The following is a 53,607-nucleotide window of genomic DNA, read 5'->3' on the forward strand; positions in this document are numbered from 1 at the left end:
CGGCCCACCGCTGGCGGTCAGGATGATCCGTGCGACATCCTCCAAATCGCTGCCGGCAAGGCACTGGAAAATCGCATTATGTTCGCTGTCCACCGGCAGCAGGGTCGCGCCGGACTGGCGCGCCATGTCCATCATCAGCGCTCCGGCCGACACCAGCGACTCCTTGTTGGCGAGCGCCACCGTGCCGCCGGCCTCCAGCGCCGCCATGGTGGGGCGCAGCCCCGCGCAGCCGACGATCGCGGCCATGGTCCAGTCCGCGTCGAGCCTTGCCGCATCGACCAGCGCCTGCGCGCCCGCGGCGGCCTCCACGCCCGATCCGGCGAGCGCATCTTTCAGCGCGCCATAATGCCGCTCTTCCGCGACCACCGCCACCTGCGCGCCGGTCTCTCGCGCCTGCGCCGCCAGGCTGTCCACATGGCTGTTCGCGGTCAGCGCGACGACCCGGTAAGCGTCGGGATCGCGCCGCACCAGGTCCAGCGTCGACAGGCCAACCGATCCGGTCGCACCGAAGATCGAGACCCGCTTCATGCGCCCAGCGCCAGCACGATGTAGAGCAGAGCAGCCAGCGGCGCGGCGGCGACCACGCCGTCCAGCCGGTCCATCACCCCGCCATGGCCGGGCAACAGGGTGCCGCTGTCCTTGACGCCCGCGCGCCGCTTCATCCAGCTTTCAAACAAGTCACCCAACTGAGCAGCCACCGCCAGCAGCCCGCTCGCCGCCGCAAGCTGGATCGGCAGGCCGGCAAAGCGGTGCAGCAGGAAGCCCAGCACCAGCGCCGCCAGCACTCCGCCGGCAAGCCCAGACCAGGTCTTGGACGGGCTGACACGCGGCGCAAGCTTCGGTCCGCCGATCGACCGGCCGGCGAAATAGGCGCCGATGTCGGTCGCCCACACCAGCGACAAGGCCCAGAAGGCGAGCAGCAACCCATAAGTATAGGGCGCCTGCCCGCGCAGGAAGAGCAAGGCGGTGATCGGAATGCAGATATAGGGGATGCCAAGCGCCAGCGCCGGATTGCGGCTGGTGAACAGCACGAAGAAGAAGGCTGCCGCGCCCGCGACCAGCACCGGCCAGTCGATCCCCGCCGCCAGCGGGCAGAGCAAGGCTAGCGGAATCGAGACAGCGAACATCGCCGCCTTGCGCTGCTCGGGGTGCGCTCCGGTCAGGTCGCCCCATTCGCCCTGCATCAGGACGCCCGCCACCACCAGCAGCATCCAGAAGAGCAGCCCGCCCGCCAGTAAACAGCCGAGCGCCAGCGCGATCAGCGCGACGCCGACGATGGTTCGGGTCCGCAATTCGCCGGTCATGCAATCACAATCCGCCGAACCGGCGGTCCCTCATGCGGAAGGCGTCGAGCGCGGCGGCCAGCGCCCGCCCGTCGAAGTCCGGCCATAAAATGTCGGTGAAATAGAGTTCGGCATAGGCCGCCTGCCACAGCATGAAATTGCTGAGCCGCTGCTCGCCCGATGTGCGGATGAGGAGGTCCAGCGGCGGCAGGTCGGCGGTGTAGAGCGCGGCGTCGATCTCCGCCGGGCCGATCGTGTCGGGCATAATCTCGCCGCAGGCCGCGCGCTGCGCGATGCGCTGCACGGCGCGCACCATCTCGTCCTGCGCGCCATAGTTGAGCGCGATCGCGATCATCGGCCCGCTGTTGCCGGACGTCCGCGCCACCGCGTTCTCGATCATCGCCACTAGCGAAGGTTCGAGCGCATGATAGTCGCCGATCACCTTCAACCGCACGCCATTGGCGTGAAATTCGTCCAGATCGGCCTCGATGAAGCGCCGCAGCAGCCCCATGAGATCAGCGACCTCGCTCGCCGGCCGCTTCCAGTTTTCGGACGAAAAGGCATAGAGGGTCAGGCATTCCAGCCCCAGATCCTGCGCCGCCCGCGCGACCCGCCGCACCGCTTCAACCCCGGCGCGGTGGCCTGCGGCGCGCGGCAGCAGCCTTTTCTTCGCCCAGCGGCCATTGCCGTCCATGATGATGGCGACGTGGCGCGCGCCATGGGGCGGCGCGGCGCTGGACAGATCGGGCTTGGCTTGGGTGGCCATCAGGAGGACATGCGTGTTTTGGCCGCGAAAGAAAAGCCCCGGCTTACTGGCCGAGAATTTCTTTCTCCTTTGCGGCGGTTGCCGCGTCGATATCGGCGATGCTGCTGTCGGTCAGCTTCTGGATTTCGGTTTCCAACCGCTTGCGCTCATCCTCGCTGATCTCGCCCTTCTTCTCGTCGGCCTTCAGGCTGTCCATGCCGTCGCGGCGGACGTTGCGGACGGCGACGCGCGCGCCTTCGGCATATTTGCTGGCGAGCTTCGCCAGTTCCTTGCGGCGTTCCTCGGTCAGGTCGGGAATCGGCAGGCGTAGCGTCTGCCCGTCGACGATCGGGTTGAGGCCAAGGCCCGCCGACCGGATCGCCTTGTCGACCGGGGCGACATTGCTCTTGTCCCACACCTGCACCGACAACATGCGCGGTTCGGGCGCGGAGACGGTCGCCACCTGGTTGAGCGGCATGTTGGCGCCATAGACGGTCACCGTCACTGGATCGAGCAACTGCACGTTCGCGCGCCCGGTCCGCAGGCCGGTCAGATCGCCCTTCAGCGATTCGAGCGCGCCCGCCATGCGGCGTTCCAGATCGGCTTTGTTATATTGCGGCATGACTAATCAACGCTCCTGGTTCTGCACGATCGTCGCGACGCCCTGCCCGGCGAGCACGGTAGCAAGGTTGCCGGTCTCGCGGATGTTGAACACGACGATGGGGATATCATTCTCGCGGCACAGCGCGATCGCGCTGGCGTCCATGACCTTCAGATTGTCGTTCAGCACCTGGTCGAAGCTGATGCTGTCATAGCGGACGGCATCCGCTACCTTCTTGGGATCGGCATTATAGACGCCATCCACGCTGGTGCCCTTGAACAGCGCATCGCAATTCATCTCGGCGGCCCGCAGCGCAGCGGTGGTGTCGGTGGTGAAGAATGGGCTGCCCGTGCCGGCGGCGAAGATGACGATGCGGCCCTTCTCCATGTGCCGCACCGCCTTGCGCCGGATATAAGGCTCGCACACGCTGGCCATCGGGATCGCCGACTGGACGCGGGTGTCATACCCCAGCTTCTCCAGCGCATTCTGCACGGCGAGCGCGTTCATGACGGTGGCGAGCATCCCCATATAATCGGCGCTCGCCCGGTCGAACCCCGCCGCCGCGCCGGCCAGACCCCGGAAGATATTGCCGCCACCCACGACGACGCACAGCTCGAATCCGGCATCCTTCGCCGCCGCGATCTCGCCGGCGACTCGGTTCACCGTCTCCGGCTCGATCCCGAACTGCCCCTGCCCCATCAGCACCTCGCCGGACAGCTTCAGAAGGATGCGCTTGAAGGCAGGCCGGGTCATGGGCGGGCGAGAATCCGTGAGAGGGGCAGGAAAGCGGCGCGGACCTTAGGCGGGGGAGCGCGCGATGGGAAGGGCGATTGTTGCCGATATGCAGCTTAGCCATCGACTGCATAGAGCGATGTCATTCAATCATCGCCTCTACCGTTTCGCGCGGATAGAGCATGAATTCCCGGTAGAGCCGAAAGTGCGATGTCTCTTCCAGCGCCACCGGACGAACGCTGTAACTGTCCACCTGCCACAGGTCGGCGTCAGGCAACGCCATCAGGATCGGCGAGTGCGTAGCCATAATCACCTGGGCGTTGCGGGCATATTGAATCCGGCGCAGCAGTTTCAGAAAATCGAACTGACGGTGAGGCGATAGGGCGGATTCCGGCTCGTCCAATATGTAGAGGCCTTGCCTGTCCATACGTTCGCCGAAGAAGTCGAAAAATCCTTCTCCATGCGATGCAGACAGATATTGGGGGCCGACTGCCCCTACTTCGAACGCCGCTTGATCCAGATAGCGAGCAACCGAAAAGAACGTCTCTGCTCTAAAGAACCAACCCTGCTTGACTTGCGGCAACCATGCGCCGCGCAGATATGCCGCCAAAGCGCCTGCGTCGCTTGCCGATGCCGGAGCTTTATCCACTGCCCGCATTCCCTGCGCGCCACCGGAGTCGCTGAAACCCGCAAGCTGGGCGATCGCTTCCAGCAGTGTTGATTTGCCTGTCCCGTTTTCGCCGACGATGATCGTCACAGCTTTGGAAAAATGGAAGTCCAGCCCGCCGTTGCGGATTAGGGAAAGATTGAAGGGATAGCGCGTCCAGTCAGGCGCGGGATCGACATCGTCACCCTTCAACCAAACTCTTTTGAGATATGGCGGCGGCAGCGATGTGGTGCGTTGCTTGTATCCCATGGTCGATGACGATAGCGATCAATGGTCGTCTCGCAAGCCTGGCAAACGGAAGCACCCGTACAGGCGCTTTATCGCTTTTCTGCGGCGCCCGTCTTGGGCGACGGTTGGGGCAGCCGCTTTGCGACCGGGCGGTTCAGCACGCCATGCCCGGCGGGCAGCCGGGCGGCGCGCTTTCGGGCCGAGGTCCGCGCTTGGGCATCGTGGCGCGCATCTCCTCCATCGTCAGCCAGCCATCATGGTTGGCGTCCGCCGCCTCGAACCGCTTGCCTTCATTAGCGATCAACTCCGCCAGGGACACGCCCGCATCATAATTGCCGTTCGCCTGGGTGAGCAGGGTGACGCTGAGCGGCTCCACCAGCGCGGCAATCGCGCGATCCTGCGGATCGTCACCCAATTCCGGCCTGACGACCTCCGCCACCGGGCCTTCGCGCTCGACCAGCCCGCCTTTGTCCGAAGCGGCAAGCGACCCCATCTGCCTCTGCCAGCCGAAAAACTCCTCCTGGCTGATCGCCCTGTCATTATTGCTGTCGATCTTGGCGAAGCGCGCGCGGATGATCGCGTCGCGCCGCGCCTCGACGATGCCGCGCAGTTCCTCGATCGTCACCATGCCATCGCGGCTCACATCGGCGTCGCGGAACATGGCGGTCACGGCCTTGTCGAACCGGTCACGGCTCAGCGGCTTGGGCGGGCTGGGTGGACGCATGAGGCCGCCTGGACCAGGCCCGCCGCCCGGCGGCCCCGCCCCGCCCATGCCGCCCCCGCCCATGCCGCCCATGCCCCCTCCGCCCATGCCTCCCCCGCCCATCTGGGCCGCCACGGGGCTGGTGGAGAGGAGAAAGGTGGAGAGGAAAAGGCAGAAGGCTCTGGTCATTGGTCGGTCAACCTCCGATGGCGCGCTGGACGGCGCTGCAATCCGGCGCCTTCCCGCCCGTGACGCCGCCACGCCGCCGGTTCCGTCCACCCGTCCCCGTCAGTCCCACGAAAAAGGGAGCGCCCTTGCGGACGCTCCCTTCAATGCCTGTCCCTTTCAGGATCGATCAGACGCCCGCAGCCGCAGCAACCTCAGCCGCGAAGTCGCTGACTTCCTTCTCGATGCCTTCGCCGAGCTGGAAGCGGACATAGCTCTTCAGCGTGATCGACGCGCCCGCATCCTTCGCCGCCTTGGCGACGACGTCGGCGACCGGGGTCTTGTTGTCCATGACGAACAACTGGCTCAGTAGCGCCTGCTCCTTGGCGAACTTGGCGACCGCGCCGTCGACCATCTTCGCGACGATCTCGGCGGGCTTGCCGCTTTCGGCGGCCTTTTCCGCCGCGATGGCGCGCTCGCGCTCCAGCAGCGCTGGGTCGATGTCGGCGGCCGACAGCGCCAGCGGGAAGGCGGCGGCGATGTGCATCGCGATCTGCTTGCCCAGCGGCTCCAGCACGTCGGCGGGCGCGTCACCCTCCAGAGCGACCAGAACGCCGATCTTGCCCAGGCCCGGCGCGGCGGCGTTGTGGACGTAGGGGACGACGACGCCCTGCGACACTTCGACATGGCCGACGCGGCGCAGCGTCTGATTCTCGCCGATGGTGGCGATGTTGGCGACCAGCTTTTCAGCGACGGTCCCGCCCGACGGATAAGCGGCGGAGCCCAGCGCAGCAGCATCGGCGGCGCCCGTGTCCAGCGCGATCTGCGCGACGGTACGAACGAAATCCTGGAACTGGTCGTTCTTGGCGACGAAGTCGGTTTCGCTGTTCACTTCGACAGCGACGCCCTTGGTCCCGGCGACGGCCACGCCGACCAGCCCCTCGGCAGCGGTCCGGCTCGACTTCTTCTGCGCGGCGGCCAGGCCCTTGGCGCGCAGCCAGTCGGTCGCCGCTTCGATGTCGCCGCCCGCTTCGGTCAGCGCCTTCTTGCAATCCATCATGCCCGCGCCCGAACGGTCGCGCAGTTCCTTGACGGCGGCAGCGGTAATCTCGGCCATGTTTCGGCTCCTAATGTTGAACGTTTCAAATGTGCGGCAGGGCGCGATCCGATGGAGCGCGCCCTTTATGGATTGCGTTCCCCGGCGCAGGCCGGGGTCCAGTTGGACGGTCTGAACTGGACCCCGGCCTTCGCCGGGGCACAGCTGGTTTCAGATCAATCGCAACCCTCTAATCCGCCAATCTTGCAGTCGTGCGACGCCCTTAAGCCTCGGCGACAACCTCTTCCACTTCCGGCTCGTCCAGCGCACCGAGATCGACGCCCGACGCCTGCTGCGCGCCGCGGTTGCCCTTGGTCGCGGCGGCGGCGATGGCCTCGCAATAGAGGCGGATGGCGCGGCTGGCGTCGTCGTTCGCGGGAACCGGGAAAGCGATGCCGTCAGGCGAGACGTTCGAATCGAGGATCGCCACGACCGGGATGCCGAGAGTGTTGGCTTCCTTGATCGCCAGCTCTTCCTTGTTCGCGTCGATCACGAACATCACGTCGGGAATGCCGTTCATGTCGCGAATGCCGCCCAGCGACAGTTCCAGCTTCTCGCGCTCGCGCGTCATCTGAAGGACTTCCTTCTTGGTGAAGCCATGGGTGTCGCCCGACAGCTTCTCCTCGAGGGTCTTCAGGCGCTTGATCGAACCCGAAATGGTCTTCCAGTTGGTGAGCATGCCGCCAAGCCAGCGATGATTGACGAAATGCTGGCCCGACTTGCGGGCGGCTTCGGCGATGGGATCCTGCGCCTGGCGCTTGGTGCCGACGAACAGCACCTTGCCGCCCGCAGCGACGGTCGCCGACACGAAGTCGAGCGCGCGGCCGAACAGCGGCACGGTCTGGCTGAGGTCAAGAATGTGGATGCCGTTGCGCTCGCCGAAGATGTACGGCTTCATGCGCGGGTTCCAGCGGTGGGTCTGGTGGCCGAAATGGGCGCCAGCCTCGATCAATTGGTGCATGGTGACGACAGGTGCCGCCATGGTCTTTCTCCTTCCGGTTGCTACCTCTGGGAATCAGGAACCGGGGTGGGAGCCTCAAAGGCTCCGGCCGGCACCGGATATGGCGATTCCCATGTGGAATGGTCGCGCCCTTAGACGCGAAAAAAAGCGGTGGCAAGGGTTGACGTCGCTCCCAAAAGAGAACATAAAGGGAACAGACGGAACAAACACGGTTAACGGCCGTTTATATCGTCATAGTGCGCCATACTGTGCAAATGGCAAGACAGAAAGCGTTCGCCATGTTCACCTTTGTAGCTGCGACCCTCTTTTCCGCCGCCTTCCTGTTCGCAATCGGGACGATTATCTGGATGTTCGCCCATTATCATGACAAGATGGTGGCAGCGCTCCAGTTTGAGCCGATTCCGCAGGAACCTCAGGTCTACCATATCCACATCCGCCGGCCGCGGGTGCTTCGGATGGAACGGCGCGCGGCGCTGCCTCTGCCTACGGGCGTTCTCGCCGCCTGATCGTCAGGAGGCCGCCGCTGCGCGCTGCCGCTTCACCTTCGCATAGGACATGATCCCGAAGGGAATGAGCGCCAGGTAGAAGGCGCACAGGATCGACAAAGTCAGCCAGGGATCGGTGACAAGGAGTGCGGCCAGCAGGCCCGCAACCGCGATCGCTTCCAGTCGGATATGCCGGCGCAGCCGCAGCGCCGACCAGCTATAGGTGGCGATGTTGGAGATCATGAGGAACGCGGTGAACGCGATCCAGGGCGCGACCACATACCAGGCGCGGAATATATCCTCGCCCGTCACTAGCCAGAGATAGAGCGGCACGAAGGCGAGCCCCGCGCCCGCTGGCGCCGGAACCCCAGTGAGAAAGCCGGCAGACTTATGCGGCTGCTCGTCGGCATCGATGTTGGCGTTGAACCGCGCCAGCCGCAGCGCGCAGGACAAAGCGTGCGCCAGCGCGAATATCCAGCCGAATTTGGGCATCGCATGAAGCGACCAAAGATAGATGATAAGCGCCGGCGCGACGCCGAACGCGATCGAATCGGATAGCGAATCCAGTTCCGCCCCGAACCGGCTGTCCCCGCGCAGCAGCCGCGCGATCCGGCCGTCGAGCCCGTCGAGAACCCCGGCGAACAGGATCGACAGCACCGCCCGCTCCCACTCGCCCGATATGCCGTAGCGGACGCCGGTGAGGCCGAAGCACAGCGCCATCGCGGTCACCGCATTGGGCACCAGCATTCGCAGCGTAATCCCCCGCCGCAACCCGCGCGGCACGGTGCGGCGCTGCCGGCTCATGCCAAAGAGCCTTTTTGCACAACAGCCGTTCGTGCTGAGCCTGTCGAAGCACGCACATGCCCTTCGACAGGCTCAGGGCGAACGGAAGTAGGAAGCGGGACAACCATCACTGCTGAATCCCCGCGACCACGCGCGCGTCGCCGATCTGTCCCAGGATCGTCTCCCCCGCGACCGCGCGCTGGCCCAGGATCACGCGCGGCGCGGTGCCGGCGGGCAGATACACGTCCACGCGGCTGCCGAACCGGATCAACCCTATCCGCTGCCCCGCCGCGACCATGTCACCGGGCTTCACGAAGGGCACGATCCGCCGCGCCACCAGCCCCGCAATCTGGGTAAAGCCGATCCGCACGCCATCGTGCCGCTCGACCAATATGTGCTGCCGCTCATTATCCTCGCTCGCCTTGTCGAGATCGGCGTTGAGGAACTTGCCTGAGATATAGACGACGGCCTTCACCGTCCCGCCGATCGGCGTGCGGTTGATGTGGACGTCGAACACGCTCATGAAGATCGACACGCGGATGAGCGGCTGGTCGCCAAGGCCATTCGCGCCGGCCATCTCGCGCGGCGGCGGCACGCGCTGGATCAGCGTGACCAGCCCATCGGCCGGCGCTATTATCGCTCCCTCGTCCTGCGGCACCGCGCGCACCGGATCGCGGAAGAAGGCGAACACCCAGATGGTGACGATTAGCATCAGCCAGCCGACCACCTCCCAGCCGACAAGGAAAAGCAGCGCGGTGATCGCGACGGCGATCAGGCCGAATTTCATGCCTTCCGGGTGAACCGACGGCCAGCGCCATTTGACGTTGCCCCCGGCGGCGATGGTGATCTCGTTATTGTCCATGGGCACCGTCTTTAGGCAGAGACCAGTCCGCTGACAACGACCGATCCCGCCAATGGCTCCGGCCGCTGCGACCCGGCGCGTCTCGACGGTTGAACATTGCCGTCGCTTTGCCTAGGGCGGGCGCATATTCCACCCGAAGAGCAGAAGGCGACAAGGCGCATGGCGAAGATCAAGGTGAAGAACCCCGTCGTGGAGATCGACGGCGACGAAATGACCCGGATCATTTGGGAATGGATCCGTGAACGCCTGATCCTCCCCTATCTCGACATCGACCTCAAATATTACGACCTCTCGGTCGAGAAGCGCGACGAAACCAACGACCAGATCACGATCGATTCCGCCAATGCGATCAAGGAATATGGCGTCGGCGTGAAGTGCGCCACCATCACCCCCGATGAGGCGCGCGTCGAGGAATTCAACCTCAAGCAGATGTGGAAATCGCCCAACGGCACCATCCGCAACATCCTGGGCGGCGTTGTCTTCCGCGAGCCGATCGTCATTTCCAACGTGCCGCGCCTCATCCCCGGCTGGACCAAGCCGATTGTCGTCGGCCGTCACGCCTTTGGCGACCAATATCGCGCGACCGATTTCCGTGTCCCCGGCGCCGGCAAGCTGCGGCTGGTGTTCGACGGGGACAATGGCGAAACGATCGACCGCGAAGTGTTCCAGTTCCCCAGCTCGGGCGTGGCGCTGGCGATGTACAATCTCGATGATTCGATCCGCGATTTCGCTCGCGCCTCGTTCAATTATGGCCTGAACCTCAAATGGCCGGTCTATCTCTCGACCAAGAACACCATCCTCAAAGCCTATGACGGCCGCTTCAAGGATCTGTTCCAGGAGGTGTTCGACACCGAAGGCTTCGCGCAGAAGTTCAAGGACACCGGCATCGTTTACGAGCATCGCCTGATCGACGACATGGTCGCCTCCGCGCTCAAGTGGAGCGGCGAGTTCGTGTGGGCGTGCAAAAATTATGACGGCGACGTGCAGTCGGACCAGGTGGCGCAGGGCTTCGGCAGCTTGGGCCTCATGACCTCGGTCCTGCTTTCGCCCGACGGCAAGACGGTCGAGGCCGAAGCTGCGCACGGCACCGTCACCCGTCACTATCGCCAGCACCAGCAGGGCAAGGCGACCTCGACCAACCCGATCGCCTCGATCTTCGCCTGGACCGGCGGCCTCAAATTCCGCGGCAAGTTCGACGAGACGCCCGACGTCGTGCGCTTCGCCGAAACGCTGGAGAAGGTCTGCATCCAGACCGTCGAGAGCGGCGCGATGACTAAGGATCTGGCGCTGCTGATCGGCCCCGAACAGGCGTGGATGACGACCGAACAATTTTTCGAGGCGATTCGCGCGAACCTCGAAACCGAAATGGGCAAATGGAACTGAACCCATCCTGCATCGGTCTGTAATGAATGATCCTCCCCCTTAGGGGGAGGTGGCGCGCGCGAAGCGCGTGACGGAGGGGTGTCAGCCTCCCGATAGCTTGACACCCCACCGGCTGGCCTGCGGCCATCCACCTCCCCTTCCAGGGGAGGACGATGCGAAGGGTAGAACCGGAAGCTGCGGAGCGGTAGCCGGGATAACGGAGGTTACTGTGACCACCACCGCCAAGAAGCGCCTCGAAACCCGCGCCGCAATCCCGACCGATGCGCGCGGCATCCAGCGACTCATCGCCCGCGCTTATCCCGGAATGCCCAACTATTCGCTCGCGACAATCCGAGGCCAGATCAACAATTTCCCAGGCGGCTGCTTCGTCGCCCTCTATGACGGCCGCGTGGTCGGCTATTGCGCGACCATGCGGGTCAGCAAGAGCATGGCCTTTTCCTGGCATGACTGGGAGGAGATCACCGCCAACGGTTTCGGCACCCGGCACAGCGCGGCGGGCGAGTGGCTCTATGGCTATGAGATGGCCGTCGATCCCAAGCTGCGCGGCCTGCGCATCGGCCAGCGCCTCTATGACGAGCGCAAGGAACTGGCCGAGGAGCTGGACCTGCACGGCATCGTCATCGCCGGCCGGATGCCGGGCTATGCCCGCGCCAAGCGCCGCGCCGGCAGTCCGCAGGATTATCTGGAGAAAGTGATCCAGGGCAAGCTGCGCGATCAGGTCATCAGTTTTCAGCTCAAGAACCAGTTCGAGCCGCTGGGCGTGCTCGAAAACTACCTGCCCGAAGACAAGCAGTCGGACGGCCACGCCGCCCATCTCGTCTGGCGAAACCCCTATGTCGATCCCGACGAAGCGCCCGAAATGCGCGTGCCGCGCGGCGTGGAGAGCGTCCGCCTCGCCACCTGCCAGCTACAGGCGCGCGCGGTGCAGGATTTCGACGAGTTCATCCGCAACATCGAATATTTCGTCGATGTGGCGGCGGATTATCGCTCGGACTTCATCGTCTTCCCCGAGCTTTTCACCCTGCCCCTGCTGTCCTACGAGCAGAAGAAGCTCTCGCCCATAGAGGCGATCGACAAGCTCACCGGCTACACCCCGCGCCTGACCAAGGAACTGACCCGGATGGCGCTGGAATATAATATCAACATCATCGGCGGCTCGCACCCGACCCGCGCCGACGATGGCGACATCCAGAATATCGCCTATGTTGCGCTCCGCGACGGATCGGTCCATACGCAGGAGAAGATCCACCCCACGCCAAACGAAGCCTTCTGGTGGAACATCAAGGGCGGCGATTCGCTCGACGTGATCCAGACCGACTGCGGCCCGATCGGCGTCCTCATCTGCTACGACAGCGAATTTCCCGAACTCGCCCGCCGGCTGGTGGACCAGGGCGCGCGCATCATCTTCGTCCCCTTCTGCACCGACTCGCGCCTCGGCTACATGCGCGTACGCTACTGCGCGCAGGCCCGCGCGATCGAGAACCAATGCTATGTGGTCATGTCGGGCAATGTCGGCAACCTGCCCAATGTCGACAATATGGACATTCAATATGCCCAGAGCGCGATCCTGACCCCCTGCGACCTCCCCTTCGCGCGAGACGGGATCGCGGCGGAATCGACCGAGAATGTCGAAACGCTCACCATGGCGGACGTGAACCTCGCCGACCTTAGCTGGGCGCGGGCGGAGGGAACGGTGCGCAACCTGCGCGATCGCCGCTTCGACCTCTACCATATCGACTGGGACAGCAACCCGGACCACGGCCATGCGCCGAGCGGCGGGCCGGTGCCGGCCGGCGGGCATAATTCGCCGGGCGGTGGCTGACATTTCCTCCCCTCTCCCTTAAGGGAGAGGGATGCGAAGACTTGGCAGCTTGCTGCCTAGTCGAAGCTGGGTGAGGGTGATCAGAACTCACCGGATCGCGCAAAGGTCGCGCCATTCCCCCTCATCCAACTCCGCCTAGCCGCTGCGCGGGAAGGCTTCGTATCCTTCTCCCCCCGAGGGAGAAGGGAGGCCTGCCCCCTCACTCCACCGTCACCGACTTCGCCAGATTCCGCGGCTGATCCACATCGGTCCCCTTCGCCACCGCGACATGGTAAGCCAGCAGTTGCACCGGCACGGCATAGACGAGCGGCGCGATCAGCGGGTGGACCTCCGGCATCTCGATCGTCGCCATGCAGCCCTCGCCGGCCAGCGCGATCCCCTCCGCGTCGGAAATCAGCACCACCTTGCCGCCGCGCGCCTGCACTTCCTGCATGTTGCTGACGGTCTTTTCGAACAAAGGCCCGCTCGGCGCGATCACGATCACTGGCACGGCATCGTCGATCAGCGCGATCGGGCCGTGCTTCATCTCGCCCGCGGCATAGCCTTCGGCGTGGATATAGCTGATTTCCTTGAGTTTCAGCGCGCCTTCCAGCGCCATCGGATAGTCCGGCCCGCGCCCCAGATACAGCACGTCGCGCGCCGGCGCGATCAGGTGGGCCATCGCCTCGATATGGCCGTCGCGGTTCAGCGCCTCGTTCAACGCGGCGGGCGCTTCGGACAGGTGCCAGACGATCTCCGACTCCTCCTCCGCCGTCAGCTTGCCCTTGGCCCGCGCCAGGTTCGCCGCCAGCGCCGCCAGCACCGCCAGCTGGCAGGTGAACGCCTTGGTCGATGCGACGCCGATCTCCGGCCCGGCATGGGTGGGGAGCAGCAGGTCCGCCTCGCGCGCCATGGAACTGGTCGGCACGTTCACGACGACCGCGATGATCTGCCCCTCCGCCTTCGCGTGGCGCAGCGCCGCCAGCGTATCGGCGGTCTCGCCCGACTGGCTGATGAACAGCGCCAGGCCGCCCGGCTCCAGCACTGGCTCGCGATAGCGGAACTCGCTCGCCACGTCGATGTCCACGGGCACGCGCGCGAATTTCTCGAACCAATATTTAGCGACAAGACCCGCATAGTAACTGGTGCCGCAGGCGACGATGGTGATGCGCTTGACCATCCCCAGGTCGAAATCCATGTTCGGCATGGCGATCTCATTCTCCATGCGGCGGAGGTAGGAGCGCAGCGTCTGGGCGACCACGACCGGCTGCTCGTAAATCTCCTTCTGCATGAAGTGGCGATGATTGCCCTTGTCGATCATCGCGCCGCTGACGCCGCTGATCGTCACCGGCCGCTCGACGGGATTGTTGTCCTTGTCGAAAATCTCCGCCCCTTGCGCCGTAATGACGACCCAGTCGCCCTCGTCCAAATAGGCGATGCGCTGCGTCAGCGGGGCGAGCGCCAGGGCGTCGGAGCCAAGATAGGTCTCCCCGTCCCCATAGCCCACCACCAGGGGCGACCCCAGCCGCGCGCCGATCAACAGGTCGGGATGACTGCGAAACGCGATGGCGAGCGCGAAAGCGCCATGCAGGCGCGGCAGCACGTCGCGCACCGCCTCGACAGGCGTCGCGCCCTGCTCGACCCGTTCGCTCACCAGATGCGCGACCACCTCGGTGTCGGTCTGACTATCGAACACCCGCCCGCGCGCGATCAGTTCGGCCCGCAGCGGTTTGAAATTCTCGATGATGCCATTGTGGACCAGCGCCACTTCGCCGGTGGCATGGGGATGCGCGTTGCTGGTCGTCGGCGCGCCGTGCGTCGCCCAGCGCGTATGCGCGATCCCGGTCGTGCCGGGCAGCGGCGACAGGGCCAGTTCGCCGACCAGATTGCTCAGCTTCCCCTCGGCCCGCCGCCGGTCGATCGCGCCGCCATGGACAGTGGCGACGCCCGCACTGTCATAGCCGCGATATTCGAGGCGCTTGAGCCCGTCGACCAGCCGCTCCGCCACGTCGTCCTTGCCGATGATACCGATGATGCCGCACATGCCGGAAAGCCCCGTCGAACCCGATAATGATGACGCGCCCTATAAGCGGTCTTTCTCGCCATGCCCTTAATGAAGCCGCGTCAGGAGCGCCATGGGGCAACCACAAATTTCACTCCGGCCGGATCGTCACCAGCCAGATGTCGGGCGGCGCGAGCATTCGGAACGGCAGCCCGCTCGTCCCCACCCCACCCGCGACGATCATCGTCTTGTTCCCCTCGCGATAGAGGCCGCAGGCGTAGCGCGTGCCATATTTCGACGGGACATAAGTGATGCCCACGAAGGGCAAAGCCATCTGCCCGCAATGGGTATGGCCGACCAGCACCAAAGCTGGCGCATCGGGCAGCAGCGGAAACACGTCCGGCCCATGCGAGAGCAGCACCGGCGCGCCGCCAACCCAGCGCATGGCCGCGAGCGTGCCGGGCAAGTCGATGCGACGAGTGTAGATGTCCTTGATCCCGCCCACGGCAATCGGCCCGCGCCGCACTGCGCCGTTCTGAAGCAGGGTGATGCCCATGCGCGCGAAGGCGATCTGCCAGTCCGGCGCGCTCAGTGCTACCTGGTTCTGGCGGCTACGGCTGTCATGATTGCCCAGCACCGCCACCACCCCTAGCGGCGCGCGCAGCCCGGCGAAGGCGGCGATGCTCACCCGCCCGTCATAGCTGCCCAACCCCTTGTTATCGCCGATATAATCGCCGCCGAGCAGGATGAGGTCGGGTTTCAGCGCGTTGATCTGCGCCACGATCCGCGCCATCCGCGCCGGGCTGTTGTCCGGCCCCGACAGATGCGTATCGGTCAGCAGCGCGACCGTCACCGGCTTGCGCGGCGCATCGGCCGGAAATGGCAACACCACCTCCGCCCGCCGCACCACCGGCATGGCGCTGGCGTTGAAGATCAGCCAGGCGGCGAAGCCAAGTGCCAGCAGCAGGAGCGCTAAGAGGGTTAGCCAGACTTTGCGACCAACCCGCATCAGCCACCGTGCTCCTGCGAAAGCAGGAGCCTAGGGTCGAACACACCGCCTTGCGCTCTGGGCTCCTGCTTTCGCAGGAGCACGAGGGAAAGGCTCACTTTCCCGCCTTCCTCGCCAGCATCCGCTCGCGGAATCGCGCGGCCCAGCCGGGCTTGCTCACCTGCTCGGGCCGCACCAGGCACAGCGCATCCGCCTCGACCGGCTTCGTCACCACGCTCCCTGCCGCGACGATCGCGCCCGCCCCGATCGACGCCGGCGCGACCAGCGCGCTGTTCGACCCGATAAAGGCCCCCGCGCCGATCTCCGTCCGATATTTGAAATAGCCGTCATAATTGCAGGTGATCGTCCCCGCCCCAATATTCGCGCCCGCCCCCACGCTGGCGTCGCCGATATAGGACAGGTGATTGGCCTTCGCGCCCTCGCCCAGCGTCGATTTCTTGATCTCGACAAAATTGCCGACCTTGGCCTTGCGCCCGATCTCAGCGCCGGGCCGCAGCCGCGCATAGGGGCCGATCTCCGCCCCACTCTCGATGGTCGCGCCCTCCAGATGCGAGAAGCTGTGGATCGTCACGCCTTCGGCCACAGTGACCCCCGGCCCAAACACGACATGCGGCTCCACCATCACGTCGCGCCCCAGCACCGTGTCATGCGCGAAGAACACAGTCTCCGGCGCGACCAGCGTCACGCCCTCGCGCATTGCCTCGATCCGGCGGTGTGCCTGCCACATCGCCTCTACGCCAGCCAGTTCCACACGGCTGTTGACCCCGGCGACCTCCCACGCCTCGGTCTCGATCACCGCGCTCTGGCCGCCGGGCAGCATGACGATGTCGGGCAGATAATATTCGCCCGCCGCATTGTCGTTGCCGACCTGGTCGAGCAGCACGAACAGGTCGGTCGACCGCACCGCCATCAGCCCGCTGTTGCAGAGCGTCACCGCCCGCTCCGCCTCGCTCGCATCCTTATATTCGACCATCTTCTCGATGATGCCCTGCCCATCGGCGATGATCCGGCCATAGGCTGCGGCGTCCTCGGGCCGGGAGCCGAGCACCACCGCGCGCGGCTCGTCGCCGCGATTGAGGCGATCGAGCATTGCCCGCATCGTCTCCGCCCGCACCAGCGGCACGTCGCCATAGAGGATCAGCACGTCGCCCGCGAAGCCCGCCAGCGCGTCATGCGCCTGCGCGACCGCGTGCCCGGTGCCAAGCTGCTGATCCTGCACCGCGATCACCGCCCCGGTGCCGGCGACCGCCTTCTTCACCTGCTCGCGCCCCGCGCCTACCACCACCACCTGCCGCTCGGGCGCGAGGTCCGCCACGCTCGCCAGCAGATGCAGCAGCATCGGCCGCCCCGCGACCGGATGCAGCACCTTGTGCAGCGACGATTTCATGCGGGTTCCCTGCCCCGCGGCAAGGATGACGACGGCAAGCGGACGAGCAAGAGTCACGGCAGGATATCCCGATGAGATCAGCGTTCGCGGGGCTCTCTGCCATGTTTGCCTTGCCTTTGCCACCGCGCTCGCGGCATGGCGCGCGGCATGACGGACATTCCCTTCAACATTGTCGGCTTCGACCTCGACGGCACGCTGATCGACACCAGCGGCGACCTTGCCGCCGCAGTCAACTACGCTATAGGCACGATCGATCGGCCGCCCTTCCCGGTCGCCGCGATCCACCCCTTCGTCGGCAAGGGCGCGAAGGTGATGCTGGAGCGGGCGCTCGACGCCTCGGGCGGCTGTGACGAGGCGCTGCTCGCACACCTGTTGCCGATCCTGCTCGATTATTATGAGCAGAATCTCGCCATCCACTCGCGTCCCTATCCCGGCCTGATCGCAGCGATGGACGCGTTGACCGCGCGCGGCGTCCGCCTTGCCATCTGCACCAACAAGGCGGAGCGCTTCACCATTCCGCTCATGCACCAGCTCGGCCTCTCGGATCGCTTCGCCGCGATCATCGGCGGCGACACGGTCGGCGTCGCCAAGCCCGATCCCGCCCCCATCCGCGCCATGATCGATCGCGCGGGCGGCGGCCGCACCATCTTCATCGGCGACACGATCAACGACATCGCCGGCGCGAAGAACGCCGGCATCGCCAATGTCGCGGTCGGCTTCGGCTTCCTGGATGGTCCGGTCGAAAATCTTAAGGCTGATGCGATCATCCACCATTTCGATGAACTGGTGCCGCTGCTGGAAAATTGGCCCCGTTAGAGCCGCCTCAAACCGTCAGCACGATCTTCCCGAAATGTTCGCCCGCGTCCATGCGGGCGTGGGCCTTGGCCGCATCCGCCAGCGCGAACCGCTGGTCCATCGCCGGCCGCAGCTTCCCCTCGCCAACGAAGCTCCAGACATTGCGCATCAACTCGTCGGCGACCAGGCTCTTGAAGCCCACCGAGCGCGCCCGCAGCGTCGATCCGGTCAAAGTCAGGCGGCGCTGCATGACGGCCGGAATGAAGATCGTCGCCTTCGCCCCGCCCAGCACCGCGATCGACACATGCCGCCCATCCTCGGCCAGGCATTCGAGATTACGCGGCACATAATCGCCGCCCACCATGTCGAGCACCGCCTGGCAACCCTGCCCGTCGGTGATGCGCTTCATCTCCTCGACATAATCTTGGCGCTTATAGTTGATCGCGTGATCCGCGCCCCAGTCGCGCGCCTGCGCGCATTTCTCGTCCGACCCGCAGGTGACGATCACGGTCACGCCGAAGAGATTGCATAGCTTGGTCGCCATCGTGCCGATGCCGCTCGTTCCGCCATGCACCAGCACCGTGTCGCCCGCGACGACATAGGCGCGCTCGAACAAATTGGTCCATACGGTGAAGAGTGTCTCGGGTAGCGCGGCCGCTTCCGCCAGATCATAACCCTCCGGCACCGGCAGGCACTGGCCGGCGGGCGCGACCGCATATTGCGCATAGCCGCCCCCGGCGATCAGCGCGCACACGCTCTGCCCGACCAGCATGTCCGCGCCGCCGCCGGCTGCAACGATCGTGCCGGCAACCTCCAGCCCCGGAATGTCGGACGCGCCCGGCGGCGGCGGATATTTGCCCTGCCGTTGCAGCACGTCGGGACGATTGACGCCAGCGGCCGCGACCCGGATCAGCACCTCGCCCTCGCCCGGCACCGGCACCGGCCGCTGTTGCGGCACCAGCACCTCCGGCCCGCCCGGCGCGGCGATGCCGATCGCCATCATCTCCGCAGGCACCGTAAATCCGTCCGCCATGTTCGAGCCGCCCCCTCGCCGCCATGCGTTCTGCCCGGAAATCCGCAGCATGTCGCGCGCCCTTATTGACAGAGTGCGACGCAGGGTCAACATTGGCAGCTATGGACTTGGATGACGATCTGCCGCGCAAGGGAGATGATCCGCTGGCCCGCCTGCTCAGGCAGGATCTGGGGCCGCTGTCCATGAGCGAACTGGAAGCCCGCGTCGCCGCCTTGGAAGCGGAAATCGCACGAACCAGACGCAAAATGGAGAGCGCCGTTAACCATAAGGCAAGTGCCGAGGCGCTATTCAAGCGATGAACCAAGGCCCCGCCCTCGTCGCCCTTCAGGGCTTCTTCGGGCTAGGGCAGTCTGGCAATTCCGGCGGTCAGGGCACCGGCCTTGATCCGGCGTCGAGCAATGCCGACATGGGGTTCTGTACCGCCCCTCTTTGGGGCCAGGAGTAGAACGACAATGCCTTCTTTCGCATCCGCCCTCGAAACCACGCTGCACAATGCGCTGACCCATGCGTCGGAGCGCAAGCATGAATATGCGACGCTGGAGCATCTGCTGCTCGCGCTGATCGATGACGATCATGCGTCGAAGGTGATGCAGGCGTGCGGCGTGGAACTGGGCGAACTGGGCGACGCGGTCACCCATTATCTCGACACCGAACTCGATAGTTTGAAGGTCGAGGGCGCGTCCGACCCCTCCCCCACCAGCGGCTTCCAGCGAGTCGTGCAGCGCGCAATCCTGCACGTCCAATCCTCCGGCAAGGATGAGGTGACGGGCGCCAATGTGCTGGTCGCGCTGTTCTCCGAGCGCGAATCCTACGCCGTCTATTTCCTGCAACAGCAGGATATGAGCCGTCTCGATGCCGTCAGCTATATCAGCCACGGCGTCGGCAAGGGCACGCCCCAGCCCGAGCGTCAGGAGACCAAGGGCGCCGCCGAGGAGGAAAAGAAGGTGCAGGACGGCAAGGGCAAGAAGGACAGCGCGCTGGAGCAGTTCACCGTCAACCTCAATGAGAAGGCGGGGCGCGGCAAGGTCGATCCGCTGATCGGCCGCTCCGCCGAGGTCGATCGCACCATCCAGATCCTCTGCCGCCGCAGCAAGAATAACCCGCTCTATGTCGGCGATCCGGGCGTGGGCAAGACCGCGATCGCGGAAGGCCTCGCCCGCAAGATCGTCGAGGGCGAAGTGCCCGACGTGCTGAAGGAAGCCGTCATCTACTCGCTCGACATGGGCGCGCTGCTGGCCGGCACCCGCTATCGCGGCGATTTCGAGGAGCGGCTGAAGGCGGTCGTCACCGAGCTGGAGAAGATGCCCCATGCGGTGCTCTTCATCGACGAAATCCACACCGTCATCGGCGCGGGCGCGACCAGCGGCGGCGCAATGGATGCCTCGAACCTGCTGAAACCGGCCCTCTCCGGCGGCACGATCCGCTGCATCGGCTCGACCACCTACAAGGAGTTCCGCAACCATTTCGAGAAGGATCGCGCGCTGCTGCGCCGGTTCCAGAAGATCGACGTGAACGAGCCCACGATCGAGGACACGATCAAGATCCTCGCCGGATTGCGCTCCGCGTTCGAGGAGCATCACCACGTCAAATATACGCCCGACGCGATCAAGGCGGCGGTCGAACTCAGCGCGCGGTACATCAACGACCGCAAGCTGCCCGACAAAGCGATCGACGTGATCGATGAAGTCGGCGCGATGCAGATGCTGGTGATCCCGTCGAAGCGCAAGAAGACGATCACGCCCAAGGAGATCGAAGCGGTGATCGCGACCATGGCGCGCATCCCGCCCAAGACGGTGTCGTCGGACGACAAGAGCGTGCTCGAATCGCTGACCACGGACCTCAAGCGCGTGGTGTTCGGCCAAGACAAGGCGATCGAGGTGCTGTCCAGCGCGATCAAGCTGTCGCGCGCCGGCCTGCGCGATCCCGACAAGCCGATCGGCAACTATCTCTTCTCCGGCCCCACCGGCGTCGGTAAGACGGAAGTCGCGCGCCAGCTCGCCAGCCTGCTCGGCATCCCACTCCAGCGCTTCGACATGTCGGAATATATGGAACGCCACTCGGTCAGCCGCCTGATCGGCGCGCCTCCGGGCTATGTCGGCTATGACCAGGGCGGCCTCTTGACCGACGCCGTCGACCAGCAACCGCACAGCGTCCTGCTGCTGGACGAGATCGAAAAGGCGCACCCGGACCTGTTCAACATCCTGCTCCAGGTGATGGACAATGGCCGCCTGACCGATCACCACGGCAAAACCGTCGATTTCCGCAACACCATCCTCATCATGACAACCAACGCCGGCGCGTCGGACATGGCGAAGGAATCGATCGGCTTTGGCGAGTTGACGCGCGAGGATGTGCAGGAGGATGCGGTGAAGAAGCTCTTCACCCCGGAATTCCGCAACCGCCTCGATGCGATCGTGCCGTTCGGTTATCTGCCGCCGGAGATCGTGGCGCGTGTCATCGACAAGTTCGTGCTCCAGCTGGAACTGCAACTGGCCGACCGCGACGTCCACATCACGCTGGACGATAAGGCCAAGGAATGGCTGACCGCCAAGGGCTATGACAAGCTCTACGGCGCCCGCCCGATGGGCCGGCTGATGCAGGAGAAGATCAAACAGCCGCTCGCCGAAGAACTGCTCTTCGGCAAGCTGGTCCACGGCGGCGAGGTCCATGTCCATATGAAGGACGATGCGCTCGCCTTCGAAATCACCCCCGCCGCTCCGAAAAAGGGCAAGAAGGGCGGCAAGGCCAAAACGACCGAAGGCACGAAGTAGGCTGCCCTGATATCCTTCTCCCCCACGGGGGAGAAGGATATGAAGCCTTAGTCCGACGGGCTTAGGCGAAGTTGGATGAGGGGGCAGAGGTGACATGCCGCTGACGAGCCCCGCCCCTACCAGCCGCCAATCCATCATCCTCCTGCACGGCTTCGGCGGCCACCCGCTCCAGACCGCCCTGCTCGCCCGCCGCCTGCGCGCGTCGGGCTATGATGTCGCCAATCTCGGCTACCCGAGCTGGCGCTGGCCAGTCGCCCGGATCCTCGACCATCTCCACCAGCGCATCATCGCCAGCACGGCGCAGGAAGCGCGCGCCATCCATTTCGTCGGCCACTCCATGGCCGGCCTGCTGCTGCGCGCCTATCTCGCCCGCCATCACCCGCCCCGCCTCGGCCGCGTCGTCATGCTCGGCACGCCCAACGGCGGCAGCGAGCTGGCCGACCTTTGCTACCGCCTGCGCCTCGACCGCCCGATCCTGAACCAGGCCGGAGCGCTTCTCCGCACGCAGCGTGATCCTGTCACCCAGGCGCTGTTCGGCAAGATCGATTACCCCCTCGGCATCATCGCCGGCGACCGCCCGATGATCGGCGCGCTCCCCGACCTTCTGTTCCGCGCGCCCAATGACGGCAAGGTCAGCGTCGCTGCAACCCACTGCCCCGGCCAGAGCGACCATCTGGTCATGCCCGTCGCCCACACCGCGATGATCTACAGCCGCCTTGTCGCGGATCAGGTCGCGCATTTCCTGCGCGATGGCCGCTTTCGCCGCGCCTGACCTTCCCCCTCCCCTGCGACGGCAATCTCTGCTACACGCCGTCATGGCATAAAAAGGGTCGCATCTCTTCCGCAACGTTCAAGGAACAGATGTCGTGTATCAGCTTCTCCGCCCGCGCCGCGCCCGCGTCGCTCTCTGCCTCACCGCCCTTGGCCTTCTCGCCGCCCCCGGCTCAAGCCAGCAGGCGTCCGGCCCCGTCGCTCGCTACACGATCGACGCCGGCACCATGTCCGGCATGGCCGCCATGGCCGGCGGCGGAGGCGGCATGGGCGCGGCCATGGGCATGATGATGGGCGGCCGTCCACAGGCGATGCACGAGTTGGTGCTGCGCCTCGGCTCCACCCGCACGCCCGCGAGCGGCCAACCCGCCGCCGATCACTTCCTCCCCGCCGGCGCCGGCCTTGGCGCGTCGGTCCCGCTCGTCACCCCCCGCGTCGCCCCCAGTGAGGACCAAGCCATCCCCGGCGAGCGCCCGAAGGGCCGCCTGCTCATCTATTGGGGCTGCGGCGCGACGCCCGGCGCGGGCCAGCCAGTGGTCGTTGATTTTGCCAAGATCGCCAAGGGCCAGATTCCGCCTGGCCTCTACATGACCGGTGCCGCCATCCCCCAGGAATGGCAGGTTCGCGCGTCGAACAGCCGCACCTATGGCGAGTGGCCCAACGGCCAGACCCGCAAGATGGTGCCGGCCAACGCCTCGCTGCTCGGCGACCACCGCATCGCGGGCAATTACAGCCCCGACATCGCCTTCAACCTGAAGCAGGACTTCATGCCCGCCATCACCGGCCGGTCGAAGCCGCTGGCCGGCGGCGCGACCGAACTCAGCTGGAACGCCCTGCCCCAGGCGACCGGCTATTATGCCTGGGCGTTCGGCGCGAAGGAGAATGGCGACATGGTCTGGTGGGCCTCCTCCGCCACGCAGGCGTTCGGCGGCCCGGTGTGGGACTGGATTTCCCCCGCGTCCGTCCAGAGACTGATCGCGCAGAAGATCGTCCTGCCCCCCAGCCAGACCAGTTGCACCGTGCCTGCCGCTGTCGGCCAGGCGGCGGGCGAGATGCTGATGGGCAGCCTCTATGCCTATGGCCCGGAAGCGAACTTCGCCTATCCGCCGCGCCCGGCCGATCCCAAGATCGCCTGGAAACCCGAATGGATCGCGCGCGTGCGCTATCGCTCCCACAGCATGTGGATGCTGAACGGACCGGACATAAGCGCCATGATGGGCGAGGCAGGCGACGCGGGCGACGCCGACGAACCGGCCGAGCAGCCGAGGCCAAGGAAGAAACGCTGCGGCGGCCTCGGCGGCATGCTCGGCGGCGCGATGGGCGTGGGCTGCTGATATCACGGGGGTGGCGCAGCGCCGGCTCTTGCGCCACTCTCACCCTCTCGATTCAGGAGAGATGCCGATGCCCGCCGACCTCACCCTCTACACCAATCCCATGTCGCGCGGGCAGATCGCCCGCTGGATGCTGGAGGAGATCGGCGCGCCCTATGAGGCCGTCATTCTCGACTATGGCACGACGATGAAGGCGGACGAGTATCGCGCGATCAACCCGATGGGCAAGGTGCCGAGCATCGTCCATGATGGCAAGGTCGTGACCGAATGCGCGGCCATCTGCGCCTATCTCGCCGACGCCTTCCCGGAAGCCGGCCTCGCCCCACCGCTGCCCGAGCGCCATGATTATTATCGCTGGCTCTTCTTCGCCGCCGGACCGGTCGAGGCTGCCGTCACCAATCGCGCGCTGGGCTTCGTGGTGCCGGAAGGACGCGAACGCATGGCTGGCTATGGCAGCTTCGACGAAGCGATTGACGCACTCGAACGCGCGGTGACCGGCCGCACCTGGATTTGCGGCGACCGCTTCACCGCCGCTGACGTCTATGTCGGCGCGCAGATCGATTGGGGCCTCAGCTTCAAGTCGATCCCCACCCGTCCCGCCTTCGAGGATTATGCCGCCCGCCTGCGCGAGCGGCCGGCCTATCAGCGGCAAAAGGAAATCGACAACGCCCTCATCGCCGAAATGCAGAAGCAGGGCTGATAATCCGCAACATAACTCAGCGCTTCCCCGGCGAAGGCCGGGGTCAAGTCCCGCCCTCACCCACACGCGCTAACGTCCAAAGGGCGCAACAAAGGCCCGGCGGATCGCTCCGCCGGGCCTCCCAATGTCTATCCCATCTTCCGCCTCAGCGACGATCGCCGAACAGCCGCAGCAGGAACAGGAACATGTTGATGAAGTCGAGATAGAGGTTCAGCGCCCCCATCACCACCGACTTGCCCATCATGTCGGTGCCCGCGACATGCGCGTAGATGCTCTTGATCTTCTGCGTGTCATAGGCCGTCAGCCCCGCGAAGAGCAGGACGCCGACGCCGCTGATGACCAGGCTCATCGCGTTCGATCGCAGGAACAGGTTGATGAGGCTCGCAACCAGCAGGCCCACCACGCCCATGATGAGGAAGGTGCCGAAGCCCGACAAATCCTTCTTCGTCGTATAGCCCCAGAGGCTCAAGCCCGCGAAAGCCGCGGCTGTCGCAAAGAAGGTCTGCGCGATCGACGTGCCGGTATAGGCCAGGAAGATGTAGGAGAGCGACATGCCCATCACCGCCGCATAGGCCCAGAACAGGCCCTGCGCCGCCACGGTGGACAGGCGGTTGATGCCGAAGCTCAGCACCATCACGAATATCAGCGGCGCGAACATCACGATATATTTCATGATGCCGGGACCGTAGAACACGGCCTCCGCCATGCCGCTGTTCGCGAACAGCAGCGCGACGATGCCCGTCAGCAGCACGCCGCTCGCCATATAATTATAGACCGACAGCATGTAACGGCGCAGCCCGGCGTCGAACGCCTCGCCGCGCGCAGCGGTGGCGCCGCCAAAGCCCGCAATGTCGGATCGGGGGTCGGACCAGTTGGCCATGAAATCATCTCCTTCGCCGGCCATCCGTGCCGGCGCTCTCATTATCGGCGCTTGGACGATCAAGTTCAAGCCAAACCCGCATGGCGCGCCTGCATCTCTGTCCTATATGGAGCGCTTATGCACCGCCTGTTCGTCGCCATCCGCCCGCCCGCCGACCAGCGCGCCTTCCTGCTCGGTCATATGGGCGGGGTGGATAATGCCCGCTGGCAGGACGATACCCAGTTGCACCTGACGCTGCGTTTCGTCGGTGAAGTGGAGCGCCGCCGCGCCGAAGATCTGGCCGATGCGCTGACGACGATCCGTTTCGCGCCTTTCGCCATCCATCTGTCGGGCGTCGGCCGGTTCGAGCGCAGGCATGTCGTCGATACGCTTTGGGCCGGCGTTCAGCCGCGCGACGGGCTGGAAGCGCTTCACAAGAAGATCGACCGGCTCTGCGTCTCGATCGGCCTGCCGCCGGAAAGCCGCGCTTATCTGCCGCACGTCACCCTGGCCCGTTTCGGCCGGTTCGGCGGCGCGGTCGAACCCTTCCTGGCGCGCCATGCCGGGCTTGCCGGCACGCCCTTTCTGGTCGACCGCTTCACCCTGTATGAAAGCCGCACCGGCCATGCCGGCGCGACCTATCATGCGGTGGAGGATTATCCGGCCGACGGTACGCCGCGCTAGCGCGCCGATGGAAGAAACGGCTACCCCGCCGCCAGCACCCCGCACGCCACTCGCCCGCCGGCATTGCCGGTCGGGTCGGTGACATTGTCGTCGGCCTGCGCGTGGATCACGATCGCCGCGCCGTCCGCGTCGAGCAACGGCGTCGCGCCGCCGCTGATCGCGCCATCGGGCAAATGATATTCGATCGCGCCGGTCCCGTCGGACGCGACGGTCATATTGGGCATGTCGCCCATATGCATCCCCGCCGGATTATCCTTGCCATGCTTGCGGTTCATCGGGTTCCAGTGCCCGCCCGCGCTGGTGAAGTCAGGCCCGACGCACTGACCCGTGGTGTGAATATGCACCGCATGAACGCCGGGGCTTACCCCCTGCGCCTTCACGACGACATGCAATCCGTCGCCTGCCTCCGTCACCGTCGCAGTGCCGCGCGGCGATCCGTCCCCCGCAGCCAGCGCGGCCGTAGCGGTTGGCGCGGCGGGAGCAGACCCGGCGGTGGCGCAGCCGGCCATGCCGATCGCGAGAGGAAGGACGGCGAGCGGCAATATCTTCATGGCAGGCTCCAGCAGAAAATGGGGTCAGGCAGCGAACGCTGCGCCCGCGATTTTGTTGCTTATCCGCACCGAATTGTCACGCTGCGGCGGCCCGGCACGCCCACGAAAAAGGCGATGATGTGCCTTGCAAACTGAGTGTCGTGTGCTGAGCAGGGCATCCTCCCCTGGAAGGGGAGGATTTTCGTTCTGGTTCTTTAAAGTACATAATCACCCACGAAAAAGGGGCCGGTCCTGCGACCGGCCCCTCTCTTGTTTCCGTCCCGAAGGCGGAAGCCAGCTTACATGCCCGCGCCGGGGCCGTAGCTGATTTCCACGCGACGGTTCTGCACTTCGCGAACGCCGTCGGCAGTATCAACGCGGGGCTTCGATTCACCGAAGGCCTGGGTCGTGATGACGCCGTCAGGAATACCCTTCGAGGTGAGGTAAGCCTTGACCGCATCGGCGCGACGCTGGGACAGGCCGACGTTGTACGAGGCCGAACCCGAACGGTCCGCGTGACCCGCCAGCATGACCTGAGCGCTGCCGCAGCTGCTGTAGGCCGAAACCGCATTGTCCAGGATGGTGGCGGCGTCAGGCGTGATGTCCGACTTGTCCCATTCGAAGAAGACGATGTACGGCCCGGGGTTGCACGCTTCGGCCGGGGGCGGCGGGGGCGGCGGCGGGGGCGGCGGGGGCGGCGGCGGGGGAGGCGGCGGCGTCGGAGCCGCTTCAGCCGGAGCGCCGAAATTGTAGGTCAGGCCGAGCAGCAGGCTGTGGGTCCGCAGCTTGGTTTCCACCGTCGAGCCGGCAGGGCCGCCCGCGCCGGTGAAGGCCGACACCAGCTTGATATCGTCCTGGTTGAAGAAGCGATATTTCAGCGAGACGTCGAGGTTGGTGGTCAGCGGGTAACGGACGCCCGCAATCGCCTGCCAGGCGAAGCCGGTGTCGCTGTCATTGACCAGATCGGTCGCGACCTTGGCGCGCGATACGCCGACACCGCCGCCGACGAAGCCCTGCAGGCCGTCATCGGGACCGAAGTCGAGCAGGCCGTTCAGCATGAACGACAAAGCCGAGGTAGCCCCGCCGAAGCCGCTCCGGTCGAGATCGACCTCGGCGCGCTTGTAGGCCGCTTCGGCCTCCAGACGGAAGCCGCCGAAATCATAACCGATATTGGCGTCGAAATCATAACCCTTATGATAATCGACGTCGGCAAAATCACGGATCGCACCAGGACCAGAGAAATCAAAGTCCTGATCTTCGACCAGCAGTACGCCGGCATCAGCGCCGATGTACCAGCTATCGTCACGCGCCAAGGCCGGACCGGCCAAGGCACTCGTCGCAAGCGCAGCCGCGAGGGCAAGCTTCCGCATTTGGATTCCCCTTTCATTCCGCATTTGGATTCCCCTTTCAAAAGTGTCACGAAGGACTGCTGAAACCCTGTATCGGGAAGAAGGTTTCATGGCAAGTCCACATTTAGTGAAACCGTTGCAAAAATAACGCACTTAAGCATCCAAATCGGCGAACTCAGGCTAATCCCAATAGCACCGCAAATAATGATAGTGAAAAACGTCGATGTTGTTCGTTTTGTTCAGTATCAGGTCGCGATTAACCCATGTTGCCGCAAAGCCTCCAGAATGAGCCCTATGGTCGAGCGGGCCTCCGCGTCAATCACCGCGCCACCCGAAACGTCCGCTATCGCGCTGCGGCGGGTCGTGACGATCCGTTCATCATCCAGATACAGGCCGTCCGCGCGCAATGCTGCATCGCGCCATTGAACGCCATCATGGAAAAGCGCGTGTCCCCGGTCGGCCACATCCACCTGCAACCCGGCCCTGGGCGGCAGAAAACGCCATCCTCCGCCGCTCCAGCAGGCGATCGCGCCCGCCTGCCCGGCCCATGCCCCGCTCGCACCTGCCGCAACGATCCAGCATTGCCCAGCGTCCGGCGCACCGGGCGGGCTCGCTATATCCGCGCTTTCCACCCGGCCGTGCAGCAGCGCGTCGATCAGGATCAGCGCCTCATTGTGAAAAATCTCCTTCTTCGCCTGCCCGGCAAACAGCATCGGCAGCGCCCAGCGCGGGGTCATATCCATATTTCGTCCTTTCCCTGATCGTCAGATGCTGATCGTCCGGCGCGCCGCCCGCCCCTGCGCCAGCGTGCCGATCTGCGCCACCTCGGCCGTCAGCGTCAGCCCCGACGCGCCGTCCGCCGCGATCATCGCCGCCGTATAGCTCCATTCGGGCGCAGCGGTCTCCGCGCTCCGCAGCACCGTCTCGCCATTCAGCAACCGCACCCGGTACCGCTCGCTCTCCTCGGCCAGCGGCACATCCGCGCCATTGCTCCAGCGCCACCCGGCCCGGCTGCGCCGGACCCAGCGCAGCGTCACGTCGCCATCCTGCGCCCGCGCCGTCAGGTGCACCGGCGCGGGCGGGATCAGCGTTTCGCCGCTGATCGGCGCCGCCGCCTCGACCGCCTCCGCGTCTCCCAGCCCCAGCGCCGCCACCCGCACGGTGCCGCCGACCTCGCCCGCCAGTCCCAGCGCGGCGAGCGGTTCGGCCAGCCGCTCCTCCTCGATCAGCAGGAAGGGCTCGCCGTCCTCATGCGCCGCCATCGCCCATTCGGTCCCGCGCAGCCCGCGCCGCAACCCGCTCAATCGCCATCCAGCCCCTCCCGTCGGCGCGGCCGATGCGAACTGCACCAGCTCCCGCCCGACCAGGCACAGATTGGCGCCTTGTCCGAGCGCGACCTCATCCGCATCGCTCAAGTCCATATCATCCGCTAGCAATGTGACCGTCAGCGCATGGTCGCGATCCTCCAGCACCCAGCTTCCGGGCGGCAGCACACCCTCGACCGTTCCCATCACCGCCCGCCCCGCGCTCCGCCCCGCCGGCACCGCCTCGCCGCCATCGCGCATCACGAACAGCGCCGCGCTGCGCCAGCCCGCGCCCCCGCTGGCCGCAGCCGCCAGCAGCGGCGCGTTCGCCACACCATCGCGCAGCGGCGGCAGGTCCGCGAGCATCAGACGCGTCACGCCATGCGGCGCATCCGCCTGCCGCACGATCGCGCCCGAAGACGCACCCGCCGGCAAAGTCCCGCCTGCGCCCGGCACGCGCCGCAGCGACAGCTGCACCGCCATCGCCTCCCATTCGCGCTCCTCCACGCGCCACAGCCCGGCCGCGCCGGCTATGGTCACGATCATTCCCGGCGCGATCGTCAGCGCCTCCCAGCCGCAGCGCAGAGTCATCGTCTCCCGCCCGGTCCAGGCCGCGCCCAACCGCGCCGCCGCCAGCCGCCGCGCCGCATCGGGATTCAGCACCGCGGGCAGTTCGATCCCCCGCTCCTGCCGCCCGGCGCCCGGCCGCATCACTTTCTGCACGCCCGCCTGATAGTCGCGCGCGGCGTCATAATGGCGCAGGCTGAGCGCCACCGGCACCATGTCCGCCGCCCTGCCCGATCGCTCGACCGGGTCGACCGCCCGCCCGTTCACCCGCGCCACCCGCGCACCAATCTCCCCGGTCGCCTCGCCGCCCGCCGCGATCAGCCGCAGCCCATCGAGCGCCAGCCCATAGGCGTCGACCAGCGGCGCGATCGCCTCGCGCACATCGGCCCCGCTCGCCGCGAAGCCGTCCACGCTGCCCAGCGCCTCGCCGCTCAGCCGCCCGTCGCTCAGCTCCGCCGCGATTCCCCCGATCGCCACCACCCCGTCATCCGCCGCCACCTCGAAAGTGAGCGAAGGAATGCGATTGCCATAATCGGCCAGCGCCAGATCCTCGAACACCACATAGGCCATGTCGCGGTGGGCCGGCGTCTCGCTTATCCCCTGCGCCGACGCGATCAGCGGGTCGACCGGCTGGTCGCCGCCGCCCGGATGCACGCGAAACGCACCAATCTCCGTCTTGAAGTCCCCCGCCGTCCCGCGCAGCAGATTGCCGTCGGCCCAAATGCGCCGCACCTGCCCGATCGCCCGCGCCGACAGCGCCACCGCGAAACTCGCCGAGTAGCTGTAGCTGGTGACGCTCGGCCGTCCCTTGCCGCCGCCGCTCCGGCTCCTGGTCTCCTTAAGGTCGCTCGCCCAGATCACCGTGCCCGCCACCCGCATCGTCCCGAACAGCCTCGGCACCTGTGCGCCATAGGTCGATGTCTGCACCTGCAAGTCGGACAGGCGCGGCCCCTCGCGTCCCTTGGGCTTGAACAGCACCTCGCTGTCGATCACCCCGCCGATCACCGCCCCGATCGCCGCGCCGATCGGCCCGCCCAGCACGCTGCCTACTGCCGTCAGCACCACCGTCGCCATCATCTTTCCCCTGTTCGCAGGCGCGCCACCAGCCGACTATCGGCCAGGGCGAAGCGCCCGGCATCTCCACCACGCGGCCCAGCCCCGCATGGGCATGGATGAAGCCCGCCCCGGTCGCGATCATGAGATGCAGCTGCAACGGCCCCGGCCGCACCAAAGCCAGATCGCCCGCTCCACCCTCATCCACGCGGCGCATCCCCGCCGCGCTCAGCCAGCGCGCCGCCCAACCCTCGCCCCCGCTCCGCAACCCATAGGGGCATGGCGCGTCCCGCCCGAAGGCCAGCACCGCCAGGCCCACGCAATCCACCCCCGCCGCGCTGCGCCCATGCAGCCGGAACGGCGCGCCGAGCAGAGCGCGCGCCCGCGCCACCACCGCGCTCATGCGCCGGGATAGCGAGTCAAAAGGTCCATGCCCGGCAGATAGGGTTCACCCCGGAAATTGACCGCGTTGCCGAAACGCTCGGCGCACGTCCCGATCTGCCGGTCACACCCTTCCGTCAGCAGCGCCAGCGTCCCCGCCGCCACCGCGAAGGCGGGCGCATCCGCCAGCGTCACGCTGCCCGCGCCATTGTCCACCACCGCCTGGGTCAGCCCGGCGTTCGGCCCGCCCAGCCAGCGCAGCGTCCCGAAGGCATAGTCCCCCGCCGCCAGCCCGCTCGCCGCCGCCACATTGTCCGCCACCGAGGCGACCGCCACGATCCGCCGCCGCCCCGCCATGTCGACCCGACACGCCCGATCGCCCAGCCGCGCCCTGCAATCGGGCGAGGTCGATGGCGCGACCGGCGCGCCCAGCACCGCCGCCGCCCCGATCAGCTCGGCGGTGAAGCCCGCCCCCTTGCGCGCCACCGCGCCGATCTCGCCCACCGCCAGCAGCAGCCACAACTCCCCTGGCGTCTCCCATTCGGTCAGCCGCAGCTCCAGCGCCGCCCCGTCCCAGCGCCCGACCATCAGGTCGGCCTCGCTGATCGCCGCACTCGACAGCGCGCCGGCGGCATCGCTGTCATCGCCCTCCAGCCCGATCCCGCTGCGCACCGCCGACGGGATCATCCCCGGCGTCGCCCGATAGAGCAGCCCGCCAATCTCCAGGTCGCGATCATGGCTGGTGAGGCCAATCGTCACCCCATCGCGCCGCGCCACCCGCCAGCAGAAGGCCAGGGTGCAGAGCGGCTTGCCCAAAATATCGGCATCGCTCATTCGCGTATCTCCACCAGCGGCACCGACGGCGCTTCCCCGGCGGCGAAGGTCGCGCGGTTGATCTCCAGCCGATCCTCGGCAAAGCGCACCGGCACGTCGAAGCGATAGCCGGCGGTCAGCACCACCCCGCTCGCGGGCGCGACATCGAAGGCGACGACGCCCAGCCCCGCATGGCTCCACCCGCTCGTCAGCTCGACCCCATTTGCCGCCACGCGGATGCTCCCCGCGACCGGCCGGGTGATGATCCGCGCCTGCGCCTCCTCGCCCTCGCCATAATGGCGCGTCAGCTGAAAGCTCGCCCGCACCCCGTCGCCCGTCCCCAGCCGCTGGTCGATCGGCGAAGGCGCCCCCCCCGGCGCGCCGCTGCGATCGTCATAAGGATCGGTGAAGCGGAACCCGCGCGCCGCCCCGCGTCGCGCCCGGAAAAATTCCACCAGCCGCGCCATGTCCGCTTCGGACCTTACCCCCGGCCCCGCGTCGTAGCTCAGCCGCGCATCGGCCCAGTCGCTGCTCCGCCGCTCATGCCCGCTTACGCTCTCGACGATCTGCGTCGAAAAGGCCGGGCTGACGCTCGCCTCGCGCCCGATGGCGAGCGGAAACAGCACATCGTCAAAGGCTTGCACATCATCCTCCCCATCGATCCTGAAACAGGTAAAGCCGTCGCGGCACACCTGGGGCAGCGCCCAGATAAAGGTCGCCGCCGTCCCGCGCGCGACCGACGCTTGCGCCGCCGCCATGATCGCGCGCCACTGCCCGGCCTGTTCGGGCAGCAGCACGAAGCCCGAGAAATAATGCTGCTCCTCGACCGGATAGCCCAGCCGCTCGGTCGCCAGGTCAATCCCCCGCGCCGTCAGATTGGGCCGCCCCTCTGTCACCCAGTCATAATCCTCCAATTGCAGCACGTCGAAAGCGGGCGAGGCCCAACCGACCGGCATATTGGCTCGCTTGGCCTCCGGCGCGCGCGGATCGAGGATGGTCGGCAGATAGGCCAGCAGATGCGTCACTGCCCCCGGCGCGACATCCTTCACATGCGCGCACAGCGAAGCCGTCGATCCCGCCAGCAACGCCCCCGCTGCATCCAGCAGCGCCGTCTGCCCGGTGTCCAGACTTGCCCACACACTCGGGATCGACACCGGACTGCCACCGAGCGCCGCCCGCGCCGCATCGTCATACAGGCATATCCGCCCGTCCCCCGGCATCACCCACCACCAGGGTTCGCCGACCTGAAACAGGATCGGCATGTCCGCCGCCAACCCAATGGAAACGAACGCCCCCGCCACCTGACGCAGATACCCCATCGCGCCTTCATGAGCGGGCGACAGCAAAGTGGACGGCGGCACCCACCCGGTCAGCGCCGGGTCGCCATTCTCCGCCCGCTGCTTCCAGTCGTTCCAGCAATGCGCGTCGAACAATTCGTAGGACAGCGACCAGATGACATCGAACCCCAGCGCCTTCGCCCGTTCGGCGAAATCCCGGTGCCACGCCGCGCAGGGCGCATTGAGCGCCCCGCCCGTCAGGCTGACATACAGCCCGCCCCCGACCCGTTCGAGCCGGAAATAATGGCTCATCCCGACATAATGGTTGATCGCCCCGCGATAGCCGAGCGCGTGAATCGCCTCCACCACCCGCACGGGCGTCTGGTTGAAACAATCGTCATAGCCGGTCGCCATGCTGAAGCCATGTTCGGGCAGCATCGCGTCGCCAACCTCCAGCACTGACCCCGCCCCGTCGCAGGCGATCCCACTCAGTTCCGCCCACCCCTCCGGCGCCGTGGCGAAGGGCGTCGATCCCGCGTCATAATCGGGCGGCACCAGCGATATGAACATCCGGTCGACATCGCCCGCCCACACCGGATCGGCCTCGTCGGGCAGCAGGAAGCCGCCCTCCAGCGCCGAAAAATCCAGCGAGATGACAGCATCTTCCGGCGTGCCGCTCGCATAGTTCCACAACCGCACATACCAGGCGCGCGGGCTTCCCTCCGCGTCTCGCCCCTCGATCGTCAGCGTCGGCCCATGCGTCTCATTGAGCTTGCGCAGCCCCCCGCTCCGCCACCGGAAGGCCAAGGTGCAGGCGCGAAAATCCCGGCTCGTCTCATAGGCGAGCAGCGGATGGCTCCATTTGTCCTCCGCCTCCCAGATCAGCCCCGCCAGATCGCCCGATCCGTAGAACACCGCATCCACCCGCAGAGCATCGGGCGCAGAAGTCACCACGCTCGCCATCATCGGCCGGGGAAAGTTCACGGTCCAATGGCTCGCGGCGAACCGCTTGATGAAGCGCGTCTCCTGCCCGCCGCGCGCGTCGGCCAGCCAATATCCCATGCTCATCGCTAAGTCCCTTTCACATTAGGGCTCCCCTGACCGCCCGCGCCACCTGCCGCGCGCTGCGCGCCAGCAATCGCGGCTCGCTCTCGCCGCCCTGCCCGCGCACGGCGATGCTGACCCGCACGTCGCGCGCGCCCATGCCGCCTGCCACCACCTGCCCGCTGCTCGTCGGCACGAAGACTTCCGGCCCGCGCTCCCCGACGATATAGCCGCGCCCCGGCGCCACCGGCCCGCCCGTCGCCCTGCCCGGCAGCCCCAGCACCGACGTCAGCAGCGACGCGCCCAGGCTCGCCAGGCCGCCGCCACCGCTGCCGCTTCCCATGGCCCCTCGCAACGCACCCGCCGCAATCTCGTCCAACACGGAGAGTGCGATGCGCCGCAGATCCTCGAACCCGAACTTGCCGGTCCGCACCGCGCGCAGCAGCCCCTGCTCGATCCGCCGGCCGGCCCGCTCCGCCCCGTCGCCCAGCGGCCCCTCGATCCCCGCCCGCATCGCCTCCACATCCCGCGCAAGCCCCTGCGTATCCGCCCGCACCCGCACCACCAGCGTCTCGATCTCGTCATCCATGGAAGCCCTCCCGCCTCAAATTCCTCCCCTGCAAGGGGAGGTGGCTGGCCAAAGGCCAGACGGAGGGGTGTCACCCTCTCGTGAAGGCGACACCCCTCCGTCACGCGCTCCGCGCGCGACAACTCCCCTTGCAGGGGAGGATGCCCGTCCCCTCAATCCGGCATCACCCCCATCAACCGCCGCAACTCCGCCCCATCGACCCCAGCCCCAGCCTCGGCCTCGCCCTCACCACCAGCCGCGCCCAACACCGCCGCCAGTTCCGCCGGCGTCGCGCGCCAGAATTCCTCCGGCCGCCAGCCGAGCAGCCATCCGGCGACCCCCGCCAGCCGCACCGCCGCGTCCGCAAAGCCCGTCACTTCCCCGCCAATATCTGCTGCAACATGGCTTTGAGCGCCGGCGTCACCTTGGCGAGCCCCACCGCGATCACCGCCTCGCCCAGCGCCTCGCGCGTCATCGCCTCGCGGTCGACCAGGCAATGCCAGAACAAGGCCACCAGATCGCCCAGCGACAGCTTCCCGTCCGCCGCCCGCTCGACCAGCTCGAACAGCGGCCCCAGTTCCTGCTCCGCCGCCACCAGAGCGGCGAAACTCGGCCGCAGCAGCAGCGTCTCGCCGCCAATCTCCAGCGCCGCTTCCCCGCGCATCGGGTTAGCCGCCCCGCTCATTCGCTCACCACCGGCCCGGAGCTTTCCAGGCTCAGCGCATAATTGCGCTCGCCATTATAGTCGCCGGCATAGTCGAGCCGCGTCACCAGGAAGCGCCCGCGCATCCGTTCGCCGCTCTCGAAGCTCAGCTCATACTGGTCGATCGTGCCCGACAGCGCATGGTTGCGGATGCGCACCTCGGCTGCCGATCCGGTGAACAGCCCCGCCGCCGATACACTCACCGACCGCACCCCCGCGCCCGACAGCAATTCGCGCCAGCCGCCCGAATCCTTGCTGGTGATGTTCACCGCCTCGCCATTCACCGACAGCTGCGTCGTGCGCATCCCGGCCACGGTGGAATATGTTGCGGGAATGTTGCCATCCCCGACTTTCAGCAAAAATGCACTTCCCTTTTCAACGCCCATGGCGCATCCTTTCTTCAGATAAACCGTGCCAAATGCCGGATATGGAGAGGTTCAGATGATGATTGCCGCTTCGCTCGCGCTGATGTTCGGCGCGGCATCCACGCCCAATCTCGCCGACGCCGTGGGCGCCGGGCGCAAGGAATTTTCCAAATGCCTGAGCGCGCAGATCCAGCCCGCGCTCGACGCCAAGCTCAGCCTCGGCGATTTCTCGGCCGCGATGAAGAAAGCGTGCGCTGACAAGGAAGCCGCCTTCCGCGCCGCCATCATCGCGCAGGACAAGGCCGATAAAATGTCCGACGCGGCCGCCAATGCCGACGCCGACGAACAGATTTCCGACTATGTGACCAACATCACCGAAAGCTACGAAGAAAGCAGCCGCCCAAGCTGACCGCCATCAATCTCCTCTCCCATCGGGAGAGGAAGGGGCCCGCTCGGCGCAGCCGAGTGGGAAGGTGAGGGCGATGCCATCTCACTCCCGCACCACCCGCTCTGGACCGACAGCGTTTTGGTTCCCCGGCGCAGGCCGGGGAACGCGATAAAGGGTCTCGAACTACTCCCGCACCACCCGCAACCGATAGTCCACGCTCGCGCGCCACCCGCCCGCGCCATTCCGCGCCACCCGCGACCGCAGCAGCCGCGCGCTGACGATCCGCCAGCCGTCCGCCACAGCCGCAGCACCGATCGCCGGCTCGATCCGCGCGATCATTCCGCCCAGCCGCGCCGGCGTCTCGTCCGCCACCACCAGCGCCACAGTCAGCCGCAGTTCGCGCCCCTCGACATCCTTGCCGCCCCAGTCCGCGCCCAGGCACTCGCCCACCACGCCATAGGGCGCCGCTGCCCGCGCCGGCTCGCCGTCATAGAGGCCGTTCATCTGGTCCATCAGCGCCAGGTCATTCCGCAACGCCGCGATCACCGCGCCCCGCACCGCCACTTCCGCGCTCATCGCCCTCTCCCCGCCTCGCGCAACGCGAGATCGCGCGCCCACCGCCCCAGCAGCCCGGCCCCTTGCGCCCGCACCGCCTCGCCCTCGATCACCGCCTCGACGCCCTCATCCGCCAGCGCCGCCACGATCCGATCCCGCACCCGCGCCACCCTCGCCTCCGCCAGCCGCGCCAGCGCCGCCCTCATGCCAGCCGCATCCGCCGAAACGGCCGCCACAGCGCGCTCACCACGGCGGGCGGCGCGGCGCTCTCGCTGCCCCGCGCCAGGAAATGCTCCGCCGCCAGCCGCACGATCCCCTGCCGCAGCGCCTCGGGCACGCCGTTCAGCTCGCCCGCCATCCCGGCGCGATAAGTGACCGCCAGCCGCCGCGTCTCGCCCGCGCGGGTCGATCGCACCCAGCCATCCCCCGCCGCATCGATGTCGATCGCATAGGCTTCGACCGGCAAGGTTTCGCGCCCCCCCTCATCATCCACCGCCTCGACCGCCTCGATGCTCAGCACCGGCCGCGCCGCCAGCCTTTGCCAGCCGCCCGTCGCCGCCACCGTCTCGCGCGCCGTCCGCGCGATCAGCCACTGGCCCACAAACTGCTCGCACAGCGCCGCCGCGCTCCGCAGCAGCCCCGCCAGCACGGCGTCTTCCGCCCCGCTCTCGATCCGCAGATAGGCTTTCAGCTCGGCCATCGGCGCCGCCAGCGCCCCGCTTTCCTGTTCCTCCAGCATCAGCGTTCCTCCACCCGGATCGTCACCGATCGCTCGTCCAGCTGCCCGTCGGACAGCGTCACCCGATTGGTCAGCCGATAGACATGGCCGACGACGCCGCCCGAAAGCCGCGCGCTGCTGCGCTGCGGCTCGTAGGCGCTCGCCTCGACCGCCAGCCCGCCCGCCTCCACCGGCGCGACCTCCCACAGGCTGGCGATCAGGCTCTGCCCCGACAGATAGGCGGACCAGTCGATGGCATGGTCGATCCGCGCCCCCGGATCCTTGATATGCAGGCTCATCGCACCCTGTCCCCCTTCTCCTGGGCCGGTCGTCCGACCCGCGCCTCGCCACGCGGCCGCATCGCCGCGCCCGGCCGCACCCCCGGCCCCCACGGCCCTTCCCAGCCTGTCATGCCCACGCGCAGTTCGCCCAGCGCCACCGCGCCCAGCGGATCACCCTGCATCGCGCGCCTCCAGCAGTGCCTCGATCCGGTCGATCCGCCGCCGCTGCCACGCCGCCTCCAGCGCGAATATCTCCTCGTAGCGCAGCCCCCAGCGATCCCCCGCCGGCCGCGCATCCTCGCCATCGCCGGCCGCGTCCCATGCGTCATGACAGAGCAGCCCCAGCCGCACCGCCGCGCCCGTCCCCAGCCGCGCGTCGATCGCATGGCGCACCTCCTGCGCGATAAGGCCCACATGCCACCGCGCCGCCTCGCCCTTGGCGTCCCAGGCATCGACGAAGCGAAACACGCGCCACCCCACATCGCCCCAGGCGTCGAGCAAAGCCTCATCCACGCCGCCAATATCGCGCTTCGCCCGCGCGTCGGACGTATTGATCGTCCCCGTCGCGGCATAGACCACCGACCATCGCTGCCCCGCCGTCCCCAGCGTGCGCGCATTGTCGGTCAGCGGCGCAACGATTCCGTCGAACTGGCTCATGCCGGTCGCCCGGCTGATCTGGAGCGCGGCGCCGAGCGCCGTCCCGCTGTCGTCATGCCGGTGCAGCACAAAGTCCGATCCCGCCGCTGACCCGCTCTCCGCCCCATTGGACTTGCGCAATGTCCAGCGCAGCGACGTGCCGCTGCGCAGGCTCACCCCCGCAAACTGCCCGGCATTGCTGTCGATCGTCACGCTCGCCGCCGCCGCGCCCTGCGTCACCCCCAGCGCGCTCAGCCCGGTGACGCTCCCGCCCGTCAGCTGCGCGTTCGCGCTCGTCACGCCCGGCGCGCTGATCCCGGTCGACGCCACTGTCAGCCAGTTGCCCGACGAGAGGTTGGAACTGGCGCTGATCCCGAAGGACGCGCCATCCTTGTTGCCGACAAAGACCGATCCCGCCGTGGTCTTGAACTCCATCGTCGAATTGAGACTGCTGCTCGTCCGGTCGGCGATGAAGGAGACGACCCCGCTCCCCTGCCGCGTCACCGCGCCCGTGGATGTAAGCGAGGCAAGCCCGCTGATCGTCCCGCCGCTGATCGCGATGCTGCTCGCCGCCTGCGTCGCGATGCTGCCCAGCCCGATCGCGCTCCGCGCCGCCGCCGCATCCGCCTGTCCCACCAGGCTGCGGCCGAAGGCGCTGATCGGCGTCACATCCGCGCTCGCCGCCCCGGTCCAGTAGGGCAGCATATCCGCCGCCGCACTCACCCCGGAAAGCGCATCCAGCCGCCCGTCGCGCGGCTGCAACCCCGCCAGCGCGCCGGTCAGGCCCGCAATCTCGCCGATCCCATGCCCATGCGCCTCGACCGCCTGCGCCCAGCCGGCGTGCAGCGCCAGCGCGATCCGCTTCTCCCCGCTCAGGAAATCCACCGCCGCGCCCCCGGCCGACGAAGCGGCCGGCGTCCGCACGATCCGCCCCAGCCCGTCCAGCGCCCCGCTGCCCGCCTCCCACTGCTCGGGATGCGCCACCCCGACGATGACGTAGGGAAACGCCTCGCCTTCCCCGACCGCATCGGCAAAGGCGCGAAACCCCGCCATCGCCCCGCCCGGCACCAGCGGCCCGGTCCCCACATCATAACAGACCTCCCGCACCAGGTCCGCCATCTCCAGCCCCGTAATCCCCACGCCCCGCTCCCAACAAAAAACCTTCTCCCCATGGGGGAGAAGGATACGAAGCCTTGCCAGCGTGCTGGCTAGGCGAAGTTGGATGAGGGGGAAGGCGCACACCTTCCCCCGTGCCTCACCTTACGAAGCCGCAAACTTCATCAACTTAATCGCCTCGCTGTTCGCCACGCCGCCGCCGATCCGCTTGACCGCGTAGAAATGCACGAACGGCTTGTTGCTGAACGGATCGCGCAGGATGCTCGTCTCGCTGCGCTCCGCGATGACATAGCCCATCTGGAAATTGCCGAAGGCGATCGACAGGCTGTTCGCCGCGATGTCGGGCATGTCCTCCGCCTCGACCACCGGATAGCCGAGCAAGGTCGCGGGCTGCGCCGCACTCAGCCCCGGCTGCCAGATGAACGCGCCATCGGTCGTCTTCATCTTGCGGATCACCGCCAGCGTCGCGCTGTTCATCACGAACACCGCCCCCTGGCGATAGGGCGCGCGCAGGGTCTGGACCAGGTCGATGAGCTTGTCCTGCGGATTGCTGGCCGGGAATGCCCCCGCTGCCCCCGACGCGACATATTGCAACGATCCGAAAGCGCGCGCGCTGTCGGCCTCGTTGGTGGTGGTATAGGCCAGGAAGCCCTTGGGCTTGTTGGTCCCGTTACCGCTCACGAAGGCCGATCCTTCCGCCACCGCGAACTCGCGGGCGATCTCGTTCGCCAGCCAGCCCTCGACATCGAACTGCGCGTCGTCCAGCATCGCCTGGGACGCGGCCGGATTGGCGAACAGCTCGCCCGCCGGCGGCACGATCTCGTTGAAGGTCGGCGTCCCCGTCTCGGCCCGCGCCCCGGTCTCGCTCGCCCAGCCCGACACGATCCCGCCCGCCGTCACCAGCTTGCGATAGCCCGCCGTTCCGGTGCGCACGACATTGGCGATCGAGCGAATGGGCGAAATCGCCTTCAGCGTCGTGCCGATGAGCTGGTCGATCTCGCGCGGCACGGCAAAGCCGCCCGTCGCATTGGTCGCCCCCGACACGCTCTTGAGTTCGACGCCCGCATCCAGCCCCTGCCGCAGATAGCGCTCGACGAACGCCGCGCGCGCCGGATCGACCGCCCCGCCCTTCACCCCATCGAGCGCCGGCCGCTGCGCGCTCAGCAACGCGCCCTTCAGCGCCGCCACCTCACTCTCCAACCCCTCGATCCGCTCCCCCTGCGCCACCATGTCGAGGCGCGCTTCCAACATATCCGTCATGCCCATCTCCCGCTTGAAAACAAAAAAGGCGGCCCACTCGGACCGCCCAAACACGCCTTCTCCCACAAGGGGGAGAAGGATACGAAGCCTTGGCCCGAACGGCTTAGGCGAAGTTGGATGAGGGCAATGCTTGCCTCATGCCTCGCACCTGCCCTACATCATGAGTGTTCGGAGCAAGGGGGCGTCCATGGCGATCGATCAAGCCGCTCAGGAGGCCGCGCTGCTCAAGCGGGCAATCACCGGCATCAGCGACTATTCCAGCCGTTCGCGCCGCACAGAATATTTCCTCTACTGGATCATGGCGAAGCTCGCCGGCGTCTGCGCCACGATGCTCGCAACGCTCGCGCTGCGTGGATCTTCCCTCACGATCCTGATGGGCCTGCTTTTCATCCTGCTGGGCTTGCCGCAGCTCGCGTTGTTCGCACGCCGCCTGAACGATCAGGACCGTTCGCCACTCTGGAACATCCTGTCCTTCCTGGCCTTTTTGACCGGGCTTTGGACCACCGTCACACCATCACCCTATGTCAGCCTCGACAAACTGGTCGCCGCCCTTCTTGCCGCCGCGACACTGATCGTCGCGGCGCTGCCTGGCACCAAAGGCCCTAACCGCCATGGCCCCGATCCACGCACGTCCGACGCCTGATGGAACCTCCGACTGACCTCGGCGCCTATGGCGCACAGCATATCCCCGCCGCTCTCGACGCGCCCACCCTTGCCCTCATCGAAACCGCCCTCGCAACGCTCCCCGCCGACCAGCCCGGCCTCCGCCTCGCCAGCCTGCCCGCGCTCGCCGCCATGCTAGGCGCCACCGGCACGATCGGCCGCCACGCCGCCGCCCATCTCGGCCTGGAGGCGAAACCCGTCCGCGCCATCCTGTTCGACAAGAATCCGGCGACCAATTGGGCGCTCGGCTGGCATCAGGACCGGACCATCGCCGTCACGGCGCGCATCGACACGCCCGGCTACGGCCCGTGGACGATCAAGTCCGGCATCTGCCATGTCGCCCCGCCGCAAGCATTGCTCGACCGGATGGTAACGCTGCGCGTCCACCTCGACCCGGTAGACGCCGGCAATGGCCCGCTACTGATCGCTCCCGGATCGCACCGCCACGGCCGCGTGCCCGAAGGCGAGGTCTCCGCATTCGTCGGGCGATGCGGCACCCATGCCTGCCTCGCCGAACGCGGCGACATCTGGCTCTACGCCACCCCCATCCTCCACGCCTCCGACGCCGCGACCAACCCGCGCCGCCGCCGCGTCCTGCACCTTGACTATAGCGCCGACACCCTGCCCGGCGCACTGGAATGGGTAGAATTGTGATGGATGGCGCCGAACCCCGCCGCCTGCGGCTTTGGTTGATCCTCGGCGTCCAAATCCTGCCTATTCTTTTCTTCTGGTTTCTGCTGCGTCCGGGCTATTCGCATCACGTCCGGCTCGGCGGTCTATTGCTGATGCTCTACAATCTTATTGTCGCAGCCGTGCGCCTCTCGCATTAACATCCTCCACCCCAACCACCCGCGCCCCATCCTGCATCGGGTGCGTCACCAAACTCACCTCCACCAGCTCCAGCCCCAGCAACTCGCGCGGCCGCGCGCCCCGCGCCGCCTTCACCCGATATCCGAAGCTCAGCCCATCGACCGCGCCCGCCGCCAGCGCCGCCGCCGCCGCGCGCCCGGCCGCTGTCCGGCGCGACACCCGCGCAATCACGCGCAGCCCGCGCGCATCCTCGCGCGCGCTCTCGACCGTGCCGATGACGCTCCCCGGCCCATGCTGCCACAGCAAAGGCACGCGGCCCACGTCGACCGCGCCGAACGCGCCCGCCCGCACCACGTCGCCGCCCCGGTCCACCCGGTCGAAGATCGCCGCATAGCCCGCAAAACGCAGGTCGCCGCCGCTCATGCTCTGACCAATCCGACCAGCCCGACCTTCACCGCCACCCCCAGCAGCACCAGCGCCAGCCCGATCCGCACCGCCCAGCCGATCACCGCCCCGCGCGCCGCCTTCTTCGCGTCGCGCCAGGCCGACAGCAGCTCGCGCAACTCCCGCACATCGCCCTCCGCACGCCGGTCGGCCAGCCCCAGCCGCTCCAGCGCCCGCCCGGCGCCCAGCTCGCTCGCCTCCTCGATCAGCGCGCGGATCGTCACCATGTCGGCCACCTGCCCCTGCGCCTGCGCGACCAGCCGCGCCAGCATCTCGTCCTTCATGCGCCCCTCCTCTCGCCCCGGCCCCGCAAACCGCCTTGCAGACCAGTAAGTTCGCGCAGAGCCCGCAAAGATCGCAGAGATCAAAAAAGGCGGCCAAAGGCCGCACTCCTCAAATAATCTCCGCGTCCCCGCGCCGCCGCGTGATCCAAAAATCTCAGCGCCCTCTGCGCCTCCGCGCGAACAAAATCACACCCCCAGCATCGCCTTCTTCTCCTCGGCCGACAGAAAATCCGCCGCCGCCACCCGATCCCACAGCGCCGCCCGCTCGTCCGACAGCGCCGGCACGGCGTCCAGGTCCGGCTCCACCACGACGCCCGGCCACCAGCCGCTCAATCCCTGCGAAAGTCCCGCGCAAATCTTCGCCACCAAAGGCAAGATCGCCTGCCGCCACAGCGCCTTGTTCGCCTCGCGATAATTGGCGTAGGCGTTGTCGCCCGGCAGCCCCATCAGCATCGGCGGCACCCCGAACGCCAAAGCGATCTCCCGCGCCGCCGCGCTCTTCAGCGCCACGAAGTCCATCTCGGCCGGCGTCAAACTCATCGCCTTCCAGCTGAGTCCCCCTTCCAGCAGCATCGGCCGCCCGGCGTTCGCAGCGCCCTGAAACGCCGCCTCCATCTCGCGCTTCACCCGCTCGAACTGCTCAGGGCTCAGCACCGATCCGTCGCCCGGATCATAGACCATCGCCCCCGACGGCCGCGCCGCATTGTCGAGCAGCGCCTTGTTCCAGACGCTCGCTGCATTGTGGATCGCCACCGCGCCCGCAGCGGCCCCTGCGCAGCCCAGCCCATAATGATCGTCCAGCGGATGCAGCGATTTCAGGTGCAGCACGCTCGTCCGTCCCGCCGCATCCTCGGGGTGCAGCCGCGTCACGCTCTCCCCTACGCGATAGAGATAGGCCGCCGGCCACCCCCGCGCATCGGCCTCGACCGAAACCCGTTCGGGCCGCAGCGCGAACAGCTCGGCCGGCTTGCCGTCGGCACCGGCGATCAGCTGGACATAGCCATTGCCGTGCAGCAGCAGATGGCAGGCAAGCGTCTCGATCAGCCCCTGCCCCGCCGAAGCCCGCCGCACCAGCGCCAGCACCCGCGCATCCTCGTCGCTCCCCCGCACCTTGATCGCGCAAGCCCCCGCCCCTTCGGACACCAGCCGCATCGCCCGCTGCGCCACCGCATTGCCCATCACCCCGGCACGCAGCTGCGCTTCATAGGAGGCAGGCCATTCGCCGAGCGCCACCGCCCCGGAACCCCAAGCCCGCGCCAACACCGGCCGCGCGTCGCCGGCGGCCGCCTTCGTGAACCATTTCATGGCTTGCTCCCAACGCACCGATACAAACAAAAAACCCCTCCCGTTCACGGGAGGGGCAGCGAGACTTGGCGGCTCTGCCGCCTAGTCGCAGCGGGGTGGGCGCGACCCTTACCCGCCGCCCCAAGCCCCTTCTCCCCGCAGGGGAGAAGGATACGAAGCCTTGCCGCACAGCGGCTAGGCGAAGTTGGATGAGGGGGACGGCACAACGCCTGCCCCACCTAACACCCACCGTCATCTCGGCCCTGAGCCGGGATCCCGCTTACTTCAAGCGCTCGAAGGAAAGTGGGATGCCGGGTCAAGCCCGGCATGACGACAGAGCGGCTCTTATCCATGGCAGACGTTCTGAAAACTCGTCATATGATGTCTGCAATGTCTCGCGCACCATGCATCCTGCTCTGCTTGCCGCTTCTCCTATCTGGATGCGAACCAGAGCGCGGGATGGGGTCAAGCAGAGATTTCACTTCGCCAGTCGATGTCGCTTGCGTGGATAAAGCTTTGCGCCAGACCTTTGGGATGGTCGAACGATGGGATTACGTTAGCGATGGAGGCACGTTCCCGGATGGCACCCCCTTTGCATATTATAAGTGGAACGATGGGGTTGCATGGACAACGCTTCACATCGGTGCCGTAGGCGAAGCGACCCGCATCTCGCACCAATTCACCGGGATAGGTGCTGCGTTGCCTCAGACCTCATTTCCGCCCGCAATGAAGGCCATGGCAAAGGCCAGTTCAACTCTTCAAACTGCCTGCGGGATGAACCTGTCGGGCATGGAATGGCGAGAGATAGGGCAGCGAGTAGAGGCGTTGGATTGATCTTCTGCCACATCCGAACCTCGCCTAACCCCTCACATCCCCCGCACCCGCGCCTCGCCCCTCACCCCCAGCATCAGCTCACTCATCGCCCAAACCAAAGCGTCCGCGCGATCCGGCGACCGCCCCGGCCCCACATAGCCGCCCCCCGCCAGCAGCCCGCACATCTGGTCCTCCAGCGCCGGAAACGCCCCGCGATGCGCCACCCGCCCGGCCTCGTATAAAGCCGCCACCGGCTCCGCCCGCGCCGCCTTCCCCCGGCTCGCATGGACCAGCCGCACCGGCATCGTCTCCTCGGCCGCGCGCAGCACGCTCGCGACCATCGCGCCGCCATTATTCGCCTCGGCCACCACCCGGTCCGCGCCATGCACCATCGCCGCCGCCGCGACCGCGCGCGCCCAGCCTTCGGGCCGCTGCCGCTCGACGCTGGCGTCGGCGATCACATAGGCGCGCCCGTCGCCGCCCAGCCCCGCCACCACGATGCCGCAGGCGTCGCCCTCGGCCGACGCGGGCGGATCGACCGCCACCACCACCCGGCGCAGCACGCCCGGCACATGCGCCACCCGGCACCGCTCAATGAGGTCGCGGGTCCACAAGGCGCCCTCCACCTCCGCGATCAACTCGCCGTCCAGCTCCTGCCGCCCCAGCCGCGTGCCGCCATAGGCCGCCGCCATCGCCGCGACGAAGCCGGGGGCGAGGTTCGCGGCGTTATCCGCCGTCCGCCCGCCGGTCACGACCACGCCGTCCGCCGCCACCAGCCGCCGCACCAGCGGCACCGGCCGCGGCGTCGTCGTCGCCAGCACGCGCGGCGCATCCCCGATCCGCAACCCCATCATGAGGTTATCCCACGCCGCTGCCCCGCTCGCCCATTTGGCGATCTCGTCGGCCCAGCCATGGCTGAACTGCGGCCCGCGCAAGCTCTCCGGCTCGGCCGCGCCGAACAGCATCGCCACAGCGCCATTGGGCCAGGTCAGCCGCCGCAGCGCCGGCGCGTAATCGGGCCGCGCCCACCAGGGCGCAACGCTCAGCACGCCCGAAACCCCTTCCACCATCACGGCACGCGCCTCGCCCAGCGTCGCGCCGACGAGAGCGATCCGCGCCGCCGGATCCGCCTCGGCGATGCCGCGCACCCATTCCGCCCCGGCCCGCGTCTTGCCGAAGCCGCGCCCCGCCATCATCAGCCACACCCGCCAGTCCCCCGGCGGCGGCAGCTGCGTGGGCCGCGCCTGGAACCGCCAATCCCATCCCAGCCGCGCCGCGCCATCCGCGTCCAGCCGCGCCAGCAGCGCCGCCCGCTCGGTCGCCTCCAGCCGCGCCAGCCACTCCCGATCCGAACCCCGCATCGCCCTCCCCCAAACACGCCACTCAAGGACGATTGCACCCATATGGTTCACCAAGCCGCGCGCCACCCGTTCCCCGGCGAAAGCCGGGGCCCAGGGCGTCCAGGCGCAAAGCCCGATCTGACGCGGCAAGACATGTCTCACGCGAAGCCGCGAAGGCGTCCGCACATTTCACAAGAAAATTCGCGCAGAGCCCGCAAAGACCGCAGAGAACAAAAAAGCCGCCAAAGGCGGCCAATACACTCATCTTGTCCGCACCCCCGCGCCTCCGCCTGAACAAATCTCAGCGCCCTCTGCGCCTCTGCGCGAACATCAAAAAGCGACCACCCCGCGACAGCAACAATACTTAACAGATGACGTGGGAACGCCCGCCCGCCCCGCGACATTTTCGCAATCGCACAACAGCTATGTAGAAGGACCGCCATGCAGAAGGACCGCTCGTTCCGTACCCGCAACCTCCTCACCATCATCGGCGCGGCGTTGGTGATCGGCGGCGGCGCGCTCGCCGCCAGCGTGCTGGCCGATCGCCCCGCCGTCGTCAAACCCGCCACCGGCACCGCGCAGGCGATGGCGCTCGCCGCCGACAAGCCGACCACCCGCTGACCGCGAAAAGGGGGCGCGGCTCCCCCGCGCGCCTATCGTCGCGGCGCCATGCCGCCGAAGGTCACGAGGCTCTCCGCCCCATCTTTCGCCACGGCCGCGACGCCGATGAAATGGTCGTCGACCACCACATCCTTGAGCAGAGTCTCGGTCGCGCCCGTCACCGTGCGCGCCTCGCTCCAGTCCTGCGCGTCGGCCCGCCGCCAATAGACTTTGTAGGCCGCAGCCCCCGGCACAGCGTCCCAGAGCACCCGCGTGTCCATCGACAATGCCCCGTCCAGCGACACGCTGGCAGGCGCTGCGGGCGCTGAAGCCAGCGCCCGCAGCGCCGCGACATTGAGCGCCGTCACTTTCGCCAGATAGGCAAAATCCATCCCCTCGACCGTGTCGCCATAGACGCGGCCATTCTCGGTCCGCAGATCCTGATGCTGCCGGTCGTAATTCTCGATTCCCACCGAAAAGCGCACCGCCGGATAGCCCGCCTCGAGCAACGGCGTATGGTCGCCCCCGCGCCCGAACCGGTCCGGCCGCCGCACCGCAAACACGTCCAGCCCGATGCCGGGATCGGCCTTCGCGATCCCGTCGATCTTCTTGGCGAGCGCCCGGGACGGCCCGTCATCCTCGCCGCCGATCCCGCGCCGCGCCAACCCCGCCTTCCCGTCCTCGGACGACCGTATCCCTTCGGAAAACACACGCACCCGGTCGGCCACGCGACGCCCGTTCTGGCCCACCGTGTTGCCGACGATATCGTTGTTCAGCATCGCCCGCACCTGCCAGCCCCGCGCCTTCGCGGTGTCCGCCAGCAGCTTGCCGCCCCACAATCCCTGCTCCTCGCCCGACAGCAGCGCATAGACGATCGTCCCGTCGAACGTTTCGCCCGCCAGCACCCGCGCCGCCTCGATCACCAGCGCGCTGCCCGACGCATTGTCGTTCGCGCCCGGCGCGTCGCTGGTCGCGTCCATGACGTCGGTCACCCGGCTGTCGATATGCCCCGCGACGATCACCACCTGGGATGGATCGCCCGTCCCCTTCTGGATCGCGAGCACATCGACCACCTCGACCCCGTCCGGCGCGCGCGGCCCGCTGAACCGCTGCGCCACCGTCTCGACCGTCAGGCACCCGCCGCAGCTCTTGCCAATCGTCTCAAACTGCGCCGCCCCCCAGCGCCGCGCCGCGCCGATGCCGCGTTTCGGATCGGTCGCCGAAGACAGCGTATGCCGCGTCCCGAACCCCACCAGCGCCTCGACGCTCGCCTTCAACCGCCCCGCCTCCGGCGCGCGCCCCTGCGCCGGCAAGGCCGTGGTGGAAGACAGCCCGCCCAGCGCGACAACAAGCATCGGCAATCTCTTCATCCCACCAAACTGACCGCCAACCCCACCAAAGTAAACCTCCCCCTTCTCCCACAGGGGGAGAAGGATACGAAGCCTTGCCGCAAAGCGGCTAGGCGAAGTTGGATGAGGGGGACCGGCGCAGGGCTCGCGCGCTTCGCTGAGTGAGAAGGGCACGCAGAACCGCGAAGACGCGGAGACTCTCGCCTTCCCAAAAATTTCGCGCAGAGCCCGCAAAGATCGCAGAGAACAAACCACCAAAGACGGCCTCCCCCATCCCCACCGCGCCCCCGCGCGAACCAAAAATCCTCCCCGCCCTCTGCGCCTCTGCGCGAACAATTTGACGATCGCACCGCAATCTCAGCCCCACCCCTTCTCCCCCAGGGGGAGAAGGATACGCAGCCTTGCCGCAAAGCGGCTAGGCGAAGTTGGATGAGGGGGACCGGCGCACCCTGCGTTCCCTCACCTCCGCGCGAAAAAACAAGGTCGCTGCCGCGCCTCACCCCTTCAAGACTGCACCCCTGCAAAGCAAAACAGAGGCTTGATCCCCCTTGACGATCGATCCAGCCAGTAGCACCAGAGGAATTCCGCCGACAAAGCGGGACTGAACCTTGGGGGTTAACACATGTTGAGGATGACTATCGCGGCGGTAGCGCTGGCTATCGCTGCGCCTGCTTTGGCGGAAACATTGACGGTCGACAATATCGTGGCGCTGGTCAGCGCCGGCATCAGCGACGACGCGGTCATCGCGAAGATCAAAAGTTCCGGCACCCGTTTCGACCTGACGACAGACCAGATGATCCTGCTCAAGAGCAAGGGCGTCTCCGGCGCGGTCATTTCGGCCATGCTGGCGGACAATGGCGCGCCGGCCGCCGCACGGGCGCCGGCCATGTCGATGGACTCGCCCGATCCCATGGTGCCGCATCCCGCCGGCGTCTATCTGCTCTCCAGCACCGGAGCCGGTCGCCGGATGCAGCGGATCGATCCGACCGTCACCAATCAGGCGAAGACCGGCGGCATTTTCGGCTATGCGTTGACCGGCGGCATCGCCTCCATGAGCATCAAGGCAGCGATTCAGAACGAAACCGCCCGCGTTCACGCCCAGGAGAACAAACCCAGCTTCTACTTCTTCTTCGATGAATCCAACCCCGACACCGCGCGCATGGCGACCGCCTGGGCGGCTGGCACCGCTGCCACCGTTTCGTCGCCGTCCGAATTCACCCTCATCAAACTGATGAAGAAGGACGGTCGGCGTGAAGCGCGGGTCGGCAGCGCCAATATCGGCGGCGCCAAGACGGGCGTCATGGACAAGGACCGGATCGCCTTCGACTATGAAATGGTTCGGCCGGGCGTGTATCGGGTTACCCCGCTTCAGGAACTGCCCACCGGCGAATATGGCTTTATCTATGCCATTGCCGGCGGCGGCGCGGCCGGTGCGATGACCGCGCGCATCTTCGACTTTTCGATCTGACAAGGGCGGAGGGCAGGTCCGTCTCCCAGGACAGACCTGCCACCCCTCAATCCCGCCGGCTCGTCACCTTCGCCGTCCCATCGGGCAATATCTCGATCAGATGCGCGGTGCCGTTGTCGCACTGCGCCTTCCATCCCTTGACGCCGTGGGCCAGCGTCGCGCGCTCCGATCCGCTCACGACGGGACACGGCGCCCCGCTCGCGCGTATCGCCTTCTCGTGCACGGTGTTGCGAGTCGCCTCATCCAGCCCGGCCACCTGCGCCGCCGCGCCGGTCTCTGGCGCGGTCGCATTGGCGCTCGCCGCCGGCTGCTCCGCCTCGCCGCACGCCGCCAGCGTCATCGCCCACCCCAGCACCACCCACCGCATCGTCCGTCCTTCCGCGCTCATTCCAGCCCTTTAGGTGCCCGCTCGCGCCGCCGCGATCAACTCCCTTCCGCCGCGCGCCTGCGCCGTATCTGGTCGAACAGCGCATCCACCTGCGCGATCGCCGCCGGCCCGCCCGGCCCCTCCTGCGCCGCCTGTTCGGCCCGCCGCCGCTCCATCCGGTCCCGGTAGAAGGTCAGCAGCCGCAGCGCCACTGCCGGATTGCCCTGGCGCTTGACCTTGCGCGTCTTCACCGCGCCCTCGCCGTCGGTGACGATCTCTTCGGTCTCGCTGCCGAACAGCACGGCGCGCATCAGCATCAGCTCGATCTCGCCATAGCCCATTTCGATCGCCTCTTCCCAGGCGCGGGCAAAGCCCGGATCGGCCTTTTTCCGTCGATAGGCGCTGGTGCGGCCCTTGCCGATCTGCCGCGCCGCCTCGCTGGCGTTGCAGGTTTCGGCCAGCACCGCCAGGAACGTCGCCTCGTCCGCCTTGCTCCAGCCGTCCTTGCGGCGCTGACGCATCTGCGCGCTGCTGGTCCCGCCCGCCTCCTGCCGCTGCGGCACCAGCGCCTTGTCCCTCGCCATCGCGCCCCTCCCGAACCCCGGCCGATCGCCGACACGAAAAGGGCCGGCCCCCGTCAGAGGACCAGCCCTTCACCCCGCCGCGTCGGCGACTCACATTTTCCCAATGTCCACATCCCTGCCATAACAGCGTGACGCTGTCAAGCAGAATGTTCCATATAGGTTATTTGTCGAGCATTCCCTTGACCGCCTGCCATTCCGCTTCCAGCGCCGCCGCGACGCTCGGCCGCGCCTTCACCGCCGCCAGCCACGCCGATGTCCTGGGCCAGCGCGCCGGCTCCAGCCCGTCGGAGGCATAGGCGACATTGATGATCGGACATGCCACGGCCAGATCGGCCAGGGTGAAGCGATCCTCGATCAGCCAGCCGCTTTCGGGCAGTACGCTCTCCAGATAATCATAGAGTTTCGGCATTTCCTCCGCCTCGGCCTTGTCCGCCGCGGCCAGATCGGGCGTCATCTTGACGAACCGCGCCACCACCCGGTTGAAGAAGATCTTCGAGCCCGCCGCCTGCACGATCGTGTCGCCAAACTCCTCATACCAAATGGTGCGCGCCCGCGCCTTGGGTTCGACCGGGATCATCTCCTCGCCGGGCTTCAGGGCATCCATATAGGTTATGATCGCGGTCGAATCGCACAGCAGGAAATCGCCATCCTCCAGCGCCGGTATCTTGCCGAAGGGCGATCCTTTCAAAAAACCCTCGCCGCCCCGGCCGAAGCCGGCCGGCTGCACCTCCGCCGCAATCCCCTTTTCCGCAGCAAAAACAATCACCTTGCGGACGAAGGGCGACGGTCGCGCACCATGGATAATCATGAGCATCCTCCTCTCTCGTGGTCGGATCGGCACAATGGCAGTTCAGTATCAAACCGCAACGATTCTCTCAATTCATTTCGACATCGAAACAATTTGCAAAGGCCGAATCAGCTGTCCCACTCGCTGTTCGCTTAAGCCCCGCGCCGGCGCTATTCCCCTGCCCCCGCCGGTGCCATGGTCCGGGTATAATCGATCCGTATCCGCACCCAGCTGCCCACCATGACCTTGCCGTTGACGCGCGGCGGCAGCACCAGAAACTGCCAGGCGGCCAGCCGCACCGCCTTGGCAAAGCCCGATCCCAGGGGAGATTCCCCCAGCGTCTGGCAATTCTCGACATGATAATGGTCGACCGTCTTGCAGGCGACCAGCCCCCAGCCATTGGGCGGCGCGTCGCCGGGAATATAGGGCGACAGCTCGGCATGGCTCGGCCGCCTGTACCATTCCGCCTCGAACAGCTGAACCCCGCCCGGCCCTTCGCCCGGCCCGACCACCGCCGCGCTGTCACCCTTGCCCGCGCCGGCGCCGACCGCCCCCTTGGGCAGATTGCCGATGTCGGCCGCCGCCATCTGCTCGCGGCTCATCGTCAGAAAGGGGAAGGGCGATGGCGGCTGCTCGGCCGGTTTCTCGACTGGCACCGGCGGCCGGATCACCGGCGCTGCCGCCTTTTCCGGGCGCGCCTCGTCCTGCTCGCGCCGCCGCGTCCGCTCGGCCTTGGCCTGGCTGTCATCGGTCTTCTGCCCGGTCTCGACATCAAAGGTGACGGGCAGCCGATCCTCCTGCCGCTCCGGCGCGATCTGCGGCGACAAAGTGAACAGCGCCAGCAGCAGGAGCAGATTGAGCACCAGCGCGAACGCCACCCCGCCCGCGCGCTGCCGCACTTTGTCCCAGGGGATGGAGAGGCTGTTCAAATGGGGCGACCGGGCTAAGCTACTGGCATGGCGTCATGCCCAGACGACGAGGGAAGGTCAACGCCGTCGCCATCGCACCATCCTGTCAGGGCGAAGGCGGACAAAGACCTCCGACGCCGCCGTCCCGCACGCAACGCCCAGCGGTTAGCACACATCCTCTTCGCGCACCACCGGCCGGCTTTCCCGCGTCGCCCGCATCCGGCTCGCCTTGTCCTCCGGGTCGCTGGTCAGCACGACATGGTCGTCATGGACCTCCAGCAGCGTGCCGGCGAAGGGAAATCCCTCTAGGCTGCCCGTCACCCGATAGCTCACCATGTCGCCCACCTTGAAGGTCGCGGGATCGGTGTTGAAGGTGAAGGGGCAACTGCCCTCGCCCATGCCTTGCATCTGTGTCTCCTCGTCGCGCCTGTTCTAGGCCGGCCGCAGCACCGATCAAGTGCCTCTGGCGCTTCGCCCACCGGAAAGCTCTGGCGAGCCGGAACGATCTCGGCTAGGTCGCCGCCATGCTCACCAGGCTCTACCAATGGACACTGGCGAAGGCCGCGCACCGCCATGCCGAACGCTGGCTGTTCCTCATCAGCTTCCTGGAATCCAGCTTCTTCCCCATCCCGCCGCACCCGCTGCTCGGCCTCATGTGCCTCGCCCGGCCGGACCGGGCGCTGCGCTTCGGCTTCCTGTGCACCCTCGCCTCGGTGCTGGGCGGGCTGCTCGGCTATGCGATCGGACATTTCTTTTATCAGGCGGTGGGGCAGCAAATCCTGGACGCGCTGGGCCTCACCGCCAAATTCCCGGTCGCCGCCTGCTATCTGCGCGATTATGGGGCGGAAATCATCCTCATCAAGGGCGCGACGCCGATCCCCTTCAAGCTCATCACCATCACGGCGGGCTTCATCGGCCTCTCACTCTTCACCTTCCTCTGGGCCAGCATCGTGAGCCGCGCGTTCCAGTTCATGCTGGTGGGCTTCCTCTTCTGGAAATTCGGCCGCCCGATCAAGGCGTTCATCGAGAAATATCTGACGCTCCTCTCGGGCCTGTTCCTCGTGCTGGTCGTCGGCGGCTTCCTCGCCGCCTCGATGCTGTCGGGCGGCGGCGGCAAGGATGACAAGTGCAGCCACGCCACTATGGCGACGCTCGGCGCGG

Annotated in this window: 61 protein-coding genes and 2 pseudogenes (2 of these 63 only partly in view); 18 read left to right on the top strand and 45 right to left on the bottom strand. The window is 67.0% G+C overall.

Going from position 1 to position 53,607, the window contains the following annotated elements:
* The 10 genes and pseudogenes from V2B31_RS02105 to rpsB form a co-directional block, all read right to left on the bottom strand.
* Positions 1-528 carry the 5' portion of a 1-deoxy-D-xylulose-5-phosphate reductoisomerase gene (locus tag V2B31_RS02105; RefSeq protein WP_328274849.1) on the bottom strand. It extends 630 nt beyond the left edge of the window, so the window shows 528 of its 1,158 coding nt (coding positions 1-528); its start codon is at positions 526-528; its stop codon lies beyond the left edge, outside the window.
* On the bottom strand, positions 525-1,304 hold the full coding sequence (locus V2B31_RS02110; protein ID WP_328274851.1) for a phosphatidate cytidylyltransferase: 780 nt from the start codon (positions 1,302-1,304) through the stop codon (positions 525-527). Before V2B31_RS02110 ends, V2B31_RS02105 begins: the two co-directional genes overlap by 4 nt.
* Before the next feature lie 4 nt (positions 1,305-1,308).
* Positions 1,309-2,049 (bottom strand): isoprenyl transferase, encoded by a 741-nt coding sequence (locus V2B31_RS02115; protein WP_328274852.1) that lies wholly within the window; start codon positions 2,047-2,049, stop codon positions 1,309-1,311.
* A gap of 43 nt (positions 2,050-2,092) precedes the next feature.
* On the bottom strand, positions 2,093-2,650 hold the full coding sequence (gene frr / locus V2B31_RS02120) for a ribosome recycling factor (protein WP_328274854.1): 558 nt from the start codon (positions 2,648-2,650) through the stop codon (positions 2,093-2,095).
* Positions 2,651-2,656: 6 nt separating this feature from the next.
* The gene (pyrH, locus tag V2B31_RS02125) at positions 2,657-3,382 is read right to left on the bottom strand and encodes a UMP kinase (RefSeq protein WP_328274856.1); all 726 of its coding nucleotides are present in this window, start codon (positions 3,380-3,382) and stop codon (positions 2,657-2,659) included.
* Positions 3,383-3,503: 121 nt separating this feature from the next.
* Positions 3,504-4,019 (bottom strand): AAA family ATPase, encoded by a 516-nt coding sequence (locus tag V2B31_RS02130; protein WP_422247563.1) that lies wholly within the window; start codon positions 4,017-4,019, stop codon positions 3,504-3,506.
* Positions 4,020-4,061: 42 nt separating this feature from the next.
* Positions 4,062-4,181 (bottom strand): annotated as a pseudogene (locus V2B31_RS20010) (AAA family ATPase); the annotation flags it as partial.
* A 229-nt stretch (positions 4,182-4,410) separates the two neighbouring features.
* Positions 4,411-5,148 (bottom strand): EF-hand domain-containing protein, encoded by a 738-nt coding sequence (locus tag V2B31_RS02135; RefSeq protein ID WP_328274860.1) that lies wholly within the window; start codon positions 5,146-5,148, stop codon positions 4,411-4,413.
* Between the two features lie 166 nt (positions 5,149-5,314).
* Positions 5,315-6,241, bottom strand: coding sequence for a translation elongation factor Ts (tsf, locus tag V2B31_RS02140; protein ID WP_328274862.1), 927 nt, complete (start codon positions 6,239-6,241; stop codon positions 5,315-5,317).
* Between the two features lie 202 nt (positions 6,242-6,443).
* Positions 6,444-7,202: a 30S ribosomal protein S2 gene (gene rpsB / locus V2B31_RS02145; protein WP_328274864.1), complete on the bottom strand. Its 759-nt coding sequence runs from the start codon at positions 7,200-7,202 to the stop codon at positions 6,444-6,446.
* A gap of 257 nt (positions 7,203-7,459) precedes the next feature.
* On the opposite strand from rpsB, the gene V2B31_RS02150 reads away from it, so the two are divergent.
* The gene (locus tag V2B31_RS02150) at positions 7,460-7,687 is read left to right on the top strand and encodes a hypothetical protein (RefSeq protein ID WP_328275195.1); all 228 of its coding nucleotides are present in this window, start codon (positions 7,460-7,462) and stop codon (positions 7,685-7,687) included.
* Positions 7,688-7,690: 3 nt separating this feature from the next.
* Here V2B31_RS02150 and V2B31_RS02155 read toward each other — a convergent pair whose 3' ends face one another.
* Both V2B31_RS02155 and V2B31_RS02160 read right to left on the bottom strand, forming a co-directional pair.
* Positions 7,691-8,413 carry a CDP-alcohol phosphatidyltransferase family protein gene (locus tag V2B31_RS02155; RefSeq protein WP_328275197.1) on the bottom strand — a complete coding sequence of 241 codons (723 nt, stop codon included), beginning with the start codon at positions 8,411-8,413 and terminating at the stop codon, positions 7,691-7,693.
* 163 nt (positions 8,414-8,576) lie between these two features.
* Positions 8,577-9,311 carry a phosphatidylserine decarboxylase gene (locus V2B31_RS02160; RefSeq protein WP_328274866.1) on the bottom strand — a complete coding sequence of 245 codons (735 nt, stop codon included), beginning with the start codon at positions 9,309-9,311 and terminating at the stop codon, positions 8,577-8,579.
* A 159-nt stretch (positions 9,312-9,470) separates the two neighbouring features.
* On the opposite strand from V2B31_RS02160, the gene V2B31_RS02165 reads away from it, so the two are divergent.
* Both V2B31_RS02165 and V2B31_RS02170 read left to right on the top strand, forming a co-directional pair.
* Positions 9,471-10,694, top strand: a complete 1,224-nt coding sequence (locus tag V2B31_RS02165; protein ID WP_328274868.1) for an NADP-dependent isocitrate dehydrogenase — start codon at positions 9,471-9,473, stop codon at positions 10,692-10,694.
* 208 nt (positions 10,695-10,902) lie between these two features.
* Positions 10,903-12,516 carry a bifunctional GNAT family N-acetyltransferase/carbon-nitrogen hydrolase family protein gene (locus V2B31_RS02170; protein ID WP_328274870.1) on the top strand — a complete coding sequence of 538 codons (1,614 nt, stop codon included), beginning with the start codon at positions 10,903-10,905 and terminating at the stop codon, positions 12,514-12,516.
* A 199-nt stretch (positions 12,517-12,715) separates the two neighbouring features.
* On the opposite strand, the gene glmS is transcribed toward V2B31_RS02170, so the two are convergent.
* From glmS to glmU, 3 genes are all read right to left on the bottom strand, one after another.
* Positions 12,716-14,539 carry a glutamine--fructose-6-phosphate transaminase (isomerizing) gene (gene glmS / locus V2B31_RS02175; protein WP_328274871.1) on the bottom strand — a complete coding sequence of 608 codons (1,824 nt, stop codon included), beginning with the start codon at positions 14,537-14,539 and terminating at the stop codon, positions 12,716-12,718.
* A 109-nt stretch (positions 14,540-14,648) separates the two neighbouring features.
* A complete protein-coding gene (locus tag V2B31_RS02180; protein ID WP_328274873.1) occupies positions 14,649-15,506 on the bottom strand; it encodes a metallophosphoesterase in 858 nt (285 codons plus the stop codon).
* 94 nt (positions 15,507-15,600) lie between these two features.
* Positions 15,601-16,893, bottom strand: coding sequence for a bifunctional UDP-N-acetylglucosamine diphosphorylase/glucosamine-1-phosphate N-acetyltransferase GlmU (glmU, locus tag V2B31_RS02185; protein ID WP_328274875.1), 1,293 nt, complete (start codon positions 16,891-16,893; stop codon positions 15,601-15,603).
* Positions 16,894-17,040: 147 nt separating this feature from the next.
* Here glmU and V2B31_RS02190 point away from each other — a divergent pair, with 147 nt between their 5' ends.
* Positions 17,041-17,709, top strand: coding sequence for an HAD family hydrolase (locus tag V2B31_RS02190; RefSeq protein WP_328274877.1), 669 nt, complete (start codon positions 17,041-17,043; stop codon positions 17,707-17,709).
* Between the two features lie 7 nt (positions 17,710-17,716).
* Here the strand turns inward: V2B31_RS02190 and V2B31_RS02195 are convergent, their stop codons facing one another.
* A complete protein-coding gene (locus V2B31_RS02195) occupies positions 17,717-18,721 on the bottom strand; it encodes an NAD(P)H-quinone oxidoreductase (protein WP_328274879.1) in 1,005 nt (334 codons plus the stop codon).
* Positions 18,722-18,822: 101 nt separating this feature from the next.
* Between V2B31_RS02195 and V2B31_RS02200 the strand changes: the two genes are divergently transcribed.
* The 5 genes from V2B31_RS02200 (at position 18,823) to V2B31_RS02220 (ending at position 24,294) form a co-directional block, all read left to right on the top strand.
* Positions 18,823-19,020, top strand: coding sequence for a DUF1192 domain-containing protein (locus V2B31_RS02200; RefSeq protein ID WP_328274881.1), 198 nt, complete (start codon positions 18,823-18,825; stop codon positions 19,018-19,020).
* Positions 19,021-19,173: 153 nt separating this feature from the next.
* Positions 19,174-21,492, top strand: a complete 2,319-nt coding sequence (gene clpA / locus V2B31_RS02205) for an ATP-dependent Clp protease ATP-binding subunit ClpA (protein WP_328274883.1) — start codon at positions 19,174-19,176, stop codon at positions 21,490-21,492.
* 94 nt (positions 21,493-21,586) lie between these two features.
* On the top strand, positions 21,587-22,264 hold the full coding sequence (locus V2B31_RS02210) for an alpha/beta fold hydrolase (protein WP_328274884.1): 678 nt from the start codon (positions 21,587-21,589) through the stop codon (positions 22,262-22,264).
* Between the two features lie 94 nt (positions 22,265-22,358).
* Positions 22,359-23,597, top strand: a complete 1,239-nt coding sequence (locus V2B31_RS02215) for a hypothetical protein (RefSeq protein WP_328274886.1) — start codon at positions 22,359-22,361, stop codon at positions 23,595-23,597.
* Positions 23,598-23,664: 67 nt separating this feature from the next.
* Positions 23,665-24,294 carry a glutathione S-transferase family protein gene (locus V2B31_RS02220; protein WP_328274888.1) on the top strand — a complete coding sequence of 210 codons (630 nt, stop codon included), beginning with the start codon at positions 23,665-23,667 and terminating at the stop codon, positions 24,292-24,294.
* 145 nt (positions 24,295-24,439) lie between these two features.
* Here V2B31_RS02220 and V2B31_RS02225 read toward each other — a convergent pair whose 3' ends face one another.
* Positions 24,440-25,174, bottom strand: coding sequence for a Bax inhibitor-1/YccA family protein (locus V2B31_RS02225; RefSeq protein ID WP_328274890.1), 735 nt, complete (start codon positions 25,172-25,174; stop codon positions 24,440-24,442).
* Between the two features lie 117 nt (positions 25,175-25,291).
* Here V2B31_RS02225 and thpR point away from each other — a divergent pair, with 117 nt between their 5' ends.
* The gene (gene thpR, locus V2B31_RS02230) at positions 25,292-25,837 is read left to right on the top strand and encodes an RNA 2',3'-cyclic phosphodiesterase (protein WP_328274892.1); all 546 of its coding nucleotides are present in this window, start codon (positions 25,292-25,294) and stop codon (positions 25,835-25,837) included.
* 20 nt (positions 25,838-25,857) lie between these two features.
* Here the strand turns inward: thpR and V2B31_RS02235 are convergent, their stop codons facing one another.
* The 11 genes and pseudogenes from V2B31_RS02235 to V2B31_RS02285 all read right to left on the bottom strand — a co-directional run bounded on the left by V2B31_RS02235 (position 25,858) and on the right by V2B31_RS02285 (position 35,812).
* Positions 25,858-26,388, bottom strand: coding sequence for a superoxide dismutase family protein (locus V2B31_RS02235; RefSeq protein ID WP_328274894.1), 531 nt, complete (start codon positions 26,386-26,388; stop codon positions 25,858-25,860).
* Between the two features lie 278 nt (positions 26,389-26,666).
* Complete coding sequence (locus V2B31_RS02240; RefSeq protein ID WP_328275199.1) at positions 26,667-27,737, bottom strand: OmpA family protein; 1,071 nt, start codon at positions 27,735-27,737, stop codon at positions 26,667-26,669.
* A gap of 224 nt (positions 27,738-27,961) precedes the next feature.
* Positions 27,962-28,459 (bottom strand): DUF2793 domain-containing protein, encoded by a 498-nt coding sequence (locus V2B31_RS02245; protein WP_328274896.1) that lies wholly within the window; start codon positions 28,457-28,459, stop codon positions 27,962-27,964.
* A gap of 21 nt (positions 28,460-28,480) precedes the next feature.
* Positions 28,481-30,661 (bottom strand): phage tail protein, encoded by a 2,181-nt coding sequence (locus V2B31_RS02250; protein WP_328275201.1) that lies wholly within the window; start codon positions 30,659-30,661, stop codon positions 28,481-28,483.
* Positions 30,662-30,680: 19 nt separating this feature from the next.
* A pseudogene (locus V2B31_RS02255) lies at positions 30,681-31,031 on the bottom strand (peptidoglycan endopeptidase); the annotation flags it as partial.
* A gap of 8 nt (positions 31,032-31,039) precedes the next feature.
* The gene (locus V2B31_RS02260) at positions 31,040-31,855 is read right to left on the bottom strand and encodes a DUF2163 domain-containing protein (protein WP_328274897.1); all 816 of its coding nucleotides are present in this window, start codon (positions 31,853-31,855) and stop codon (positions 31,040-31,042) included.
* The gene (locus tag V2B31_RS02265; protein WP_328275203.1) at positions 31,852-34,173 is read right to left on the bottom strand and encodes a DUF2460 domain-containing protein; all 2,322 of its coding nucleotides are present in this window, start codon (positions 34,171-34,173) and stop codon (positions 31,852-31,854) included. The genes V2B31_RS02260 and V2B31_RS02265 overlap by 4 nt, the downstream gene beginning before the upstream one ends.
* Positions 34,174-34,192: 19 nt before the next feature.
* Complete coding sequence (locus V2B31_RS02270; RefSeq protein WP_328274899.1) at positions 34,193-34,744, bottom strand: tail tape measure protein; 552 nt, start codon at positions 34,742-34,744, stop codon at positions 34,193-34,195.
* 152 nt (positions 34,745-34,896) lie between these two features.
* A complete protein-coding gene (locus V2B31_RS02275; RefSeq protein WP_328274901.1) occupies positions 34,897-35,100 on the bottom strand; it encodes a phage tail assembly chaperone in 204 nt (67 codons plus the stop codon).
* A complete protein-coding gene (locus tag V2B31_RS02280; protein WP_328274903.1) occupies positions 35,097-35,408 on the bottom strand; it encodes a gene transfer agent family protein in 312 nt (103 codons plus the stop codon). The genes V2B31_RS02275 and V2B31_RS02280 overlap by 4 nt, the downstream gene beginning before the upstream one ends.
* Positions 35,405-35,812: a phage tail protein gene (locus V2B31_RS02285; RefSeq protein ID WP_328274905.1), complete on the bottom strand. Its 408-nt coding sequence runs from the start codon at positions 35,810-35,812 to the stop codon at positions 35,405-35,407. The genes V2B31_RS02280 and V2B31_RS02285 overlap by 4 nt, the downstream gene beginning before the upstream one ends.
* A gap of 55 nt (positions 35,813-35,867) precedes the next feature.
* Between V2B31_RS02285 and V2B31_RS02290 the strand changes: the two genes are divergently transcribed.
* Positions 35,868-36,200: a hypothetical protein gene (locus V2B31_RS02290; RefSeq protein WP_328274907.1), complete on the top strand. Its 333-nt coding sequence runs from the start codon at positions 35,868-35,870 to the stop codon at positions 36,198-36,200.
* 162 nt (positions 36,201-36,362) lie between these two features.
* Here V2B31_RS02290 and gp17 read toward each other — a convergent pair whose 3' ends face one another.
* From gp17 to V2B31_RS02325, 7 genes are all read right to left on the bottom strand, one after another.
* Positions 36,363-36,755 carry a tail completion protein gp17 gene (gp17, locus tag V2B31_RS02295; protein ID WP_328274909.1) on the bottom strand — a complete coding sequence of 131 codons (393 nt, stop codon included), beginning with the start codon at positions 36,753-36,755 and terminating at the stop codon, positions 36,363-36,365.
* Positions 36,752-36,940, bottom strand: a complete 189-nt coding sequence (locus tag V2B31_RS02300; protein WP_328274911.1) for a hypothetical protein — start codon at positions 36,938-36,940, stop codon at positions 36,752-36,754. Before V2B31_RS02300 ends, gp17 begins: the two co-directional genes overlap by 4 nt.
* On the bottom strand, positions 36,937-37,473 hold the full coding sequence (locus V2B31_RS02305) for a head-tail connector protein (protein WP_328274913.1): 537 nt from the start codon (positions 37,471-37,473) through the stop codon (positions 36,937-36,939). The genes V2B31_RS02300 and V2B31_RS02305 overlap by 4 nt, the downstream gene beginning before the upstream one ends.
* Positions 37,473-37,751, bottom strand: coding sequence for a phage fiber-tail adaptor protein (locus V2B31_RS02310; protein ID WP_328274915.1), 279 nt, complete (start codon positions 37,749-37,751; stop codon positions 37,473-37,475). The genes V2B31_RS02305 and V2B31_RS02310 overlap by 1 nt, the downstream gene beginning before the upstream one ends.
* Entirely contained in the window at positions 37,748-37,915 is a 168-nt protein-coding gene (locus tag V2B31_RS02315) for a hypothetical protein (RefSeq protein WP_328274917.1), read from the bottom strand. Before V2B31_RS02315 ends, V2B31_RS02310 begins: the two co-directional genes overlap by 4 nt.
* Positions 37,905-39,509, bottom strand: a complete 1,605-nt coding sequence (locus V2B31_RS02320; protein ID WP_328274919.1) for a tail fiber domain-containing protein — start codon at positions 39,507-39,509, stop codon at positions 37,905-37,907. Before V2B31_RS02320 ends, V2B31_RS02315 begins: the two co-directional genes overlap by 11 nt.
* Before the next feature lie 120 nt (positions 39,510-39,629).
* Positions 39,630-40,745, bottom strand: coding sequence for a phage major capsid protein (locus V2B31_RS02325; RefSeq protein WP_328274922.1), 1,116 nt, complete (start codon positions 40,743-40,745; stop codon positions 39,630-39,632).
* Between the two features lie 187 nt (positions 40,746-40,932).
* Here V2B31_RS02325 and V2B31_RS02330 point away from each other — a divergent pair, with 187 nt between their 5' ends.
* The 3 genes from V2B31_RS02330 to V2B31_RS02340 are packed head-to-tail and all read left to right on the top strand — an operon-like array spanning position 40,933 to position 42,238.
* Positions 40,933-41,388 (top strand): DUF805 domain-containing protein, encoded by a 456-nt coding sequence (locus V2B31_RS02330; protein WP_328274924.1) that lies wholly within the window; start codon positions 40,933-40,935, stop codon positions 41,386-41,388.
* On the top strand, positions 41,388-42,062 hold the full coding sequence (locus V2B31_RS02335; RefSeq protein ID WP_328274926.1) for a phytanoyl-CoA dioxygenase family protein: 675 nt from the start codon (positions 41,388-41,390) through the stop codon (positions 42,060-42,062). The genes V2B31_RS02330 and V2B31_RS02335 overlap by 1 nt, the downstream gene beginning before the upstream one ends.
* Positions 42,062-42,238: a hypothetical protein gene (locus tag V2B31_RS02340; protein ID WP_328274928.1), complete on the top strand. Its 177-nt coding sequence runs from the start codon at positions 42,062-42,064 to the stop codon at positions 42,236-42,238. The genes V2B31_RS02335 and V2B31_RS02340 overlap by 1 nt, the downstream gene beginning before the upstream one ends.
* Here the strand turns inward: V2B31_RS02340 and V2B31_RS02345 are convergent.
* From V2B31_RS02345 to V2B31_RS02355, 3 genes are all read right to left on the bottom strand, one after another.
* Complete coding sequence (locus V2B31_RS02345; RefSeq protein ID WP_328274930.1) at positions 42,207-42,641, bottom strand: HK97 family phage prohead protease; 435 nt, start codon at positions 42,639-42,641, stop codon at positions 42,207-42,209. The two genes, V2B31_RS02340 and V2B31_RS02345, sit on opposite strands and share 32 nt — an antisense overlap.
* Positions 42,638-42,946 carry a DUF6127 family protein gene (locus V2B31_RS02350; RefSeq protein WP_328274933.1) on the bottom strand — a complete coding sequence of 103 codons (309 nt, stop codon included), beginning with the start codon at positions 42,944-42,946 and terminating at the stop codon, positions 42,638-42,640. Before V2B31_RS02350 ends, V2B31_RS02345 begins: the two co-directional genes overlap by 4 nt.
* A 186-nt stretch (positions 42,947-43,132) precedes the next feature.
* Positions 43,133-44,251 carry a phage portal protein gene (locus tag V2B31_RS02355; RefSeq protein ID WP_328274935.1) on the bottom strand — a complete coding sequence of 373 codons (1,119 nt, stop codon included), beginning with the start codon at positions 44,249-44,251 and terminating at the stop codon, positions 43,133-43,135.
* 483 nt (positions 44,252-44,734) lie between these two features.
* Here V2B31_RS02355 and V2B31_RS02360 point away from each other — a divergent pair, with 483 nt between their 5' ends.
* On the top strand, positions 44,735-45,064 hold the full coding sequence (locus V2B31_RS02360; protein WP_328274937.1) for a hypothetical protein: 330 nt from the start codon (positions 44,735-44,737) through the stop codon (positions 45,062-45,064).
* A gap of 32 nt (positions 45,065-45,096) precedes the next feature.
* On the opposite strand, the gene V2B31_RS02365 is transcribed toward V2B31_RS02360, so the two are convergent.
* Positions 45,097-46,404, bottom strand: coding sequence for a DNA-packaging protein (locus V2B31_RS02365; protein ID WP_328274939.1), 1,308 nt, complete (start codon positions 46,402-46,404; stop codon positions 45,097-45,099).
* Between the two features lie 420 nt (positions 46,405-46,824).
* Between V2B31_RS02365 and V2B31_RS02370 the strand changes: the two genes are divergently transcribed.
* Positions 46,825-47,004 (top strand): hypothetical protein, encoded by a 180-nt coding sequence (locus V2B31_RS02370; RefSeq protein WP_328274941.1) that lies wholly within the window; start codon positions 46,825-46,827, stop codon positions 47,002-47,004.
* A 32-nt stretch (positions 47,005-47,036) separates the two neighbouring features.
* Here the strand turns inward: V2B31_RS02370 and V2B31_RS02375 are convergent, their stop codons facing one another.
* On the bottom strand, positions 47,037-48,353 hold the full coding sequence (locus V2B31_RS02375) for a M28 family peptidase (RefSeq protein WP_328274943.1): 1,317 nt from the start codon (positions 48,351-48,353) through the stop codon (positions 47,037-47,039).
* A 601-nt stretch (positions 48,354-48,954) separates the two neighbouring features.
* On the opposite strand from V2B31_RS02375, the gene V2B31_RS02380 reads away from it, so the two are divergent.
* Positions 48,955-49,800: a hypothetical protein gene (locus tag V2B31_RS02380; RefSeq protein ID WP_328274945.1), complete on the top strand. Its 846-nt coding sequence runs from the start codon at positions 48,955-48,957 to the stop codon at positions 49,798-49,800.
* Positions 49,801-49,846: 46 nt separating this feature from the next.
* Here the strand turns inward: V2B31_RS02380 and V2B31_RS02385 are convergent, their stop codons facing one another.
* The 5 genes from V2B31_RS02385 to V2B31_RS02405 form a co-directional block, all read right to left on the bottom strand.
* Positions 49,847-50,188, bottom strand: a complete 342-nt coding sequence (locus tag V2B31_RS02385; RefSeq protein ID WP_328274947.1) for a hypothetical protein — start codon at positions 50,186-50,188, stop codon at positions 49,847-49,849.
* A 35-nt stretch (positions 50,189-50,223) separates the two neighbouring features.
* Complete coding sequence (locus V2B31_RS02390; protein ID WP_328274949.1) at positions 50,224-50,751, bottom strand: hypothetical protein; 528 nt, start codon at positions 50,749-50,751, stop codon at positions 50,224-50,226.
* 160 nt (positions 50,752-50,911) lie between these two features.
* Positions 50,912-51,559: a glutathione S-transferase family protein gene (locus tag V2B31_RS02395; RefSeq protein ID WP_328274951.1), complete on the bottom strand. Its 648-nt coding sequence runs from the start codon at positions 51,557-51,559 to the stop codon at positions 50,912-50,914.
* Between the two features lie 149 nt (positions 51,560-51,708).
* Positions 51,709-52,467: a hypothetical protein gene (locus V2B31_RS02400; protein ID WP_328274953.1), complete on the bottom strand. Its 759-nt coding sequence runs from the start codon at positions 52,465-52,467 to the stop codon at positions 51,709-51,711.
* 144 nt (positions 52,468-52,611) lie between these two features.
* Positions 52,612-52,854, bottom strand: coding sequence for a hypothetical protein (locus tag V2B31_RS02405; protein WP_328274955.1), 243 nt, complete (start codon positions 52,852-52,854; stop codon positions 52,612-52,614).
* 116 nt (positions 52,855-52,970) lie between these two features.
* Here V2B31_RS02405 and V2B31_RS02410 point away from each other — a divergent pair, with 116 nt between their 5' ends.
* A protein-coding gene (locus V2B31_RS02410; protein ID WP_328274957.1) for a YqaA family protein crosses the window boundary here: on the top strand, positions 52,971-53,607 show its 5' portion. Its footprint extends 11 nt past the window's final position; the window shows 637 of its 648 coding nt (coding positions 1-637); its start codon is at positions 52,971-52,973; the stop codon falls past the right edge of the window.

It is taken from the genome of Sphingobium sp. (assembly GCF_036170395.1).
Taxonomy (GTDB): domain Bacteria; phylum Pseudomonadota; class Alphaproteobacteria; order Sphingomonadales; family Sphingomonadaceae; genus Sphingobium.

What these genes read in the sequence shown, in the direction of transcription:
- V2B31_RS02110 (WP_328274851.1), bottom strand. Translation starts at nt 1,304, where the DNA reads ATGACCGGCGAATTGCGGACCCGAACCATCGTCGGCGTCGCGCTGATC.
- V2B31_RS02115 (WP_328274852.1), bottom strand. Translation starts at nt 2,049, where the DNA reads ATGGCCACCCAAGCCAAGCCCGATCTGTCCAGCGCCGCGCCGCCCCAT.
- frr (WP_328274854.1), bottom strand. Translation starts at nt 2,650, where the DNA reads ATGCCGCAATATAACAAAGCCGATCTGGAACGCCGCATGGCGGGCGCG.
- pyrH (WP_328274856.1), bottom strand. Translation starts at nt 3,382, where the DNA reads ATGACCCGGCCTGCCTTCAAGCGCATCCTTCTGAAGCTGTCCGGCGAG.
- V2B31_RS02130 (WP_422247563.1), bottom strand. Translation starts at nt 4,019, where the DNA reads ATGCGGGCAGTGGATAAAGCTCCGGCATCGGCAAGCGACGCAGGCGCT.
- V2B31_RS02135 (WP_328274860.1), bottom strand. Translation starts at nt 5,148, where the DNA reads ATGACCAGAGCCTTCTGCCTTTTCCTCTCCACCTTTCTCCTCTCCACC.
- tsf (WP_328274862.1), bottom strand. Translation starts at nt 6,241, where the DNA reads ATGGCCGAGATTACCGCTGCCGCCGTCAAGGAACTGCGCGACCGTTCG.
- rpsB (WP_328274864.1), bottom strand. Translation starts at nt 7,202, where the DNA reads ATGGCGGCACCTGTCGTCACCATGCACCAATTGATCGAGGCTGGCGCC.
- V2B31_RS02150 (WP_328275195.1), top strand. Translation starts at nt 7,460, where the DNA reads ATGTTCACCTTTGTAGCTGCGACCCTCTTTTCCGCCGCCTTCCTGTTC.
- V2B31_RS02155 (WP_328275197.1), bottom strand. Translation starts at nt 8,413, where the DNA reads ATGCTGGTGCCCAATGCGGTGACCGCGATGGCGCTGTGCTTCGGCCTC.
- V2B31_RS02160 (WP_328274866.1), bottom strand. Translation starts at nt 9,311, where the DNA reads ATGGACAATAACGAGATCACCATCGCCGCCGGGGGCAACGTCAAATGG.
- V2B31_RS02165 (WP_328274868.1), top strand. Translation starts at nt 9,471, where the DNA reads ATGGCGAAGATCAAGGTGAAGAACCCCGTCGTGGAGATCGACGGCGAC.
- glmS (WP_328274871.1), bottom strand. Translation starts at nt 14,539, where the DNA reads ATGTGCGGCATCATCGGTATCATCGGCAAGGACGACGTGGCGGAGCGG.
- V2B31_RS02180 (WP_328274873.1), bottom strand. Translation starts at nt 15,506, where the DNA reads ATGCGGGTTGGTCGCAAAGTCTGGCTAACCCTCTTAGCGCTCCTGCTG.
- glmU (WP_328274875.1), bottom strand. Translation starts at nt 16,893, where the DNA reads ATGAAATCGTCGCTGCACAAGGTGCTGCATCCGGTCGCGGGGCGGCCG.
- V2B31_RS02190 (WP_328274877.1), top strand. Translation starts at nt 17,041, where the DNA reads ATGACGGACATTCCCTTCAACATTGTCGGCTTCGACCTCGACGGCACG.
- V2B31_RS02195 (WP_328274879.1), bottom strand. Translation starts at nt 18,721, where the DNA reads ATGGCGGACGGATTTACGGTGCCTGCGGAGATGATGGCGATCGGCATC.
- V2B31_RS02200 (WP_328274881.1), top strand. Translation starts at nt 18,823, where the DNA reads ATGGACTTGGATGACGATCTGCCGCGCAAGGGAGATGATCCGCTGGCC.
- clpA (WP_328274883.1), top strand. Translation starts at nt 19,174, where the DNA reads ATGCCTTCTTTCGCATCCGCCCTCGAAACCACGCTGCACAATGCGCTG.
- V2B31_RS02210 (WP_328274884.1), top strand. Translation starts at nt 21,587, where the DNA reads ATGCCGCTGACGAGCCCCGCCCCTACCAGCCGCCAATCCATCATCCTC.
- V2B31_RS02220 (WP_328274888.1), top strand. Translation starts at nt 23,665, where the DNA reads ATGCCCGCCGACCTCACCCTCTACACCAATCCCATGTCGCGCGGGCAG.
- V2B31_RS02225 (WP_328274890.1), bottom strand. Translation starts at nt 25,174, where the DNA reads ATGGCCAACTGGTCCGACCCCCGATCCGACATTGCGGGCTTTGGCGGC.
- thpR (WP_328274892.1), top strand. Translation starts at nt 25,292, where the DNA reads ATGCACCGCCTGTTCGTCGCCATCCGCCCGCCCGCCGACCAGCGCGCC.
- V2B31_RS02235 (WP_328274894.1), bottom strand. Translation starts at nt 26,388, where the DNA reads ATGAAGATATTGCCGCTCGCCGTCCTTCCTCTCGCGATCGGCATGGCC.
- V2B31_RS02240 (WP_328275199.1), bottom strand. Translation starts at nt 27,737, where the DNA reads ATGCGGAAGCTTGCCCTCGCGGCTGCGCTTGCGACGAGTGCCTTGGCC.
- V2B31_RS02245 (WP_328274896.1), bottom strand. Translation starts at nt 28,459, where the DNA reads ATGGATATGACCCCGCGCTGGGCGCTGCCGATGCTGTTTGCCGGGCAG.
- V2B31_RS02250 (WP_328275201.1), bottom strand. Translation starts at nt 30,661, where the DNA reads ATGGCGACGGTGGTGCTGACGGCAGTAGGCAGCGTGCTGGGCGGGCCG.
- V2B31_RS02260 (WP_328274897.1), bottom strand. Translation starts at nt 31,855, where the DNA reads ATGAGCGATGCCGATATTTTGGGCAAGCCGCTCTGCACCCTGGCCTTC.
- V2B31_RS02265 (WP_328275203.1), bottom strand. Translation starts at nt 34,173, where the DNA reads ATGGGATATTGGCTGGCCGACGCGCGCGGCGGGCAGGAGACGCGCTTC.
- V2B31_RS02270 (WP_328274899.1), bottom strand. Translation starts at nt 34,744, where the DNA reads ATGGATGACGAGATCGAGACGCTGGTGGTGCGGGTGCGGGCGGATACG.
- V2B31_RS02280 (WP_328274903.1), bottom strand. Translation starts at nt 35,408, where the DNA reads ATGAGCGGGGCGGCTAACCCGATGCGCGGGGAAGCGGCGCTGGAGATT.
- V2B31_RS02285 (WP_328274905.1), bottom strand. Translation starts at nt 35,812, where the DNA reads ATGGGCGTTGAAAAGGGAAGTGCATTTTTGCTGAAAGTCGGGGATGGC.
- V2B31_RS02290 (WP_328274907.1), top strand. Translation starts at nt 35,868, where the DNA reads ATGATGATTGCCGCTTCGCTCGCGCTGATGTTCGGCGCGGCATCCACG.
- gp17 (WP_328274909.1), bottom strand. Translation starts at nt 36,755, where the DNA reads ATGAGCGCGGAAGTGGCGGTGCGGGGCGCGGTGATCGCGGCGTTGCGG.
- V2B31_RS02300 (WP_328274911.1), bottom strand. Translation starts at nt 36,940, where the DNA reads ATGAGGGCGGCGCTGGCGCGGCTGGCGGAGGCGAGGGTGGCGCGGGTG.
- V2B31_RS02305 (WP_328274913.1), bottom strand. Translation starts at nt 37,473, where the DNA reads ATGCTGGAGGAACAGGAAAGCGGGGCGCTGGCGGCGCCGATGGCCGAG.
- V2B31_RS02310 (WP_328274915.1), bottom strand. Translation starts at nt 37,751, where the DNA reads ATGAGCCTGCATATCAAGGATCCGGGGGCGCGGATCGACCATGCCATC.
- V2B31_RS02315 (WP_328274917.1), bottom strand. Translation starts at nt 37,915, where the DNA reads ATGCAGGGTGATCCGCTGGGCGCGGTGGCGCTGGGCGAACTGCGCGTG.
- V2B31_RS02325 (WP_328274922.1), bottom strand. Translation starts at nt 40,745, where the DNA reads ATGACGGATATGTTGGAAGCGCGCCTCGACATGGTGGCGCAGGGGGAG.
- V2B31_RS02330 (WP_328274924.1), top strand. Translation starts at nt 40,933, where the DNA reads ATGGCGATCGATCAAGCCGCTCAGGAGGCCGCGCTGCTCAAGCGGGCA.
- V2B31_RS02335 (WP_328274926.1), top strand. Translation starts at nt 41,388, where the DNA reads ATGGAACCTCCGACTGACCTCGGCGCCTATGGCGCACAGCATATCCCC.
- V2B31_RS02340 (WP_328274928.1), top strand. Translation starts at nt 42,062, where the DNA reads ATGGATGGCGCCGAACCCCGCCGCCTGCGGCTTTGGTTGATCCTCGGC.
- V2B31_RS02345 (WP_328274930.1), bottom strand. Translation starts at nt 42,641, where the DNA reads ATGAGCGGCGGCGACCTGCGTTTTGCGGGCTATGCGGCGATCTTCGAC.
- V2B31_RS02350 (WP_328274933.1), bottom strand. Translation starts at nt 42,946, where the DNA reads ATGAAGGACGAGATGCTGGCGCGGCTGGTCGCGCAGGCGCAGGGGCAG.
- V2B31_RS02355 (WP_328274935.1), bottom strand. Translation starts at nt 44,251, where the DNA reads ATGAAATGGTTCACGAAGGCGGCCGCCGGCGACGCGCGGCCGGTGTTG.
- V2B31_RS02365 (WP_328274939.1), bottom strand. Translation starts at nt 46,404, where the DNA reads ATGCGGGGTTCGGATCGGGAGTGGCTGGCGCGGCTGGAGGCGACCGAG.
- V2B31_RS02370 (WP_328274941.1), top strand. Translation starts at nt 46,825, where the DNA reads ATGCAGAAGGACCGCTCGTTCCGTACCCGCAACCTCCTCACCATCATC.
- V2B31_RS02375 (WP_328274943.1), bottom strand. Translation starts at nt 48,353, where the DNA reads ATGAAGAGATTGCCGATGCTTGTTGTCGCGCTGGGCGGGCTGTCTTCC.
- V2B31_RS02380 (WP_328274945.1), top strand. Translation starts at nt 48,955, where the DNA reads ATGTTGAGGATGACTATCGCGGCGGTAGCGCTGGCTATCGCTGCGCCT.
- V2B31_RS02385 (WP_328274947.1), bottom strand. Translation starts at nt 50,188, where the DNA reads ATGAGCGCGGAAGGACGGACGATGCGGTGGGTGGTGCTGGGGTGGGCG.
- V2B31_RS02390 (WP_328274949.1), bottom strand. Translation starts at nt 50,751, where the DNA reads ATGGCGAGGGACAAGGCGCTGGTGCCGCAGCGGCAGGAGGCGGGCGGG.
- V2B31_RS02395 (WP_328274951.1), bottom strand. Translation starts at nt 51,559, where the DNA reads ATGATTATCCATGGTGCGCGACCGTCGCCCTTCGTCCGCAAGGTGATT.
- V2B31_RS02405 (WP_328274955.1), bottom strand. Translation starts at nt 52,854, where the DNA reads ATGCAAGGCATGGGCGAGGGCAGTTGCCCCTTCACCTTCAACACCGAT.